Annotated in this window: 43 protein-coding genes, 1 tRNA gene and 2 pseudogenes (2 of these 46 cut by a window edge); 16 read left to right on the forward strand and 30 right to left on the reverse strand. The window is 56.3% G+C overall.

Annotation, left to right across the window (positions count from 1 at the left end; all coding sequences use genetic code 11):
* Positions 1 to 602, forward strand: the 3' portion of a protein-coding gene (locus tag P3T17_RS22915) for a DUF6708 domain-containing protein (protein WP_429409020.1). It extends 346 nt beyond the left edge of the window; the window shows 602 of its 948 coding nt (coding positions 347-948); its start codon lies off the left edge, out of view; its stop codon occupies positions 600 to 602.
* A 735-nt stretch (positions 603 to 1,337) separates the two neighbouring features.
* Positions 1,338 to 1,621, forward strand: a pseudogene (locus tag P3T17_RS22920) (PAAR domain-containing protein).
* Between the two features lie 115 nt (positions 1,622 to 1,736).
* Here the strand turns inward: P3T17_RS22920 and P3T17_RS22925 are convergent.
* Entirely contained in the window at positions 1,737 to 2,060 is a 324-nt protein-coding gene (locus P3T17_RS22925) for an H-NS family nucleoid-associated regulatory protein (protein ID WP_429409021.1), read from the reverse strand.
* A 688-nt stretch (positions 2,061 to 2,748) separates the two neighbouring features.
* Between P3T17_RS22925 and P3T17_RS22930 the strand changes: the two are divergent.
* Positions 2,749 to 2,931, forward strand: a pseudogene (locus P3T17_RS22930) (IS3 family transposase); the annotation flags it as partial.
* 29 nt (positions 2,932 to 2,960) lie between these two features.
* On the opposite strand, the gene P3T17_RS22935 reads toward P3T17_RS22930, so the two are convergent.
* Positions 2,961 to 3,344, reverse strand: coding sequence for a nuclear transport factor 2 family protein (locus P3T17_RS22935; RefSeq protein WP_429409022.1), 384 nt, complete (start codon positions 3,342 to 3,344; stop codon positions 2,961 to 2,963).
* A 731-nt stretch (positions 3,345 to 4,075) separates the two neighbouring features.
* Between P3T17_RS22935 and P3T17_RS22940 the strand changes: the two genes are divergently transcribed.
* Positions 4,076 to 5,253, forward strand: a protein-coding gene (locus P3T17_RS22940; protein ID WP_429409023.1) for an IS3 family transposase whose coding sequence is annotated in 2 segments (ribosomal slippage) — positions 4,076 to 4,343 and positions 4,343 to 5,253 — 1,179 coding nt in all. Because the reading frame shifts where the segments join, the coding sequence is not laid out codon by codon here.
* A gap of 176 nt (positions 5,254 to 5,429) precedes the next feature.
* Here the strand turns inward: P3T17_RS22940 and P3T17_RS22945 are convergent.
* The 10 genes from P3T17_RS22945 to P3T17_RS22990 all read right to left on the reverse strand — a co-directional run bounded on the left by P3T17_RS22945 (position 5,430) and on the right by P3T17_RS22990 (position 14,417).
* Positions 5,430 to 6,395 (reverse strand): plasmid partitioning protein RepB C-terminal domain-containing protein, encoded by a 966-nt coding sequence (locus P3T17_RS22945; protein WP_429409024.1) that lies wholly within the window; start codon positions 6,393 to 6,395, stop codon positions 5,430 to 5,432.
* The gene (locus tag P3T17_RS22950; RefSeq protein ID WP_429409025.1) at positions 6,383 to 7,297 is read right to left on the reverse strand and encodes a plasmid partitioning protein RepB C-terminal domain-containing protein; all 915 of its coding nucleotides are present in this window, start codon (positions 7,295 to 7,297) and stop codon (positions 6,383 to 6,385) included. Before P3T17_RS22950 ends, P3T17_RS22945 begins: the two co-directional genes overlap by 13 nt.
* Positions 7,269 to 8,858, reverse strand: a complete 1,590-nt coding sequence (locus tag P3T17_RS22955; RefSeq protein ID WP_429409026.1) for a recombinase family protein — start codon at positions 8,856 to 8,858, stop codon at positions 7,269 to 7,271. The genes P3T17_RS22950 and P3T17_RS22955 overlap by 29 nt, the downstream gene beginning before the upstream one ends.
* A 47-nt stretch (positions 8,859 to 8,905) precedes the next feature.
* On the reverse strand, positions 8,906 to 9,880 hold the full coding sequence (locus P3T17_RS22960) for a plasmid partitioning protein RepB C-terminal domain-containing protein (protein WP_429409027.1): 975 nt from the start codon (positions 9,878 to 9,880) through the stop codon (positions 8,906 to 8,908).
* Positions 9,877 to 10,764 carry a ParB/RepB/Spo0J family partition protein gene (locus P3T17_RS22965; RefSeq protein WP_429409028.1) on the reverse strand — a complete coding sequence of 296 codons (888 nt, stop codon included), beginning with the start codon at positions 10,762 to 10,764 and terminating at the stop codon, positions 9,877 to 9,879. The genes P3T17_RS22960 and P3T17_RS22965 overlap by 4 nt, the downstream gene beginning before the upstream one ends.
* Positions 10,670 to 12,322, reverse strand: a complete 1,653-nt coding sequence (locus P3T17_RS22970) for a recombinase family protein (protein ID WP_429409029.1) — start codon at positions 12,320 to 12,322, stop codon at positions 10,670 to 10,672. Before P3T17_RS22970 ends, P3T17_RS22965 begins: the two co-directional genes overlap by 95 nt.
* Positions 12,323 to 12,717: 395 nt before the next feature.
* The gene (locus P3T17_RS22975) at positions 12,718 to 12,954 is read right to left on the reverse strand and encodes a hypothetical protein (RefSeq protein WP_429287624.1); all 237 of its coding nucleotides are present in this window, start codon (positions 12,952 to 12,954) and stop codon (positions 12,718 to 12,720) included.
* Positions 12,955 to 13,194: 240 nt separating this feature from the next.
* Complete coding sequence (locus P3T17_RS22980; protein ID WP_429409030.1) at positions 13,195 to 13,527, reverse strand: hypothetical protein; 333 nt, start codon at positions 13,525 to 13,527, stop codon at positions 13,195 to 13,197.
* Between the two features lie 40 nt (positions 13,528 to 13,567).
* Positions 13,568 to 13,786 (reverse strand): hypothetical protein, encoded by a 219-nt coding sequence (locus tag P3T17_RS22985; RefSeq protein WP_429409031.1) that lies wholly within the window; start codon positions 13,784 to 13,786, stop codon positions 13,568 to 13,570.
* Positions 13,787 to 14,102: 316 nt separating this feature from the next.
* Entirely contained in the window at positions 14,103 to 14,417 is a 315-nt protein-coding gene (locus tag P3T17_RS22990; RefSeq protein WP_429409032.1) for a hypothetical protein, read from the reverse strand.
* An 87-nt stretch (positions 14,418 to 14,504) separates the two neighbouring features.
* Here P3T17_RS22990 and imuA point away from each other — a divergent pair, with 87 nt between their 5' ends.
* Both imuA and P3T17_RS23000 read left to right on the forward strand, forming a co-directional pair.
* Positions 14,505 to 15,212 carry a translesion DNA synthesis-associated protein ImuA gene (gene imuA / locus P3T17_RS22995; RefSeq protein WP_429409033.1) on the forward strand — a complete coding sequence of 236 codons (708 nt, stop codon included), beginning with the start codon at positions 14,505 to 14,507 and terminating at the stop codon, positions 15,210 to 15,212.
* Between the two features lie 76 nt (positions 15,213 to 15,288).
* Positions 15,289 to 18,438, forward strand: a complete 3,150-nt coding sequence (locus P3T17_RS23000) for an error-prone DNA polymerase (RefSeq protein WP_429409034.1) — start codon at positions 15,289 to 15,291, stop codon at positions 18,436 to 18,438.
* A 134-nt stretch (positions 18,439 to 18,572) separates the two neighbouring features.
* Here P3T17_RS23000 and P3T17_RS23005 read toward each other — a convergent pair whose 3' ends face one another.
* Positions 18,573 to 19,337 carry a BON domain-containing protein gene (locus tag P3T17_RS23005; RefSeq protein ID WP_429409035.1) on the reverse strand — a complete coding sequence of 255 codons (765 nt, stop codon included), beginning with the start codon at positions 19,335 to 19,337 and terminating at the stop codon, positions 18,573 to 18,575.
* Positions 19,334 to 20,815 (reverse strand): CHASE2 domain-containing protein, encoded by a 1,482-nt coding sequence (locus P3T17_RS23010; RefSeq protein ID WP_429409036.1) that lies wholly within the window; start codon positions 20,813 to 20,815, stop codon positions 19,334 to 19,336. Before P3T17_RS23010 ends, P3T17_RS23005 begins: the two co-directional genes overlap by 4 nt.
* 560 nt (positions 20,816 to 21,375) lie before the next feature.
* Between P3T17_RS23010 and P3T17_RS23015 the strand changes: the two genes are divergently transcribed.
* The gene (locus P3T17_RS23015; RefSeq protein ID WP_429409037.1) at positions 21,376 to 22,335 is read left to right on the forward strand and encodes an SOS response-associated peptidase family protein; all 960 of its coding nucleotides are present in this window, start codon (positions 21,376 to 21,378) and stop codon (positions 22,333 to 22,335) included.
* 325 nt (positions 22,336 to 22,660) lie between these two features.
* On the opposite strand, the gene P3T17_RS23020 is transcribed toward P3T17_RS23015, so the two are convergent.
* Together P3T17_RS23020 and P3T17_RS23025 are read right to left on the reverse strand one after the other, a co-directional pair.
* Positions 22,661 to 23,368, reverse strand: a complete 708-nt coding sequence (locus P3T17_RS23020) for a hypothetical protein (protein ID WP_429409038.1) — start codon at positions 23,366 to 23,368, stop codon at positions 22,661 to 22,663.
* Positions 23,365 to 23,796 (reverse strand): hypothetical protein, encoded by a 432-nt coding sequence (locus P3T17_RS23025; protein ID WP_429409039.1) that lies wholly within the window; start codon positions 23,794 to 23,796, stop codon positions 23,365 to 23,367. Before P3T17_RS23025 ends, P3T17_RS23020 begins: the two co-directional genes overlap by 4 nt.
* 248 nt (positions 23,797 to 24,044) lie before the next feature.
* On the opposite strand from P3T17_RS23025, the gene P3T17_RS23030 reads away from it, so the two are divergent.
* On the forward strand, positions 24,045 to 24,698 hold the full coding sequence (locus tag P3T17_RS23030; protein ID WP_429409040.1) for an H-NS family nucleoid-associated regulatory protein: 654 nt from the start codon (positions 24,045 to 24,047) through the stop codon (positions 24,696 to 24,698).
* On the opposite strand, the gene P3T17_RS23035 is transcribed toward P3T17_RS23030, so the two are convergent.
* The 3 genes from P3T17_RS23035 to P3T17_RS23045 all read right to left on the reverse strand — a co-directional run bounded on the left by P3T17_RS23035 (position 24,678) and on the right by P3T17_RS23045 (position 30,357).
* On the reverse strand, positions 24,678 to 28,481 hold the full coding sequence (locus P3T17_RS23035) for a hypothetical protein (RefSeq protein WP_429409041.1): 3,804 nt from the start codon (positions 28,479 to 28,481) through the stop codon (positions 24,678 to 24,680). The two genes, P3T17_RS23030 and P3T17_RS23035, sit on opposite strands and share 21 nt — an antisense overlap.
* 187 nt (positions 28,482 to 28,668) lie before the next feature.
* Positions 28,669 to 28,872: a hypothetical protein gene (locus P3T17_RS23040; protein WP_429409042.1), complete on the reverse strand. Its 204-nt coding sequence runs from the start codon at positions 28,870 to 28,872 to the stop codon at positions 28,669 to 28,671.
* Positions 28,873 to 29,034: 162 nt separating this feature from the next.
* Positions 29,035 to 30,357 carry an SIR2 family protein gene (locus P3T17_RS23045; protein ID WP_429409043.1) on the reverse strand — a complete coding sequence of 441 codons (1,323 nt, stop codon included), beginning with the start codon at positions 30,355 to 30,357 and terminating at the stop codon, positions 29,035 to 29,037.
* Positions 30,358 to 30,810: 453 nt separating this feature from the next.
* Between P3T17_RS23045 and P3T17_RS23050 the strand changes: the two genes are divergently transcribed.
* A complete protein-coding gene (locus P3T17_RS23050; protein ID WP_429409044.1) occupies positions 30,811 to 31,707 on the forward strand; it encodes a DUF2971 domain-containing protein in 897 nt (298 codons plus the stop codon).
* Positions 31,708 to 31,840: 133 nt separating this feature from the next.
* On the opposite strand, the gene P3T17_RS23055 is transcribed toward P3T17_RS23050, so the two are convergent.
* The 6 genes from P3T17_RS23055 to P3T17_RS23080 form a co-directional block, all read right to left on the reverse strand.
* The gene (locus P3T17_RS23055) at positions 31,841 to 35,560 is read right to left on the reverse strand and encodes an SIR2 family protein (protein WP_429409045.1); all 3,720 of its coding nucleotides are present in this window, start codon (positions 35,558 to 35,560) and stop codon (positions 31,841 to 31,843) included.
* A 93-nt stretch (positions 35,561 to 35,653) separates the two neighbouring features.
* Positions 35,654 to 36,577, reverse strand: a complete 924-nt coding sequence (locus P3T17_RS23060) for a hypothetical protein (RefSeq protein WP_429409046.1) — start codon at positions 36,575 to 36,577, stop codon at positions 35,654 to 35,656.
* Positions 36,574 to 38,907 (reverse strand): hypothetical protein, encoded by a 2,334-nt coding sequence (locus tag P3T17_RS23065; RefSeq protein WP_429409047.1) that lies wholly within the window; start codon positions 38,905 to 38,907, stop codon positions 36,574 to 36,576. Before P3T17_RS23065 ends, P3T17_RS23060 begins: the two co-directional genes overlap by 4 nt.
* A 576-nt stretch (positions 38,908 to 39,483) precedes the next feature.
* Entirely contained in the window at positions 39,484 to 40,455 is a 972-nt protein-coding gene (locus P3T17_RS23070) for a reverse transcriptase family protein (protein WP_429409048.1), read from the reverse strand.
* Positions 40,424 to 40,729: a helix-turn-helix domain-containing protein gene (locus tag P3T17_RS23075; protein WP_074262788.1), complete on the reverse strand. Its 306-nt coding sequence runs from the start codon at positions 40,727 to 40,729 to the stop codon at positions 40,424 to 40,426. Before P3T17_RS23075 ends, P3T17_RS23070 begins: the two co-directional genes overlap by 32 nt.
* A 33-nt stretch (positions 40,730 to 40,762) precedes the next feature.
* Complete coding sequence (locus tag P3T17_RS23080; protein ID WP_429409049.1) at positions 40,763 to 41,020, reverse strand: hypothetical protein; 258 nt, start codon at positions 41,018 to 41,020, stop codon at positions 40,763 to 40,765.
* Positions 41,021 to 41,842: 822 nt separating this feature from the next.
* On the opposite strand from P3T17_RS23080, the gene P3T17_RS23085 reads away from it, so the two are divergent.
* Together P3T17_RS23085 and P3T17_RS23090 are read left to right on the forward strand one after the other, a co-directional pair.
* Entirely contained in the window at positions 41,843 to 42,487 is a 645-nt protein-coding gene (locus P3T17_RS23085) for a hypothetical protein (protein ID WP_429409050.1), read from the forward strand.
* Positions 42,488 to 42,730: 243 nt separating this feature from the next.
* Positions 42,731 to 43,234, forward strand: coding sequence for a hypothetical protein (locus tag P3T17_RS23090; RefSeq protein ID WP_429409051.1), 504 nt, complete (start codon positions 42,731 to 42,733; stop codon positions 43,232 to 43,234).
* Between the two features lie 1,230 nt (positions 43,235 to 44,464).
* On the opposite strand, the gene P3T17_RS23095 is transcribed toward P3T17_RS23090, so the two are convergent.
* Positions 44,465 to 46,246: a tetratricopeptide repeat protein gene (locus tag P3T17_RS23095; protein ID WP_429409052.1), complete on the reverse strand. Its 1,782-nt coding sequence runs from the start codon at positions 46,244 to 46,246 to the stop codon at positions 44,465 to 44,467.
* Complete coding sequence (locus tag P3T17_RS23100; RefSeq protein WP_429409053.1) at positions 46,246 to 46,914, reverse strand: hypothetical protein; 669 nt, start codon at positions 46,912 to 46,914, stop codon at positions 46,246 to 46,248. The genes P3T17_RS23095 and P3T17_RS23100 overlap by 1 nt, the downstream gene beginning before the upstream one ends.
* 1,450 nt (positions 46,915 to 48,364) lie before the next feature.
* Here P3T17_RS23100 and trfA point away from each other — a divergent pair.
* The gene (gene trfA, locus P3T17_RS23105) at positions 48,365 to 49,456 is read left to right on the forward strand and encodes a plasmid replication initiator TrfA (protein ID WP_429409054.1); all 1,092 of its coding nucleotides are present in this window, start codon (positions 48,365 to 48,367) and stop codon (positions 49,454 to 49,456) included.
* 258 nt (positions 49,457 to 49,714) lie between these two features.
* On the forward strand, positions 49,715 to 49,987 hold the full coding sequence (locus P3T17_RS23110) for a hypothetical protein (RefSeq protein WP_429409055.1): 273 nt from the start codon (positions 49,715 to 49,717) through the stop codon (positions 49,985 to 49,987).
* Positions 49,988 to 50,313: 326 nt separating this feature from the next.
* Here the strand turns inward: P3T17_RS23110 and P3T17_RS23115 are convergent, their stop codons facing one another.
* Positions 50,314 to 50,574, reverse strand: coding sequence for a DUF6471 domain-containing protein (locus P3T17_RS23115; protein WP_429409056.1), 261 nt, complete (start codon positions 50,572 to 50,574; stop codon positions 50,314 to 50,316).
* 137 nt (positions 50,575 to 50,711) lie between these two features.
* Here P3T17_RS23115 and P3T17_RS23120 point away from each other — a divergent pair, with 137 nt between their 5' ends.
* Genes P3T17_RS23120 through P3T17_RS23130 form a run of 3 tightly spaced genes read left to right on the forward strand, consistent with a single transcriptional unit; the run spans position 50,712 to position 55,761 of the window.
* The gene (locus P3T17_RS23120; protein ID WP_429409057.1) at positions 50,712 to 53,417 is read left to right on the forward strand and encodes a DDE-type integrase/transposase/recombinase; all 2,706 of its coding nucleotides are present in this window, start codon (positions 50,712 to 50,714) and stop codon (positions 53,415 to 53,417) included.
* Positions 53,418 to 53,425: 8 nt separating this feature from the next.
* A complete protein-coding gene (locus tag P3T17_RS23125; protein ID WP_429409058.1) occupies positions 53,426 to 54,466 on the forward strand; it encodes an ATP-binding protein in 1,041 nt (346 codons plus the stop codon).
* Entirely contained in the window at positions 54,463 to 55,761 is a 1,299-nt protein-coding gene (locus P3T17_RS23130; RefSeq protein WP_429409059.1) for a TniQ family protein, read from the forward strand. Before P3T17_RS23125 ends, P3T17_RS23130 begins: the two co-directional genes overlap by 4 nt.
* A 523-nt stretch (positions 55,762 to 56,284) precedes the next feature.
* Here the strand turns inward: P3T17_RS23130 and P3T17_RS23135 are convergent.
* Together P3T17_RS23135 and selB are read right to left on the reverse strand one after the other, a co-directional pair.
* A tRNA-Sec gene (locus tag P3T17_RS23135) sits at positions 56,285 to 56,377 on the reverse strand.
* A 47-nt stretch (positions 56,378 to 56,424) separates the two neighbouring features.
* Positions 56,425 to 57,671, reverse strand: the 3' portion of a protein-coding gene (selB, locus tag P3T17_RS23140) for a selenocysteine-specific translation elongation factor (RefSeq protein WP_429409060.1). It continues 676 nt past the right edge of the window; 1,247 of the gene's 1,923 nt are visible here — the last part of the coding sequence; the start codon falls outside the window, past its right edge; it ends in the stop codon at positions 56,425 to 56,427.

A 57,671-nucleotide genomic window follows, 5' to 3' on the forward strand; every position in this document is an offset into this window, starting at 1 on the left:
CGCTATGGGGCTTTAGCCAGGAGTTGTTCACCTGGACCCGCATTCCCATCCGGTTCAATCGCCAGACGCGCATGGTGCACGCCTACCGGGGGGCAGGCGCGAAAGGTGTCATTTCAGTCCCTTGGGACAAGGCGTTCTTTTTCATCGAGCAGCGTCCGAAGGACCCGATTTCCAGGAGCACGCCGTACGGGCTACGCTGTCACGTGCTCGATGACCAGGGGCGCGTTAGCCAGTCGTTTTCGTTCGGTCGCACGGTCTACACCATCGACGACGAGACGACGGAGAACGGTCGTCAGATAGTGCATGCCCTGAACGACCAGTTCGAATTTGTCCGCCGATACATGGACGGCGGACCGTCCGCGGTGCCGGCACCGGAACTCGTTCCGACCGAAGTCTCATTCCGTAACAGCTACCGGTTGTGGCAGCGCACGAACAGAAAACTGCTCTCAGAGGGCAATGTGGCGGCGACCGTGCTCGCCCGGGGCCTCTCGCCGTTCGCTACGCTTACCGCCATCCTGCATTACATCGGTATGCGCACCAGTCGTGAACCCACCTGGCCGGCCGACCTGGATACTGGTCGTGCTTCGCTCGCTGGCCTGTAAGCCGGACACTTCCTTTCGGACGTAGACGGGGTGGCAATGGGTAGCAACGTGGCATGCGTTGGTTGCAAGACCACGCACGGCGGGACGATTACGACTGGGAACGGGCGCAGCCGCCTACAGGAAGTTTATCTTTGACTATGTTGATGCCCAAATTGTGCCAGGGTGTTTTTTGGGCGACCCAGCAAAATTGAGGAAACCCTTTCAATGGATGAGATTTAAAAAAACTGAAGTAGGCCGCGACATCATGCTGAAGACTATCCTCTCCTTGTCTTTGTCCGTTGGACTACTTGCTTGTACTGTCAACACCGCTCAGGCAGAGACTTTTTCCTGCACCGCTGATAAGAACACTGTAGGTCACTTCATGGAAGTAACGCTTCAAGACGGAAAGATTAGCAAGTTCGACTATTCCAGTTCCACACCTGTATCGGGTAGCGTAAACAACTGCTCTGTTGATTCAAACGGGGCGAAAGTGTCCGAGCCAACTGCCGGAGTTTAGGCGTTTGCGTTGCCTGGCAGCGATATGGTACCGGTGTCGAAGAAAGGCAAGCAGTTTGTCTTTGATTTTTCGAAGGTGGATATCACTGCCTTTTGCGGGCATTCGTCCACCATGGCGCAGCATCCGACTATCACGCCTGGCGCAAAACGATGCTCGGACATCGACAATTTCTGAGCGACAGAAAACCGAGAGGTCCTGTCTACTTCAATAGGAATTTTCGTCAGCGAGGCAATTGAGCTATGGCTCGTAGATTTATTCTGAAAGACGATAAAACAGACAAAGACGGCGTAGTGCTCGATGGCATCGCTGGTTCCTCCTTCGACGGGCGTCCTCTGGCATATCTCGGCGGCCCTGTTCTCTGTCATTCTTGCAATACGGAGGGTGTCATAGTCACAGATGGCTCTCCTCAAAGGTCACCGTCATGGGCAAGCAGGTGGCGTTGGAAAACGACCTCTGTCGATGCAAGTGCGAGCCTCTGCCCAAGCTCATTGCGTCGCAGACGGTGGGCAAAGTGTCTAATTGACACCCACCGGCGCACTGTCTGGCGTGCTCGGGACATCACCATACTCCGATAGGTGGTTTATGCGCGTTCATTGCAGACCACTTTCGTCCGCGACCTTGGAAGCCGTGTCCTGGATTTACCGCTGCGCCCGAGCCAATGGGCTCCCCGCAAACGGGTCATTTCGCCAGTCGACCTTTTCTCGATTCTTCCCCGACGGCTCGACATTTGAGGATGCTTCGAAGTGCTCGACGGTTTGCCCGGCGCTAATCGCTTGCTGTAGCCACTGTGGCATCTCTCCTTCGCCGTTCCACGTGTCCCCCGTTGCACTACGGTAGCGCGCTCCTATCTGCTTTGATTGCTCGCCCGCTATTGCCGAGGCCAGGTGTTCTGGCCTAATGCCAACCTCCTGCATACGGCGACGGAGATAAGCAACCATGCTATCCCGCTTTCTTTCGTCCATGAACCACTCCTTCTTAAGCTGATTGCTTGGCGTTCATCGCACACCGTTTGCGGTGAATCGCACCGTGCGCGTGTTGCGCCGAATTAATGAGGTAGTCATGCTGGTGGCAAGCTATTGCGTGTCGAGAGGCGCGGGCCCCGCGACTTACCTGACTGACGAATCAGGAAACCGATTCGTCAATGTCGTATCTGGGTGTCTGGATTGATACAGAAACTTCGGTAACCTAGAAACTCATAGCCGCAGTATGCATCCACATGGCATGATGCGCTCGACTCTGTCGACGACAAAGTGAGTCCGGATGGCAAAACCAGAACAAATCCAGGCGGCACTGAAGGCGCTTCAGGCTCAAACCGACGCCTTGGTAGCAAAGAAAGCTCGGACGTTTCAAATCACACGTCTCGTTACACACAAACACACTGGTAATCTGCGCTCCAAATATAGTGGCTTCACTACTGACAAGTGAGGCACGTATGAAACGAATCTTTGCGCTGATGCTGATGGCTGTATGTCTCGGAACCGCGTTGAGCGGCTGCATAGTTGTACCTGGAGGCGGCGGCTACTATCACCGCTATTAACCTCCGCTGAGTGGCTCCCCGTCAATGCTCAACCATTGGAGCAGCCCCCTGAAGCGCCGCACAGTCTCCCGTTTACAGTAACGGGTACCGCGTCATGCGTATGCAGTTCTCCGGTTGAGCGCAGGCCCATGCGGCCACATCGGCAGCGTCGGCATGACGGCAAGGTCGCCGTGGCGAAGAGTACTCAACGCCGGTGTTCTGACGGCTTCGAGTTTCATTGCGACAACGGCGAACCGCTGCGCGTGACGTTTACGTTGGGCTGCTGCGACCACGAAGCGACGAGTTGGGAGGGAACCCAGTTCCAGGAAGCATTTACGAAACGCCGTCATTGCAAGCGCGCATCCGTGTCAAAGAATTCAATCCAGCGCGTTAACAAACCATCTTTGATGGTCATAATATGAACCCACTCAGTTTCAAACGGCTTACCGGTTGAACGGATGTTGGCCCTGACCCATCCGAGCACGACGAGGCGGTCTCCGGCCTCAATAAATTCGCGGGGTTCGAAATTCGTTATGTCGTCAGCAGCAGCTAACCTCTGAAAATACACGCCGACCTCGCCTTTCGTCCTGCAGTGAGTTGGAAACGGCAACTTAGAGGGGCCAACAACCCTCCACTCGACGTCGTCTGCGATAAGCTCCAGTACAGCTGATATGTCACCGCGTCCGAAAGCTTCATAGGCCCTCTTCGCAAGAACTAGTGGTGTGTCCATGTGAGTCTCCTGACAGGGAAGCAGCGTCTGAGGAAAGGTCAGTTACGACCGCTTGACTCTATTGCGTTGGAGCACGCTCGACGGCCCGTTCTCAGAAGATAGGTTACGTTGACAGCAAAGCAAAGTCATGTTTCAGTTTTTCAAGATGAAAATTCGCTTGGCAGCGTGTCAAAGCTTCGAAGGAACCCACGCTCACGATTGAAGGTCTTCCACGCCCTCCAGAACCTCCCTGCGTGAGACAAAAAAACTCTCGTCCAGTCGACGTCAAAGGTCGCCGACAAATTCGAGCGATATCCGCGCCCAACCGCTCTTTAAACCGATGACCGTCCCATCTGGTGGCCAGGAAGGTGCGGCCTATACCGTTCGCTCGGTGGAGAATCATTTTTCTCTGGCCGCGCAGATTTTTTAATGGGTCGAGCGGCTGCGCTTCCGCACGCATTCGGCCAATTGCAAAGGGGGATGCACGCCGGGGCCGCCGTCGATTACATCGCCCCTCTGCCTTTCCTTCGCAGCCGGCGTCGAGTCGCACGGATATCAATCACATGAGACGCCCGACACGTCCGAAGTATTCAAGCAGCGAACGTGTGGAGCAAGCGCAAACTTGAGCATGCAACGAGCCATCATATAGCTTCGAATAAACTCGGCGGGGCTATGAGAATCCTGTGATGGTCTAATTTCCTCGGACAGGTCGATAGGAGGACAATCCGGAATCGACGAGGAAAAAGAGCAAGATGACAAGAAGGCGCCGACAATTTGACGCCAGCTTCAAGCTGGAAGTAGTTCGCATGGTACGAGACCAGGGGTTATCGGTCAGCGAGGTTTGCCGGTCGATGGACCTTGTTGAGACAGCGGTGCGGCGCTGGGTGGCCCAGTACGATGCGGAACGTGCCGGCGGCCCCGGCGAGGGTAAGCCGCTAACGGCGGAACAGCAGCGCATCCGGCAACTTGAAGCTGAGAACCGGCAATTGCGAGAGGACAACGCGTTGCTAAAAAAAGCGTCGGCCTTCTTTGCCCGGGAACTGAAGTGATTTACCGCGTGGTAACTCACTTGCAACAGGGGGCCGTATCGGTCAGTGACGCTTGCCGGGTTTTGCAGGTGAGCCGCTCTGGCTACTATGCGCACCGGCGTGCCAGACCGAGCCCAAAGAGCCTGCAGGAGCAGACCCACGTCAAAGCAGCGTTTGCTGCCAGTGGTGCGAGCTACGGCAGCCGGCGTGTGATGCATGCGCTGCGGGAGCAAGGGCTACGTATTGGTCGTTATCGGGTACGCACGCTGATGCGCGAAGCGGGTCTGCGCACGAGCTGGAAGCGCAAGTTCGTCTCGACGACCGACAGCAGGCATACGCTACCAGTGGCAGAGAACGTGCTCGACCGGCAGTTTGACGTGGCCGAACCCAATCGCGCGTGGGTTTCAGACATCACGTATATCCGCACGGCACAGGGCTGGTTGTATCTCGCGGTCGTGTTGGACCTGTACTCACGCAAGGTGGTCGGCTGGTCGATGGCACCGACCATGCCGGCTGGGCTGGTCATGTCGGCACTGACCATGGCGCTGCAGCAGCGTCGGCCAACGCCGGGACTGGTTCTGCATTCGGACCGGGGCGCCCAGTATGCAAGTGATGAATACCAGGCCTTGCTGAAGCAGCATCACGTCGTTTGCAGCATGAGCCGCAAGGGAAATTGTTGGGACAATTCGGTGATGGAGAGATTCTTCCTGAACCTGAAAATGGAGCGTGTGTGGCAGCGTCAGTACGCCAACCACGGCGAGGCACGGCGTGACATCAACCAGTACATCGTCGGCTTCTACAATGCCGTGCGCTTGCATTCGACTTTGGGCTATCTGTCGCCCGCTGCCTACGAGGAGAAACCGACAGTGAAAGAACCTATCTGCCTGTCCGAAATAACTTGACCACCACATCCGTATGGTGACGCGTCGCGCTCGGCCGACGCTGTAGTCGGTTATGTAACAGCATGACTACCTGCGATTCGATAGCCTGAATGGGTGGATGTGCGCCGGTCGATTCTCCGCTCACGACCTTAATTGTCGCAGTTGGTGTCGTCGAACCCACCGGTGCAAGCTCGTAGCTATGTAGGATTTGCCGACGGTCCTCCGATGCCCTTGAGTCTCCTCACCATCGGCTTGCCAGCTCCTCGAGCGTCGCTCGATTCCCGGCTGATGACTTCGAACTGTACGGCGAGTTCAGGATGTCGGCCAGCCAGCCATCTTGACACATTCTCATTGCCCATCAGCGTCGCTATGTACGCTGTCGACACCGTGAGATGCAGATGCTCGATTCCATAGTGTTCGTCAGTTTGCGTGACATTTGCCTGGAGCAGGGCAAGTTCCCGTTCGAGCTTTCCCAACTGGCCAGTCAGTTCATTTCGCGACCTTCGTGATGCAGTCGGACGCGCTTCAAGTTGCGTCTGCGGTGTCGCGGCCAGAATCGCGTTCGCGAATGCCGATGTGAAGTTCCCCTGACCGCACATCAGCTCCACCGCCTCGAGCTGCCGCGTCGGTTTCATTAACTTCAGGGTGTTGAATGTCGTCGCGGGGCAGTTCTTATCGGCCAACAGGCTGGCAGCCTCGGGCGATACGCCGTCGAGCAATGATGCGCGACGTTTGACGGTGTTCAAATCGATGCCCAGCACCGACGCGATGCGCTCACGCGGGACACCTCGCTCGATAGCTTTCGCTATCATCCGCGCGTCCTGCGCAGCTGTGAGTCGATTTATATGCTTGTTGTACGTGTACGCCTCGTCGTCCGTCGCAACGAGGCACGTTGCCTCGGTTATGCTTAAACGTCTTAGCGCTTCCACCCTGAGCCGCCCGTCCAGTATACGGAAGGTAGACTGGGAGTCGGCGATTCGGGCAACAACAATTGGCTCGACGAGCCCGACGGTCGCCACCGACGCAAGAATTTGCAGAAATTTCTTGCTCGCGGTGGCCGTACCGGGAAGAGGTCTGGTCGAACGCAGCACGTCGAGTTGCAACACAACCGGTTGAATCTCAAACGCCGCCTTCAACGGGATTGTCACGGTCAGTTTGTCCACGATTGGCCCTCGGCACGGATACGTTGTTCCAGAATTCGAGGGATAGTGTTCAATCCCTCGTTTGATAGAAGCGATACAAATTCTTCGTCTTTCAACAATTGGCGCAGCCCATGGACAATGAAGGACAACCGGGCATGCGTCACGTCGACTTTTTTCGCAAGCACCCTTTGTCGGTCACTTTCACGCATATACATACGCTTTAGCTGCTCGGGGGCGAGTTCTCTCGCGCGCGGTGGACCATCATGCGGTCCCGATTTCGGCAACGTCCGCCCTCCCGGGCGGCCGCGGCGTTCTAGCAGTCTCCGGACCACCGCGAGCTGCTTCGCGTTCAACGTGCCATCGGTGTATGCATCGACGAGGGCGGATTGAACGTCTGCGCTTTCTGCACGCGCGATATGAATGGCCACTGCGATTGGTATTGCGCCGCTATCGACGGCCGCAATGAGTCGCTCCTCGCCCCTGTCCAGCAGAAACAATAAGCTTTCCAGATACGCGGGAGCAAGTCCGACCTTTCCGGCAACTATGTCGTCCGTATACCCGGACTGCCGGAGATTCTGAATGTCACGGAGTAGCTCCTGCGGTGTGTGGTTACGCCTCGCGATATTTTCGACGAGGCTCATCATCAAACACTCGGCTTCCGCCTTATCCACGATGCGCGCTGGTATCGTGACGTGGCCGAGTAGCTGCACGGCTTCAAGTCGACCCTGGCCGCAAACGAGGTCATATTCATCTCCATTTTCCTCGCCAGCGCGCCTTGTGACAGTAATCGGCTTTTTCAGCCCGACAGATGCAATGTTTTCGATAATCGCCTGGTGTTGGCGTTTGCTACGTGCCCGGGGATTCAGGATGCGTATGTGGTCCACGGGGATGCTCTCAATCAGGCTGGGGAGCGGCGTTTCCATACATTGCCTCCAACCGGCTTCGCGCCGTTAGTTCAAGCAGAATGGTCTTGTCGGGGAAGCGGAACATCTCCAGGGGTTCACTGCGTCCTGTACCAAACGACACAGCAACCTCCTGGCCAGGTGTCAGGCTTCCTCTCGGGAAAACATAAAAGTCAATCGGCGTTTCATAGGCGGAGTCCAATCTGGCTATGACCAGAAAATCAGGCGAAGAGAGGATGGGCCAGCGGACCTTCCACCTTGGGCTACGGCGGTCGTAGTGCAGAATCGACCGGACCACGAACTTGATTACAAGCTCACCGCCCACGCGGATAGTGCAGTTGTCTGCTGAAACTTCTATTTGTCGGCCTGCTTCTTCGAGCTCGGCAACAGTGCCGTCGACACACTCCTTGAGAGCACGGCGGGTAGCCCTGAACACCTCTGGAGGTGCGCCGTGGTAGCCGGGCTCGTAGCCAATTCGTGAATAGGCATTGAGAATCCCTCCAAATCGCCTCGCGTACGTCTGACTCGCAGGCAGGGAGGGTTCTTCATCAATAGTTTTTACGGTTACAAGTGGTGCAGAATTCACGAACTCGTCGAGCAATCGCAGCAACTCGTCATCGCCGAGAAATTGCGTCTTATGGGCTCGTATGCGAGCGACGGTGTCAAATGTTGCACGGTCGACCACCGCAGGAAACGCACCGACAGAGCGAGCCCATTCTGCTGGAGGATTCCTTCTCCAATCCGCGCTGAGCTTTTTCGAGGTTCTCGCGTAAAGGTTTGTCCCGGTATATTTCTCGTTGGTCAGGATGTCGTCGATTTGCTGGGCGTTCCACGGGCGCCCATGGCCGTTGTAGATGCCGAAGGAATTGAGTCTGGCAGCAATCTTGCGGGCTCCGATGCGCTCCCCGATATACCAGTCATAGATACGCCTAACCAGTGCGACCTCATGGTCTGCGCCGAGCACTACGGTAACCCTGTCGGTCTGGATGTTCTTGTGTTCAAGATGCCCAAGCCGTCCCTTCGCGTTACCGGCCGCGTCCACCAGCATTCGCTGCAACCCGTAGCCCGGCGGCGCGCCCTGCCAGAATCCTCGCGCCGCCAACCTGCATTGGCCTACGAAGACCTTGCGCGACAACTCACGGCTATATTCGCCCGCCATCGCGCGCTTCAGTGTTTTCATCAGGTTCGATGCTGAACTACCGTCATTGACGAAACTCTCTCCGCAATAGACGACCTGGACGCCGGCCTGGCGGCACATGTATTCGTAGTGCGCGCTTTCGTCGACGTCCTGAAACCGCCCCCATCGGCTAACGTCGAAAACGAGTAATACGTCAAAGACCCGCGTCGCACTTTGTACGTCCTCGAGCAGTTGCGAGAGCGCAGGCCTGCCACGCAACGTCACACCGCTCCTTCCGGCGTCTTCGTAGGTTGCGACGATGGTGATGTTCTGCGACGCCGCGAATGCGGAAATTTCCCGTTTCTGGCTTTCGGTTGAATACTGCTGGTAATCAGTAGACATGCGCACGTATTGCGCAGCCGACGTGCCCGCGAGGGAAGTAGAGCATTTGGCCGAGCGCGACATTACTGCTCCCTGTATGTTTCAATCGCAAACGTTGCATCGTCTCGAATTCAACCAGGCGGAAGCGTCGCGGGTAACGATTTTGACTTGCGTTCATATGGCAGTTTCATGGTCCGGCGAGGCTCTTTTGCCGACTCCATCTGTTTCGCGCTTCGCTCCATCTGGGCAAAATATTCCGGATAGCGTAATCGTAGCCATGTCGCTACTGACGCGTTGCGCATGAGGTTCGCGATATAACTGGACGTAACAGCGAGATGAAGATGCTCGATGCCGTACATCTCCTCCATTCCTCCGACCCGAATCTGCAGCTTTCCCAGTTCCCTTTCCATCCGGGCAAGCTGCGCCGCCAACTCACTGTTAGTGTGTTGAGCCGAACGGCGCTTCGTGACCAGTTGCTCAGGAGTCGATGCGGCAAGGATTGCTCTCGCGAACGTCGAACCGAAGTTGTTCTGACCGCACATCAGTTCTGCAGCCTCGAGTTGTCGCATGGCCGTCATGCGCCCAAGTGCTGCAAAAGTGGTCCCGGGGCAAACCTTCGATGCAAGTAATTCGTATGCTTCAGGGCATATGCCGTTCATCAGGGTTGACCTGCGACGCACCGTTTCCGTGTCGATTCCCAACACCGCCGCAATGCGCTCTCTGGGCACGCCATGTTCGATAGCCCTCGCAATCATCCGGCAGTCCTGGGCTGTGGTGAGTCTGTTAATGTGCTTGTTATACGTGTACGTTTCGTCGTCGGTCGCGACCAGACAGAGCACTTCGCTTTTCTGGAGACGTCGTAGGGCTTCCACTCGCATACGTCCATCAAGCACTCGAAACCTTCCATCCTCGTCCCTGATAACTACTACGGGCTCAACGAGGCCGATGGCCGCAATGGAGGCGACTACCTGCAGGAATTTTTTAGAGGTAAATACCGTCGGAACGAGTGGCCGGCCCGTCTTCAGAACGTCCAGAGCAAGAACGATGGTTTCAGGTTCGAAGGCAACCTTGAGTGCGCTCTTCGTAGACACGATGACATCGTTCACGATATCTCCCTGCGAATCCGCTGTTCGACCGCTTCCGGTACAGTAGTGAAGCCCTCCTGCTTCAGGAGCGCGACGAACTCGGCGTCAGCACGCAAGACACGAAGCATCTCAATCAGAACGGTCAGCCGTGAGTGCGTCAGCTCCGCCCGCTTTACCAGAATCTTCTGGCGAGCCGTCTCCTGAACATATAGCTTCTGGAGTTGCTCGGGGGACAGTCGCTTGGTCCTGGGGTTACCATGCGTCCCCGACGCCTGCAATGCGCGCCCGGCCGAAGCCCTCCGTGCGATGAGCTGGCGAACCACCTTAAGCTGCTTGCCTTTCAATGTTCCGCCAGCATAGGCACTGGCCAACGCCTTCTGCATATCCGGTTCGTCACATCGGGCGATTTCCATCGCGATACCGATAGGCAAGGACCCGCGTTCAACAGCTTCAAGAAGCCGGTCTTCACCATGCTCCAGCAACGTCAGTACATCCCGCACATAGGAGACAGAGAGCCCTGTCCTGTCTGCGACCCCATCGTCCGTGAGACCTGACTTCTTCAGGGATTCGATGTCCCGTAGTAGCTCCTGTGGCGTATGGTTCCGTCGGGCAACGTTCTCGACAAGACCCCGCACAAGGCATTCGTCTTCGTCCTCGTCGATGACAAGAGCAGGCACTTCCGTATGACCCAGCGCGTGGACCGCTGCCATGCGTCCCTGGCCGCAGACCAGGTCGTATGGCTGTCCGGGGTTACCGAGAGCGCTTACGCTTACGGTGATGGGTCTCTTCAGCCCTACGGCGGCGATACTGTCAATGATGCCCTGATGCTGTCGCTTTGCGCGAACGCGGGGATTCAGGATTCTTACGCTGTCCAGTGCCACGTTGATGACTGAGCTGCTTTTCATTGATAACCTCCAGCGGTCGGCGAGCAACCATGCCCAACAGTACCTTCAGGTCAGGATGGCGAAACGCACCAAAGCGCGAGCTGTCATCCTTGAACAGGATGACCTCCTCACCGGGTTTCAGAACCCCACGGGGAAAGACGTGAAAATCGAGATATTCAGTAGCCTCCGCGTCGGTGCGACCAAACACCAGTACGTCAACAGGAAAGCAATCGGGCCAGCGTGCGGTCCAGAAAGGGCTCCTGGTTGGGGTGAAGCGCGTGGTTCTGGTCACTATCTGCACGCGTAGCTCTCCATTAACGCACATCGTCGAAGTGTGCGGCTCATACTCTGCGCTGTGGCCTGCACTGCGCAACTCCGCCAATATGATTTCCATGCAGCGACGCTCCAGGTCGAGAGCGACCCGCTTGCGATAAAAGTGTTCGAAGCTCCATCGCGATTCGTATCCAATTGCCTTGTAGGCGTCGATGAGCCCTCCAAAATGCCTCATTACCTCTTCAATCGACGGCGCGCGTGCATCCTTCCTGATTGTCTTCTGACTCAGAATTCCGGTTCGTGCGAGCAGCTTCTTCAGACCCAGCGCGACCTCTTCGGCGCTCGACTGATATCGACGGGCAGCCATGCGACACTGGACGGCATCGAAAACCTTCCTGTCGACTATCGCTTCAAAGGCGCCAGGCAAACGCACCCATTCGCAAGACGGTACCCGCATCCACCTGCCGTCGAGTTTTGACGAGGTCTGGTTGTAGATGTTCGTGCCGATGTAACGTTCGCTTCGAAGTATTCGCAGGATGCTCTGGGCTTGCCAGGGTCTGCCGGAGTCGTTGCAAATCCCGAAGCTGTTCAGACGTTGGGCGATATGCTCGGCAGAAAGTTTGTCCCTACCAAACCACTCGAAGAGTTTCCGCACCAGGGCGACTTCATTAGCCGGACCAGGTGCCATCACCGTTCGGTACGCCTGAACGCTCTTATATTCGTTGCGCTCAAGTACACACTTGACGCGTCGCTCGGCGTCTACCAGTTGACGTCGGAGTCCGTAACCAGGTCGACCTCCCACGTGAAACCCGCGACTGGCGCCGAGGCATTGCGCGAGGAAAACCTTCTTTGACAGTTCACGGCTAAACTCGCCGGCCATTGCCCTTTTTACAGTCTTGAAAATACACGATGCCGGACTGCCATCGTTTTCGAAGTTTTCTGCACAGTATCGGACGTCTACGCCGGCACGCCGGCACAGATATTCGTGATAGGCGCTCTCGTCGACGTCCTGGAATCTGCCCCATCTGCTCACGTCGTAGACCAGGACTACGTCGAACCGCCGTTTCGGTTTCTGCACGTCAAGCAGGAGGCGCATGAGCGCCGGCCGCTCGCGCAACGTAAGTCCGCTTATGCCTGAGTCTTCATACACGCCCACAATGTTGAGGCCATGCTTCTGTGCGTACTCTTCATTGACACTGCGCTGAACGACGGGCGAGTATTCCTGCCTGTCCGTAGACATACGTATGTATTGAACCGCACGCGATGCTCCTCGTGTGCGGCCCGATGCCGGTATGCCGGATGGCATGGAATGTCACCGATGCTAAAGCTACGTCATAGCTGGTCCATCAAGGAAGTCAAGGCAGTTCCATTCGGAATACGCCAGCCACGCAGATAGCACTGCGAACGAAACGTATGATGAGCGGGCTTTGGTGTACTACGACGGGTGTGAGTTAAAAGCCTGACTGGTTCGGATGTACTTCTCTACGGGTTGCGAACGCTAACGCGGTCGTCTGTCCAAGGTTAGCCAGAGATACAGTTCATCCTCGGCGGTACCATAAACAGTCGATTCGTAGCTTTCAAGGCTGTAACTGGAGAGACAGGCGATTCGTCCTGACTCGTCAATTGACGGCTTGCAGTCACGTTACGCTGTGTCTACGCAGACCTTGCCCGCTCTTCGTGCCTGGCCCGGGCGTTGAAAAGCTATCCACGCCGCGCACGTCGCAAGGCGTCCGCAGTCAGTTGTTCGGCAGTGTAATCACCCATCGCAGCATTCCAGAGTGCCGCTCCGGCTTCGACCAACGACTCCCAGTCTTCAGCAGGAATCTTTCCGTTAAGGTCCGCAAGAACCCGTGCCAGCTTGACCATGGCCCGAAGCGCATCTGTTTCGTTTTCTGTTGAGAATGCACACATTATTGCAAGCGCCATCGCTGGTTCCATGTGCGTCTCAATATCAAAGGTGATGCGCGTCCACCGCGCATTGAAAAATGCCCAAAGGAGTTACCCGCAGGGGTACCCGGAGAGACAGCCGATTTGATAGCTGCTTAAAGATTCAGGATAGGGCGTTGGAAACGATTTTCCAAACTTTGCATTGAGTGGTTGTGCAATCCACGATTGGGAGTAGTCGGGTCGTCTTTGGTTTGCAAACTCTTGTACCGACACCAGAGAGGTGGACATCCCTCACGTATCGTCCGACCGGCTGCATCGACGCCAGACTTTCGCAACGAGAGGGTCTGCGTAGTTGACCGTCATCGCGTCGGTGAAGAGCCGAGCAGGCTGGATGTCGTCGCCACTCTTCACATCAGCTTCGAGCACGGTTTTGGCAACAGTCTGCGCTTCTATTGCAATTGTGAGTCTCTCGAACCAGCTGGCGTGACACGCATTGCGCGCAAGCCATATGCGCGCGGATTCAACAAGTGATTCGGGTGACAACTGTTTCCCGTCTAATGCATAGGCAGCAAGGTCACTGACGGCAAGATAGCAGCGCAGGGATGCAGCCTGTTCGCGGGTCAAGGAATGCGCACCGGACATCATCTTCCTGATAACTGTTTGTCTAACCGTGAATATCTATCCATGCACGCGCCCAGGCGAGTCCGGCCTGCTGCGCCTCGCCCTGTGTATCGAAATGACCCAGCACGCCGGATGCCTCAACAAGCTTGCCATTCTGAAAGATGGTCCCGCTTGCGGCATAGCGTTCCCGCATCAGGATGTCTTCCTGCTGCAGGATGGCATGTCCCCAGACCTTGTAGCCGTTGTACCGCTCTGGCTCCATCAGCGCGTGACCTCAGCAGCCGTATTGCGGGAATCAACCCGAAGCACATTTCCCTCGGGCGTTATCTGGCGCGGGATGTCAGAGAAGTCCCGCGTGTTGCCCGGCTTCATTGCTAGCTTTGGCACCGGCGCCCGGTGAGCCCGCGCCTTCGCGATGTGTCGTACGCCACCTGAATGCTTCGCGGACCTGTGCGCGGTCGCCGGGTGCTCAAGCGAAGCGCCCCTTGCTTCCGGCGGATTCCAGATTTCCTTGTACTCCTGAGTTGCAAATGCAGAGGACGTGAAGCCGAGCAGCAACAAAACACATCCAGAAAATCTCACCGTTCCTTCTCCCTGTTGCCTCGCTTTAACCAGTCACTGCACCGGACTCCCAGACCGACGCATTCACCGTCGCAACCAGAGCAGTAATGTCGGTCGCGAACAGCGTCATCGACCTGCCAGACCTTATCGCTCGCCGGCATTGCTGTCCCTACGGCATGGCCATTTTCGCATGCGAAAAAGACAGGCTCACCGTTTTTCCCACGCCTCACCGCGTCGTCAATGGCCTCGTCGCCGAAGGCTGAGCGTAGTTTTGCCACGAAGGCGGCCAGCTCGGGCATCGGATGGCCGGCCTGCCGAACGCGTGCATCCATGAGTCAGACCTCGATTAAAAGTGCCAGTTCGCTGCCGCAAGATTGCGTGTACGATACTGTATAAATATACAGTTTTTTTACCTCCCCATGTCCACCGCTACCGTTCCCGCTGAGGAGATTCACCCGTCTCTGTGGCGAGCGTCCCAGCTCGCGCGCGGGCGTGGGCGGTTTCTGGAAACCGGGTATCCCGCGCTGTCGGCGGAGCTGCCTGGCGGCGGATGGCCCGTAGGGGCGCTGGTCGACCTGCTGGTCCAGCAAGCCGGTACGGGTGAATTGCGGTTGCTGCAGCCAGGGCTCTGCAAGGCCGGTATCCGTCCGGTCGCATTTGTGCAGCCACCCCATGCCCTCAACGGACTGGGGCTGCGCCACATCGGCCTTCCTGTCGAGCGGGTGTTTCGCGTGGATGCGGCGAAGACGGGAGACGCGTTGTGGTCGGTTGAGCAGATTCTCCGCGCAGGCAGTTGCGCCGCGGTGGTGTTCTGGACGGAGTACGCGAAAGCGTCATCGCTCAGACGACTGCACCTGGCCGCGCAGTCGTCTGAAACGCTTTTCGTGATGGTCAGGCCGCTCGCCACCGCGCAGGATTCGTCGCCAGCGCTCCTGCGATTGACTTTAAGACCATCAGTTGACGGCCTGAGCGTCGACATTGTGAAACGACGAGGGCCGTCCAGCGCAGCGCCTCTATCGATTTCCCTTCAACCCAGTCCAGTTCTGTTTTCCCGACATGCGCGTCTTCCTCGCCGTTCACTTGCCGACGTTGCCTCTCGCGATATCGCGACCGATACGCTCGTGTGAGCTGGCAGATGGCAGCGGTGTACCGGGGGAAGAGAAACAAAGTGGGTTCCTTCATGGCCTGTCGGGATGACATGCCATGGACGCGACCTTCACCACTCTGCCGGCGTATGCCGAGCTGTTCTGCCTCTCGAATTTCTCATTCCTGCATGGTGCTTCGCACGCGGAGGAGCTGGCCCAACGCGCGGCGCAACTCGGCTACTCGGGTCTGGCGATAACTGACGAATGCTCGCTTGCCGGAATCGTGCGGGCGCACGTCGCCGCGAAGGAGGCGAACCTCCCCTTCGTTGTTGGCTCGTACTTCCGGCTCGTCAATGCCGATGGCTCGCCGACGTTCGGTCTCATCCTCCTCGCCCAGAACCGTGAGGGATACGGAAACCTTTCCGAACTCATTACGCTTGCCCGCACGCGCGGACCGAAAGGCACGTACCGGCTCACACCTCATGACCTGTCGCGTCCAGACCCGGAGAGCAGCCACCTTCGCGGCGTGCCGGACTGTCTCGCGATACTGATACCGCATTTCCCGGCGAAGGAGGACGTGCTCGACGTCCAGCTCGAGTGGCTCGAACAGACATTTCCCGGTCGCGCATGGTGCGGCCTTGTGCTGCATCAACGGGCCATGGACGATATTCACCGGGGAGCCGTCGAATACATCGCCGACTGCCGTGGCATTCCGGTCGTCGCACTCGGCCAGGTGGTGATGCACGTGCGCTCGCGCAAACCGTTACAGGACACGATGACCGCCATCCGTGTGGGCAGGCCGGTGCAGGAATGTGGCTACGACCTCTCTCCCAACGCGGAGCAGCATCTGCGTCCCCGCCTGCGTCTCGCGAACCTGTATCCGGAATACGCGCTCGCAGAGACGACGAACATCCTGTCGCGTTGCACGTTCTCGCTCGACGAGCTGCGCTATGAGTACCCGGACGAACTGGTTCCAAAGGGCATCACGCCGACCGCTTACCTGCGGCAGGAGACCTATATTGGCGCCCGCCGCCGGTTTCCATCCGGCATCCCATACGACGTGCTGGAGCAGATTGAACACGAGCTCGAACTCATCAGGGAGCTCGAATACGAGCCGTACTTCCTGACGGTCTATGACATCGTCCGCTTCGCCCGTAGCCAGCACATCCTGTGTCAGGGTCGGGGCTCGGCCGCGAACTCGGCGGTCTGTTACTGCCTGGGCGTGACGGAAGTCGACCCGGCGCGAGGCAACATGCTCTTCGAGCGCTTTATCTCGAAGGAGCGCGGAGAGCCGCCCGACATTGATATCGACTTTGAACACCAGCGACGGGAAGAGGTGATTCAATACATCTACAGGAAATACGGCCGTGACCGTGCCGCGATAGCGGCAGCCGTGTCGACCTATCGTCCGCGCGGCGCCCTTCGCGAAACCGGCAAGGCGCTGGGCGTCGACCCGCAGATTGTCGATGCGGTGGCCAAGAGCCATCAATGGTTCGATGGCAAGGAGGACCTCCTCAACCGCTTTTCCGAGTCCGGTCTGAACCCGGAGACGCCACTGATTCAGCTGTGGGCATCGCTTGCGTCACAACTGCTCGGTTTCCCTCGCCATCTGTCCCAGCACTCAGGCGGCTTTGTCATCAGTCGCGGAAAGCTCACTCGCCTGGTGCCTGTTGAAAACGCCGCGATGGTCGACCGCAGCGTGATTCAATGGGACAAGGATGACCTCGAGTCGCTGGGGTTGCTGAAAATCGATGTGCTTGCGCTCGGCATGCTCTCAGCAATCCGTCGAGCGCTCGACCTCGTATCGGACCAGCGAGGTGAACAATTTGAGATGCAGGACATACCCGCAGAAGACCCGGAAACGTACGAGATGATTTCTCGCGCGGACACTGTGGGCGTTTTCCAGATTGAATCGCGAGCGCAGATGAGCATGCTGCCGAGGCTTAAGCCCCGCACGTTTTATGACCTCGTTATCGAGGTGGCGATTGTCCGCCCGGGTCCCATCCAGGGTGGTGCCGTTCACCCGTATCTTCAGCGTCGCCAGGGGTTCGAGCCTGTGAGTTACCCCAGCAAGGCCCTCGAAACTGCGCTCGGTCGAACGCTAGGTGTACCGATTTTCCAGGAGCAGGTGATGCAGGTGGCAATGCTGGCCGCTGGCTTCACTGCGGGCGAAGCGGACCAGTTGCGACGGGCGATGGCGGCCTGGAAACGCAAGGGTGGTCTTGACAAATACTACGACCGAATCGTCAACGGGATGACCGAGCGCGGATACGACAAGGCATTTGCGGACGGCATCTTCCAGCAGATTCTCGGCTTTGGCGAATACGGGTTTCCAGAGAGTCATGCGGCCAGCTTCGCACTGCTGGTGTACGCGAGTAGCTGGCTGAAACGTCATGAGCCGGAAGCGTTTCTCGCAGCGATGCTGAACAGCCAGCCGATGGGTTTTTACTCACCGTCGCAACTCGTTCAGGATGCGACGCGGCATGGCGTTCAGGTATTCCCCGTCGATGTCACCATAAGTGGCTGGGACTCGTCCCTTGAGCCGATAGACGGAGCCGCGCGCCCGGCGGTCCGACTGGGCCTGTCTCTGCTCAAGGGTATGCGCGACGGTGCCGCAGAACGTATCGAGAATTCACGCGCGATACGTCAGTTCACGACCGTATCTGACCTCGCCCGGCGCGCCCAACTGGACCGTCATGACCTGCAGGTGCTCGCTGCGGCCAACGCACTGTCGTCGCTTGCTGGCAACCGGCGCGAAGCGCTGTGGCAGTCGGTCGCCGCAGTGCCGGACAAGGACATGCTGGCGGCAGCGAAAGTCGAAGACGAAACGCCGGCACTCGGCACCCCCTCTGAAGCCGACGATATTGTCGGCGACTATCAGTCGATGGGTCTGACGCTCGGACGACATCCTCTCGCGCTGCTGCGGCCCCAGTTGCTCGGAAACCGGTTGATGCCGGCGTCCACCCTGCATACCTACGGGAACGGCCGGCTCGCGCGCGGATGCGGCATCGTTACCGTGCGACAGCGGCCAGAGACGGCAAAAGGCGTCATCTTTATCACCCTCGAAGACGAGACGGGCAACGTCAACGTCATCATCTGGCCCAAGGTGCTGGAGCGGCAGCGCAAGGAAGTGCTCGGCGCATCGTTGCTCGGTGTGCTGGGTCTATGGCAGTGCGAAGGCGAAGTACGGCACCTTGTCGCGCAACATCTTATCGATATGTCATACCTCCTCGGCGAGCTGCCATCAGTGAGCCGCAATTTCCATTGATAGCGCCATCTTGGAATTCGAAACAGCATCGACCTTGCGTTGACTTTTCAATCTCCCCGTTACGATAACTACCGCTAGGTCAGGAACCACCGTGATGGCGTGACAGCGCACAAGGTGCTCAATAACCCATTCGATTAATTGCCTAGAGGGTGAACCACCAAGGTATTTCTAACCGAAGTTACACCTGCTACACCCTTCGCGACCTCTGTAGCCTTCTCCAGTTGCGGCTGCTCTGGGACTGTACCCCCCAGAATAACCTGCCCGCCTTGTGCGCGCACCGAAATATTCTGTACAGAAATTCCCTTAGCCTTTGCAAGAGATTTGCGCACGCGGCTAGCGAGCGCCAAATTTGCAAGGTTCAAAACCTCTGCGTGGTCGTGAAACTTCATTTGGGTCGAGTGTTGTTGCGACGAAGTAACTTGCTGAGAAGCCTGGAGGTCTTGCGCTTCTTGCTCAACATCGGCGACTTTGGCTGGGTCCGTTGACATCGTGACGCCTCCGTCAGCGTGGTTCGACGCTTGCACTCCCATTCGAGGTTCGGTCAAGTCATTATCTTCGGGCGACCCCGCATTGCCTACCGGTCGCCAAGCCTCCCCTTTTACGATAAAAGCGCCTCCTTCAATTGGTGTTCCGTCCTTCGTCACGTAGTTGGCTTTGGCGTAAGCGGGGCTGAAGCATCGCACTTCATCATCGGCTTTCAGTCTCGAATCCTTATGAAGCGCCGCGTGTTTCTCCGTATGATAGGTCGGACATGATTCGCAAATCCCATCCTTAACTTCGGACACGACCGCAACATATCCACCCGCTACGACCTGCGCGTTTCGCGTTGTCTGAGCAAAACTGTTCACCGAATGCAAGGCGGCTGCTCCGAGAAAAATTGCCAATCGCTTGTTGTTCATTTCGAGGACTCCTCCGAATGGAGGACACCAAGGCGCGGAAACAGTTCCTTGACCTGCTGCGGCATCAGGTAGTGGGCAAATAACCCGAGCGAAATCCATAGGGCATCCAGCCACATCACACTGAACGCTCTCATCGACGCAATCGCGATTCCAATTAGCATGAGCATCGCTATTAAAAGCGCGCGTTGCTCCAGGAACCGCTGAACTTTCCCTCGCGGTTTCGCCGAATGTTCAAAATAGACCTGAAGCGCTACAGTGGATAAAAAAACGCAGCCAAGTAACAGGTCCAACCATACCCGGGTGCGCTCCTTGAATTCATAAACAGGCTCGAATGCGAAGGTATAAGCGGCCACTGCGTGATAGAGAACGCCCGGAAGTCTGTCGCTGCCGGGTGCAAAAAACGAATCGTTGGAGTTATCCATCCGGGAAGCTTTAAGGTCCAAGTCCCCTATTAGGACTATCCGGTCTCTTACGTAATGAGGCGTAATCCCGGCGACCTCCAGATTTCCGCTTTTGTCTGTATTGAGATAAACACCTTCCCGCAGACCTATCTCGTCTACCTTACTGAAATTGCCCACTTGTCCTCGAGAATTTCCATCAAGAGGCTCAACGAAGTCATCAAGTGCCCCCTCAGACTGAGGCAACGCAACACCAGCTCTTTGAGAATAGGCCAAGGCGAGAGCATAGCCCATCGAAGGTAGCACCGGCGTACCCTTGCTGTCTGGATAGAACCGTTGAACGCGCGTTTTCGTGGTCCCATCAGGGGTTTTTTCGGTACCAATGTAAGCTCCTAGAACATTGAACTTTGGCAAGTTCATTCGACTTTCCGGAGGCTGTTTCCTGGTTCTATAGACACCCAGGAAAACGGGCATATCCTTACTCATGTCGAGGCAATACTGGAAGAACTCCGGGTCGGCTATACCGCCCTTTTCAGCATCTCGTACAACCCAGCCCTTAGATGTGGGTGAAAAATCAATGTCGATTCCTACGACCTTCGCTTGCGCCTGATGAAGTTGGTCAATAACCAGCTTCAAAGCTTCTCGCTTCATGGGCTGCGCCAACGTGCCGCCAGAGATGAGGCTTATGTCGACCACCACAACGGGCATCCGGTCCCTGGTTGTGCCGGGAAGCAACGCTTCGAACCATGGGAAGGAAATGTTACGTAGGTACTCCGCAAAACTAGAATTCGCCAGCCAGTTCTGCACCCCAAAAATCACGCCCATAATGAGAAATGCCATTCCTATTTGGCGTGCGCCCGACGCCCACGCAGAGAGAATGGCTCGCTTCTTTCTTTCGGGAGACGGCTCATTGGTGGTTGCCGTTCCTTCCGGCGGTGTAGTCGATGCGGGGTCTGTCGAGTCAGCGGAGGTGTCCGGCGATGCGGGTTGCGACTTCGGGCCAGAATCCGACGAGGAACTTTCACCTTGATTTGTATCCACGACGGTCTCCACTTTGAAAACCACAATCGAAGTATTCAAAGCTCGCCTGAGTACAAGCGAGAAACGTAAGGCCCTTCAACTCCTCATACTAAAGGAGGGCTCTTGCCGCGTCACTGCATTCCTCCCTAAAATCCGAATCGGGGTATTGGTCATATGATTAATATGTCTGGCAATTCGCAGGAACGCCGGAGAGCACTTTTTCAGCCTCACGCGGGGTTGCGATTTGGTGAGGAACTTCTCCTCGAGGCCTTGCCCGAATTCGTACATTCCTGCACCGACTTGGTAACGCGGGGGGGCCGCACTCGATACCTTCCCCCAAACGTTGCCAGGGAAGGGACCTTGTTTAACTGGTCGGGTCTTGCGGCAGCAAACCAAGTGGGCGCCGGTTGTGGACGACATCCTCTTGAACTGCCGCAGCCTCGGTTGCTCAAAAGCCGATTGATGCCAGCGTCCACCGTGCATGCCTACCAGAATGGCCGACTCGCGTGCGCCGGCGGTGCTGTTTGCTGGCTCAAAAGTGATACGCCACTGCGGTCACTCGTTATTGAGCCGATTGCCCGTGAGGCGGGATTATCATGGGACGAAAACGGGAGGTTCATATGTGTTATTCGGCGCAGATTCTGGCTGACTATCGCAAGTTCGTACGGATGTTCGGTGCGACGATGAGCATCAAGGAATTCGCACGCCTATTCTTCGAGCGAGCCGAGGGCAGCAAAGTGAAGATTCCGAAAGCGATGGAAGATGCGTTTTCCAAGCCGCAATCGGCGGACGAATTCGAGATTAAGGCTCTCATCGATATATTCAACGCAGACCAGGTGACGAAGTTCGAGCAAGACCTGTTCAAGCAACGTGCCCGGCTAGCAGACGCAGAACGCACACTTCAGACGAAGGTCACGAAGGCAGCCACCGAAAGCCAGCGAATAGCCACCGACAAAATCGCGTGGACAAAAGGGAAGCTGGACGATATCCAACGGACCGAACCCAAGGCACGCGATTCGCGCATTTTCCCAGGACACTACGCACTGGTCATGGTTATGGAAAATGGCCAACGCGTCATCAAACCAATGCGCTACCAGTGTCGTGTCGCTGGCAAACCGGCCTCGTACGACGTTAAGTACCCCGGCACCTATAACGCGCGCCGCGATAATCTCGAAGGTTTCTGGAAACCGCTCTTCGGTCACTCGCACGGAATCCTCGTAGCCAGCGTTTTCTACGAGAACGTGAGCAAGGCGAAAATGGACGGCCGTGAACTGGCGGAAGGCGAGGAGGACGAAAACGTCGTCCTTGAGTTCAAGCCCAATCCCGAGCATGAGATGCTGGTCGCCTGCCTGTGGTCAAGATGGACTTCGCTAGGCCAGCCGGACCTGTTGTCATTCGCGGCAATCACAGACGACCCTCCGCCAGAAATTGCTGCAGTAGGGCATGACCGCTGCATCATTCCGATAAAGCCTGAAAACATCGATGCGTGGCTCAATCCGAACCCTAAAAACCTGGACGCATCGTACGCAATTCTGGATGACCGCGACCGGCCATACTACGAGCGTCGTCTTGCTGCCTGAGCAGCCCCCAATATCGACTACTGCGAATGGACCTTTGGATTCAACCTTGCGCGCGATGTGCTGACCTCTACGGGAAGTCCGCGGGCGAACCTCCGCATCAAGACCTCACCCTCAACGGCGCCGGCGCAGTGAAAGATGTGCGGGTGGAAGAGCACTACACGTGCGTTCGTTGCCGGGCGGTGTTTGCACGAATCCTCTCGGGGTCGCCGTCGCTTCAGATTTGGATGCTACTGAATGCTGGTCAGCATTAGCGCAACGCCTACCGAAGAATTTGCACTCGGGTACGCATGAAGCGGAACAATCCCCCGACCACGACAATAAGCTTTTAACGCCAATCGTTTCTGTTCCCGTCAAGCCTCGGCTTAGGCGAAAGTCTCGGCGCATGTATGTGTTCGGCAACTGGTTGGGGCCGTATCTGCACGAAAGGCGCGTCAATCGGTTGCGCATCTGTTTTTGGTGGTAAGCGCGGAACAGTGTCGCGCGTGGAGCCTGCGATTGAAGGTGTGTCGCGCCGTACGTGCTGGTCTTCAGTAGCCACAATTCCCGCAAGAGCCTGAAAGCGTATCCGGCGCATTTCCATAGCCAACTCATTCAGTTGCTTGCCATGTTCGATGAAAATCTCACTTTCGGCAGCGCTTTTTTTTGTTGAGAAAGCTCTCTTGAACTTGGATTCGCTCTTACGCTCGATATCCTCAATCTCGTCCCTCATGAGTTCTTGGTTTTCCTCTCGCTCGAGTCGACGATTGCGTGGAACGAGCCGCCACCCAAAGATACCTCCCGTCAACCCCATGCCCAAGATACACGGCAGGAAAAGTGCAAGACTTACGTCGGACGGAATGACTTTAAAAAAGTTCATACCCAAGCTTCCGACGGTACCGGCTAGAAAAAACAAGAAGAGTCCACAGACCACTTCGGTTTTCTGCTGGGACACACTCCGTGCTGACGGAAGAATGCGTTTGACCGTTTTAGCAGTTACAGCGGCAAGCCCTTGCAACTTAGCGAGAGCTCGGAGCTTATCGTCGATATCGCTCACGACCGGTCCTCCGAAGCCAAGAGCAATTTGCCTAGATTGATGGCTTCGGTTTGAGCGAACCTTAGCCGAATTAACTCTTCTAGGTCGAGTGTTATTTCAGCGATTCGTTGGGTGCAAAGATAGATGAGTGTACCCAGGACTAGCGCAATCGCGGGAAAGCCAACCTTTACAGGGATTGTGTATGACAATCTTGGAAACCAGAACAACGCTACCCAACAAACCGTACCGTAGACGAGAAATACAAGAAGGTACATTCTTATCTGGAGAGCTAGTCGTTTCTGGCGTAGCAAGATGTCACTCGCGTGCTCGATTTCGTAGAGCTGCGCTGCGTTCGTCTTCAGTTGTTCGGCTAGGTCCTCATCGAGCGTGCAGACTTCCGAATCATCCAGATTATCGTGCAACTTGCCATCCCCATCGACGTATTGCATATCCGTAGTCCTCGTGAAGCAATGACAGTGCGGTCCGCATGAGCGCTTGGAAACCGATGAGGTCATCGCTGCAATGGTATTGTAGGATAAAAACTTTGGCAGTATTTCAGGTCTCTATCACAGAATATATAGCGGACGCGTGAAGCCACAAGGCGTGGATTTCGAGTTTCCGCTTTGGTCAGTCATCCTATCCCCTAGGGCCGGCGCATGGCATAGTGCGAACATTGACAACAGCAGGAGCTGCCGCAGTGGCAACACTCGAACAAATCCAGGCAAAACTGAAGAAGCTGCAAGCGCAAGCCGACGCTATTGTTGCAAAGCAATCGTCGGCCGTGCTCGAAACTATTCGCGGCTTGATGGAACAACACGGCTTAACGACGGCAGACATCGACGCGCATCTTGGACGCAAGAAGCGCGGACCAAAAGCTGGTTCCAAGGCCGCATCGAAGTCAGCTCAATCCGTGGCGAAATATCGAGACCCGAAAAGCGGTGCAACCTGGTCTGGCCACGGTCGTGCGCCGGGATGGATTGCGAACGTGAAAGACCGCACCAAATTCTTGGTCGACAGCAGCGTCACGAGCGTCACGCCACCCCTCGCGACTAAGGCAAAGACTACAGGTAATTACGTGCGCGGACTGCAGCCGGCCAAATACCGCGACCCAGAGTCCGGTGCGACTTGGAGCGAACGAGGTCGTGCGCCCGCGTGGTTGGCTTCAGCGAAGGACCGGAGCCGGTTCCAGATTGACGATACTGAGTCGGCTGCGACGGAAACTGGTTCTGTCAGCAAGGCAAGAAAGCCGAAGGCTGCGGCAAAGAGTAGCGCGACTGCGAAGAAACCGGCAAACAAGAGGAGGGCCGCAAACGAGGCTTCGCGGATTGATTCAGTCGCTGTACGGATTTGACTCTTCCTCGCGAGCGGCGTCATGTTCGTAATTTTGAACCAAGATTCGCATCGAATCCGCGAGACGATGGAAGCCGTCTGCTTCGGCTTGCGCCGCTTTTTCCCGATAACCAGCAGCAATTTCTCTTTCCGCAGCGCCGGCCGAGAACCCGTGGACGCCACGTTTGTTGTATAGGCCAGTAACTAGGCCCGAGCGCATTTCGTTGGCATCCTTAGCGTTGAGAGCTTCGGCAAGGCTCTTGTGAATCCATAGGCCGCCGGGGTCGGTCGGTGCATACGCCAAGGCTTGACCAATCCGGTTCATCGCAAAGCGTACGTGGCCCGTTTCATCGGTCTGTCGTTTCACTTCTGAAAGCCAGCTTGAGAATCGCTGCCCATCGAACTGCGCGCCGTCTTCTCCACCTGGAATGGTTCTCCATCCTCGTAGCAGTCGGCTCGCGTTTTGTGCAATGTTTTCGTCTTCGCTTGTCAACTCGACGCGTTTTTCCGGCTTGTCGGAGCGATACAATAACGCAATGAGTTGCGAGAAGAATCCGGCATCCGATGCGAGCCTGCGCTCTAGCGTCTTTGGGCCGTGACCACGGTGACGCTCAAGAAGTCGGAGATAGTTCCATTCAACCTTGAACAGTTCCTCTGAATCTGTCGGCAGATTTGCCTGTAACCAAAGAATGATTTCCTGTATCGCGTACTGGTCAATGCGGTCCTGTCCGACGGGGGAGCGCAATGCCTCGAGCAGGGCATTGAGGGCGAGTTCAGGTGCGAAGGTAGCCTTCTTGTGGACGAGACGAGCTATGCAAGAAACCGCGCCTAGCGCCCTGCCGTGAGAGAGCAAATCATGGACAGCTTCAACGAGGGCCGGCTCATCAAGCGGCCATGGATTAACTGATACCTCCTGCCAATATCGACCGACGTCATTGTGAAGGCTTCGCTCTGCGCGACGCCATGTCTCGGGCTCGAACGGCAACAGCTTCAGGAATGCGAGACGATGCTCCACAGACCACGCAGCATCCAACTGCGCATCGACCCACACCCATTGCTGGTCATTGTGTCGCGCGACGACGAATGCCGCGATGAGCGCAGAGAGCGGTTTGTCCGCTGCTTCGAGATATTCCGGCAACAGCGCCTCGTCCATTTCGGATGATGCAAGTTTGCCGAGCGCGAAACCCACTTTCCGAGGAGATTCAACTTCGCGGACAAAATCCAGTATGCCGGCGACGCCGCCTTCGTCCAGCAACTGCTTCACAATACGTTGACGCTCTTCCTCGAGTTTGTGGGCTTGAGCCTCAAAGTCATCTCCTTCATCGTACAGGTCAATGTCTGTCTCCGTGAACAGTCGCCGGTTGAGAAGCTGGGCAGACCTCGGTGCAAGCCCAATCGCCGCGGCTTCGATTTTCTGGACTGCGTCGGACTGCATCGCCCACTGCGCATCGGCGAACTTCCGATGCTTGTTTGCAATTGCAAGAAGAGCTTCCCATAGCGGCAAGCGACTAGCCTCCGGAGCTTCGGTCACCACTGGCGAATGGAGAAGGGCGAGCACGTCTGAATTCGCAGCGGCCGGTAAATCTGGCAGATACTCAACTAGTTCCACGAGCTTGGGCAAGTCTTTTGCGGCGACGCCGATAGCCAGTTCGGCATAGTTGAGAACCTGTTGCAGGTTGTCGGCGGGCGAAACGATGTCGTTCCATTCATCTGGAACATAGGGTCGCCAGGTGGGCCTATAGGTACCGGAAGTGTTGCCGAAAGTTGTCGGTAGAAGGCTGAGCAACAGCTTCCAACATACAGCAGGCCTTTCCTTCAAGATTGTTTCAACGGCAACCTTGCGCCGAGGTACTGACGCCGCCGTCTGAGGCAGCCACGGCAGAAAAATGCTGGTCAGCGAGTTCTTTGGCCGATTGACCCAGTTGCCGCCGGGGTCGATTTCGGAAAGGTCGCCAAGGATAGCTGTAACGCGCGTAAGATAGTCTGGATTCCACGCGAGACTTTCCAGCCCCCAGAGAACCCCGGTCATGTAGTTCCAGCCGCCGAACCCGTTGCTCTCCTGTTTGAACACGTCGAGGAATGGGCTCACCGATAGGTCGCGAAGTGCTTCTTCAATGGCCGCCATGAACGCGCCCGGTGCAGCTTCCGCGAGCATCGGTAACAGACTGTTCATGGAAGCCCATCGTTTCCACCCAACGCCGTTCAGAAGGTCGCGTACGGTGGCATAGGCCACGTTCTCTGCTTTACCGTGTGAACACGACGTCAAGGCGCCCGGTCGACTGCCGAGCAGAGCGAGAGACTCCGCAACACCTGACCGTAGCGCATCTGAATGCAGAAGGACCTTACCGTAGACCGCAGCTCGATAGTGCTCTTCCGTCGCCAGTTCGAATTTCGGGTCCACCTCGCTGAGCACGCGGACCGCCAGCGACTGGAACCGGTCGAGGTCGGCATCGGTGAGCCTTGGTCCCAATCCTGACCACGCCTCGCCGCGGGAAATCGTCCTCCACCGTTCGTTCCGCTGGATGAGAGGAGTGTCTGAACGCAGTGTCTCTGCGCGCGCAGTCTCGCACCAGTCCGCGTACGGCTGTGCCACCATCGTTTCGACGGCCTTCTGGTCATGCTCATTGTCGCCGACCCATGCCCCGAGCAGTTGGGCGTGTGCGAGTACGCGAGCCTTTTCCCAAGTGGCATATGGAGGAAATTGACCGACGCCACGGATGTAACGCTTGAGCGCCGAGAGACTCAAGCCACCAGCAGCACCCAACTCTCTCGCATGGTCAAAATCGAAGTTGGCATCGCGCAAAGTGCTGGAAAGAGTATGTGCCGACGGACTGCGCAATGGAACTAGGTCAGCAGACGCTCTCGCCCATGCTCCTGAAACCGGTACTACGACCGCATGCTTACCTTTTTGCGCAGCCATGTGTAGCTGCTCGTCACGCAGGATGTCCAGTTTCGGACTCGCCACGAGAACATGGGAACTCCGGAGGTTCGCGAACGAGGCCCATGCATCGGCATCGTGCACGAAAAGACAACGGCCGCATAGAAGCTGCCGTTCGACCGGTTCAAGCTTCTCCAAAAACGCCGCGACGAAATCCTCGGCATCGTTTTCGCTTTCGGTTGCAAGCACGAGTTTGCTGGACTCCCCATCGAAGAGGCGTCTGAGTTGAGTGACTGCCTTGTCGCGTCCGACCAGGAATATTTCCGCGGGGAGCGGTGGGTCACCGGCTCTCGAAACCTGTCGGAGGTTGTCCCAATGCTCCGCCGGCGTGGAGAATCCAGTCGAGGCCCTAACCAGTCCAATTTTCTTGAACAGCCACTTGCCGACTGCAGGGAACTCTCGCAGCCAATCCGCCAGACGTTGGCCATCAATGATGATGATTCGTTGCCAGCCGGATTGACTCCGCGCATCTCGCCACTTCGTTTGTGCAGGTTCGGACCAGCCACCTGTGCCCGCCGCGCGTGGCGTTACGAAAACGTAGCTGGCGTTCTGGCGTTCTTCGAGCGGCATGCTCTCGGTTCGCTTCTTGAAATCCGCGGTCGCTTTGCCCTGTGGGTCATCGCCCGTTCCGATTTCCCAGAAACTCTTGCCTGCTGGCATGTAGTGCTTGAAATTAGTGCCCGTTTCGATAAGGCCGTCCCAACCTGGCTGATTGACCGAGTCACCATACGGAATGCGACACTCGAGCAGGCTCGGCACCGATTCGTTGACGAGCAACCAAATCAGCTCGGGAATAGCCGCCTGGCTTTCGCGCATGTCAGCGAAATCCTCGAGGTCATTAGCGGTGACTATAAGCGTGTGTTCCATCGCGAAATCTGTTTGTTAGCGAAGTGTCGAGACGTCGGCAATTTGGCGCCCAACCGTTAGACTCGGTCGGTCAATTCGAGCAGCGGGTTGTTGAGATGCACGTGCTCCCTGAGCGCCATTCGGCTTGTATTCGACTATGACGGTTGAAAGGCCGGCGGCTTCGGAAGCCGCCGTGTGACCCGCTGCATCATCCCCCGCGCTTCTTCGCCATAACCGCCCTGATGTCCTTCTCGCTGACCTTGCCAGTCTTGTCGCGCATCTCTTTCAGAGTCGTACTCGGACCGAAGCCTGGGATTGGATTCGCCAGGTTCTTGTTCATCGTGTTGCCGTGCTTCAGGTCAATCTTCCCATCTTTGTCACGATGGCGACCATCGAGTCCTGGTTGCTTCATGGGGGCGCTCCTTGTGGTTTGTAACATGAGAATTCCTCTACAACACCTCCGGGCGTGACTTCGTGCGAAGCAACGCGTACGAGCTGCAGACAAAGCTAACAAGCAATCCAGATTCAAGCTCACACGGCCCCATCGCGCTTGCGGTGTGTCGGCATCATCCGTCTATGCCGCCTTCTGCGCCTCAACGACGCAATCCGCCGCCAGCTTGTAGGCCTCTCCTCGTAGCACCACTCCTAACAAGTCGACACATGCTTGCGAATACTTGTTTGTGCTGCTCGATTTCCCCGTCCGCATCGTGATGTGGTACGTGTTGTCGGAGGCCTTCAGGTCAAAGCCCGTCTGCTCCTCCACTAGCTCTATAAGCCGATGCGCAGGATTCCAGCCGTTATAGCCGAGCTGCTCGGCGACCTCCGTCAGCGTGAACGGAAAATGCAGGTTTACCTTCGCCGGGTCCCCGATTGCCGTAATGCCGAGCAACGTCGCGACTCCTTCGCCCTCCTGCAGCTTGTGTTCGAGCGTCTGGAAGTCGATTTCCACCTTCTTGGTTGGCACGTCCTTGCGAACCAGGTCAATCGTGCGCGCGAGCAGTGACCGCAGCAGCTTCATGTTCACCTGTTCAAGTGCGCCACCGCTGCTGAATGCCTCGTAGACCCATTCGAACGACGCCGCCGAGATGCTCTTAATCCGAATCTCACGGTTTTCGCCGACCGCGAGCACCCTATCTCGGGCGGGGAACGAGTTCTCGTCAATCGCAGGGTTCCATTCGAGAATGTAGATGTTCGGGATGAGCGCGAAATTCGCGCGAATCATCCGGTCAACGTCGTAGAGCACGCTGCGGATGTTGGGGTCGTTCGCGCCGTAGCCGATGAACAGCAGCGGATGCTCTGCGAAGTAGGTCAGCAGCTTCGCGCTCAGGTACTTCTTGTCCGTTTCGAAGGCCTCGTAGTCCTCGTGCGTCAGTACGAGTGAAAGCGGGTCCGCGACAGAGCCGTGAATCTTGAAGATTTCACCGATGGAGAGATACGGTTGTTTCAGAATGGTCTGGCCGACGACCGTCTCGTACTGAGGAAAAAGCGGCTCCAGCAACTCGTCGTAGTTCGTCGTTACGATAGCGTGTGGGTTAATCGCCTGCAGCGCCTTGAGTTCCGTCTTCAGGTCCGCGTGCACCGGCTTAAGATTGTGAAGCATCGCGGCCGTCGCCTGCTTCAGGAACACCTCCGACGGAAACGCCTCGTCGAAATATTCCGGCGGGAAGTTCGCGCGCCCTTCGTCCCACGCCCACTCTCGATATGCCTCCGCGAACATGCTCGCGATACGCGGCTGGTCTTGGAATTTCTGCTTGTAATAAGCGTAAGGATGGTCGACCTTGGGGCAATTCTCTGCGAGTTTCTTCAGGAGCTCGTCCCAGTTCGGCGCGTCAGCGTACCGCCGCGAAAACCCAGACCCAATAAACAGAATCGGTTGGCAACCCGCGAGCTTCAGCACGTTCGCGATGTCTGCCCTCACTTCTTCCTGGTACTGCGCGTAATCCATCGGCATGATGGTCTCTCAGAATGAGACGCGCTTTGCGCGCGCTTCTCTTTTCGTTTGTGGAGGCGACAAAGTGGCGCCTTGCCACGCGGCACCGCGCAAACTCGCGACCCAGTACGCGAGCTACACCGACGACACTCGCAGCGTTTTCGTCAGGCGCACGGCCTGACTCCAAAATGTCGTACCGTCAGAAAGAAATCAAAACATACGGTAGATTTGCCTAATTCGCAATCAGAAATCTGGTAGCAATTGCCGCTCGCTCTCACGCCGCACACATCCGTCTGCGTTCGGCGCTGTAAGGAACTCGCAAGCACGGTCATTGTCGACGACATCCGTTTCACATTTCGGCATCACTTGACCACCACGCAACGCCTTAGCAGTCTCACTGCACACTGAAACGAGGGACTGATGGAGAAGAACCTGCTCTATAAGTACGTCAACGTTTCCACGCTGAAGCGGATACTTGGAGGGTCCATCCGCCTGACCCAACCTGGGGCATTCAATGACCCATTCGAGCTGCTGCCGGAAATAATCGTTCGGACTGACCAAACGGAAGAACAAATCAGCTTTTCGTTCGACATTCTCTCCCCTCGACGCGAAGCCCCGCTCGACGCTGTCGTCCAGGTGCCGGACGGACACGTGGCCAGCGATTTCACGTCCCGAAATATCCTGGACCAGCTCAATCAACAGGTCGGCATTCTCTGCCTGTCGAAATCCCCAAACTCAATCTTGATGTGGTCGCACTATGCCGACCAGTATCAAGGCGCCGTCATCGCCTTCGATGCCGACCACGATTTCTTCACCGGTCAAATACCGGTCGAGTACGTAGAGGAGCGACCGAAAAAACACATCGATTCCTATAAAGCTGCGCCTGTACCATTGTCCGAGCTTTGCGCCAAATCCGTCGAGTGGCAGTACGAGCAGGAGATTCGCATTATTCGTGCTCTACATGACTGCAATAAAACGGAGATTCTCGACGCAAGAGGTTTCCCCGTGTTCGCCGCAGAGGTGCCTCAAGAAGCCATCCATTTTGTCTCGATGGGGGAGCGGACACCAGTGCCGCAGCAGAAGGAGATTTTTCAACTGCTACACAAGACGAAAATCGGTTTGACTTTGTCGGCCGTCGACAACGCTGGCTACGGATTCCGCCAAGAGATTATTCTGTACGCAGGCGACTTCCGGAACCCAACAATCTCTCCACGAACGGCACACATATTCGTCGGCACGAACTCCCCATTTGCGGAGATGGCGCAATGGATGATTGAGAACCATCCGACCAGCAAGTTCGTGAACAAGACCGTGTAGCCGAGCAAACAGGCTGAAGCGGCGCCACGCTAGAGATGCAGCCTTTGACCATGCATGATTCAATGGACACGGCCTATTCTGAATTGTGCCGACCACAGTGCGAAATATTTGCGTCTTAGAAGCGTCATCATCCTCAACCGATACGAGTTTGCGCTATTTCCCACAAACGTTGAAACTTCTTTTGACGAGTTACCTTCGGCTGCTTCTTCTTGATTTCAGTTAAACAATCCAACAGCTCATTTGTTGGATAGGGAACGTCGGGTATGAATTGCAACAGGAACTCAAGAGCAATGTCGGCGAACTTTGTGCACAAGCCTGACTCGTGAAGCTCTTTTACGATTAGATAAATGTCAGGAAAATGTCGAAGAAACGGCTTCGACTCCCTCACCCATGTTGGAAACTGCTCGTCTGTACGCACACAAAATAGTGCGATGGCTCTGGCTTCGTCAACAGAGCGGCTGTTTGTAGACTTTGGCCAAGGGGCAGGATAGACCCGTCTGACGCGATGAACCAGATAGTCGTCAAGGTTTTCCTTTCGCTGCACGATTGCCTGCGAAAGTGTATCCGCCGCATGTGCTAGACCGGACGGTGGCAGTAGATTGAGCGCTTTACTGAGAGCCTTTGCCTCTTGCACGTCGGCCACTTCCATCGTTGTCCATACCAAAAGAGAAGCAAATTGCTGTTGGTGCTTCCCTAACTGGTGGTAGTGCTCAGCGGCGGCCGCAAACGACGAGGACATCTCACGGAACAGTTGCTCGTCGATGCGTGGAACCCAGAGATACCCCTCCCAGCAGCTTGCGGCCATTTCGCTTGACAGCTCCCAATCGAACCGCGGCAACAGCGACGTACGTGTCCAAGCTGGGTCAGCGGCATACAATGAAAAGAGGTTGGTGGCGGCAAGGACAATTCCGGGTCGATACGAGTCGAACTCAGCAGAGCATATCCTTTGCAGAAGGCTGCGATATGGCTCATCAAGACCCTGACCAGCCTGCGGCTTGGTTGAATACCAATTCTGAATGACGGCCTCGACCGTTCGGCCAATTGGATGATTGATTGCTTGGCCTACCACGTCGTCGGTCTCGTCGAGTGGAAGTTCTGTTATTGCATCGATGACGCGTCGACAAATATCGATAAAGTTCCAGGTGTCGGAGGCCGTCTGCGCATGTTGTCGCAGCCACCAAGGCAGAGATTGCGCTGTTTCGACAAAGAAGCTGTCCGGCGCCGCGGCAATATCTTTGCCGAAAGCGGATAGGGTGATGACCGGCGCAGTGCTTTGTTCAGGAATGTTCAGCGCGTCTCTCCATGCGCTTCCCGGCCAGTGCCCGATTAGAATGAGTTGCTTTAACGCAAGCCGAGCAAGTTCGGGCTCTTCGGCACAAATCCCCGACCAGTCGTCAGCCGCAAAAAAATCATCCTTTCGCTCCGTGAGTGCGCGAGCAAGCTCGTGTACCTCGCGGGGCAATTTTGAGACAGTCCTCCAGTCCCCGAACCCAGAACTCATCCAACTCCGAAACTCTAGGCGTTCGCTGGATTCCTGAAGCCACTCGGGATGAGTGTTGTCAAGTTTGTCAAGCAGCAAAGAGTATGCCTTCGGTAGCTTCGCTCCAGATTCACGCCACTTGGTCAACCGTATCCAACCCGTCCGGTCGCGGATGTATTTCCAGTCGACCCTCGAAAGACCCGCGCGGTACATTTTTCGAGGTGGACCCTTCACAATTCGTTTTAGTAACAGCGCTGCGTCCCTCCCTTTGAGCTTCGGCGCAACTCGAAGCAGGAGTTGTATCGCCTCGTGCTTGCAATTTTCCGACCAAAGGGACTCGTTCTCCAGAAGAAGCGCGAGAGCAGTATCCGTTGGGACGATTTCACTTATAGCAGCACAGTACATGGCTAGGCGCCTGAACAGGAGGCAATCAATCGAACGCCACCGTTCGAATTCGCTCAAGGCCAAGGCTTTGTTGGCCGCGACAGTGGCATTCCACGCATCTCGACACAATTCGATAAGAGCTGTCCATGCGTTGAAACGTTTATTTTGGTCGTGCGAAGCGATTGACGGCTGGTGCCAAACCGATAAATCTTCATCGCGCGTGGCTCCGCCAAGGAGCGCCATCAGGTCGACGCAAAGCTTGAGCAATTGCGTAAACGTCGGAAGACAATCGACAAGCAGCGACGGCCAATCAGCTCTCGCTTTGAGTCGGTCCAGAACGTCGTGTGGATGACCGCCTTTCAGCCCTAAATCCCAATCGACGACATCGCGCACCTGTGCATCAGGCCCCGGCGATGAAGTGTCAGTGCCTCCTTCGCCAAGACGAAGGGGTTGACGAAAGCTGACGCGAGGCTGCAGCAAATCAAAAAGCTCCAGCTTTGATGTCGTGCCAATGACAGCGGCCGGCAATCGAAACGCCCAATCTTGAAACCCGGATGAATTGTCCCGCGTCTTTGCGTAGCCACTAGAGATTACTTCCCAAATTTGCTGATAAGCGTCACCGAGTTTTCGCTCCCCCAACGCCTGTTGAATGAAATACGCGAATCGCTGATGCAGTCGCCCGCCGCTCTCGGCAACCCAAAGAATTGTTTGAGGTTTGTCGAGGTGCCTGCAGAGCCACTTGGCGAGCCAAAACGAGACCTCGTCAAGACCTAGGTGTGTGTCGCCATGCGTGACTAGGTGTGTCCACCGGGCGTAATCTGGCGAACTTGGATGACTGAGCAAACTGAACGTTAGGTCACGCCCTTCGCTTGAGCGAGACTGGGGTATTTGATTGGCCATTATGCCGAAGGCCGGAAGGTCGTCTCTACGGAATCGTCGCTCCGTGAATACTGCCAACCATTCAATGGCCGGTGCCGGCTCTGCCGTCGCAAATGCCTTAGCGATTTCCCCAGAGGGTTCATTCAATGCCCAGAGGAGCCGGTCGGCGCTTCCAGATTCGTCGAGTTTGTCAGGACTCAATCTTCCCTCGCGCAAAGCGACGCCTCTGCGTCCTTGAAGTCCGTCCCGATAAGTTGCTGCCCAGCTCCGAATAGTGTCATGTAGAGCGGCATGACCATCGGCATCCTCGTAAACGATGGGCGTTACTCCTTTCGCCTTCCAACTCTCCCGCACATGCTCTTCTGAGCCAGATGTGGCACCAGCGAACGAAAATACTTCAATGGGATTCTCGCCAAGCAGTTCGTCGGCCGATAGCGCGTCAAGCATGTATCGGAGTACCGGGTCGTCTGCGCTATAACCCGTGAAGCAAACCGTGTATTTCGCGAAGAGCTCGCTCACGAAACGGCTCGCCCAACGCTCCGTAAGGTACGCCAACCCGAAGTCGCCGCTCGTCAGGACAAGTCGATTCAGGTTTTCCTGTGACGGGGTTTCATCCATCAATCCGTGTAGGTATACAACGCCGTCCCACCGACTACGCTTCGGTGTGGGTAAGTGAGGCGCCGAAATGTGACCGACCTTGTTGTCCACCTTGACAAACAATCGGTCGAAGTTCGTCGTGACCAGACGCGTCCTGTCATCTCTGTCCCGCGCCAGCGCGAGCAGAGCACGATGAGTATCTAGCGCACGCCGCTTACGCAGGTTCGGTTTCAATATGTCGGGAAGGTGAGCGCGAAGCGTTTGTCGGCCACCTGCGAGGTCTTTTTCGAGCAAGGTCAGCACTGCATCAAACCGCTTGTCCTGATAGGCGACCGCCTCTGGCCCCTTTCGAGTCCGGTGTAGCCGCTCGTAGAGCTGGTCAACGAGCCATGTGAAGCTTTGGAGGCCCGCTGGATATGAAATGCCAGCGCCACAAAAGAACACCACCTTTCCCTCTTCGTGAGTTCGAATTAGCCGCTCAGGAACGTCTGGCCCATTTTGTATGAATCGCATTAGCGTTGTCCCTACAAGTTACGTCCTTTTTAGCGACGGAACCGTCGCAGAGGATGACGTTCATGGTGGTATCGTCATGCCCGCATGACCTAGCTATCTAGTATCCAGAAAGTCCTTGAAACTTAGTTCGCCGGTGACTAACTTGTTCTTCATCTGTTGCGCGTCCTCCGCAGAAGGAAGGCTCTCGACCGAGATGGTGCAATCTATCTCCAAGCGTGCGAGCAATGTATTTATCTGCGAGATGATGTGGCTTCGAAAGACGCGCTTAGCTTGTTCTGCAGTTGCGCTTCGATACAAGTTGTAGAACTCCGTCGTTCGCTCGGTTGACCAGTCACGGCAATCCCATCCCCACGCGTGTGTGACTTTATAGCGGAAGATATTGTTGGACCTCGCATATTCGTTAATGTCAAAGTTGCGCGGATTGTTTCCGTTGCGGACATCGAACGACAAGAAAGGCGGTCCTAAGTTGTTAAATTTTTTCAGATTGGATAGCAAGCACCGGTAGCCGCGTCTACCACCCAGGTCGCGGGGGACATCGATGTGCCACAACGCCGAAAGCGGGACCCAGCGTAGCGCGTTGCTTTGCCAAAATCTCCGGTCCTCTGGAGCAAGATATTGGACTGCGATACCGATGAGCCGGAAGAGCCTCTTTGTTGTGACCGCATGAAAGAATGTTGTCCCATCATCTCGCGGGATGAGTTCGAACTGCGCGCGCCCCTCCCATGCGATTCTCTTGGCGAGGGTATCGACAGCATTGCCCAGTTTTTCTTCGAGATTGGACCCCGCATGGTCAGAGAGGTCATCCAGCACTTGCAGCGCTTTTTGCTGTTCAGTGTCCGTTCCCTTTAGTCGGACCGAAAAGCTCTTTCTCCGACCATGTCGGAAAGGCATCGGATGCGAAATGTCCTCCACGAACATGAAGACGTTCTGGAGGATTGCTTCTTCAGACTGGCGCAAACTCGGAAGGAACTTGGCGAGGCGGGGCGGCCATTTGGGTTGTGGTTTTCTGAATGTCATTTCCCTTCGTCCTTGCCTGAAGGAGCATCAGTATCGTAGTGTTGGTCGCCAAGCTTATCTGAGAGGCCGCTTCGCTTCCAATGCTCCTGCAGATTTCCCGCGCCCGCTTTAGAGCTTAGGTAAAGTGCGACAAAAATATCGATGCCGTCATAGTCGAGCGAATGAAGACTTGATGCCATGGCTTGGACCAAGCGGCTCGGATGTACCACCTCCGTCTCGTTGACCATATACCACCTATCATCAGTCACTGGTTTGCGAGGGAGTTGCGCGAGTTTCTCTTCGGTGCGTCGCTGCCACCTCGTTCTCAAGATGTCGCGAGGTTTGGCTCCAAGACCAGATTCCACGAAGTTAACTAGCGCTACAAGGGCTGCGGTCTTCCCGCCGTCAGCGAGATATCTGTCCCATGCTGAGCGCACAATGGTCCATAAGCCCTTGTGCTCGTAAAGTTCAGACAGCAGCAGTGCGTAACCACTAACATCCATCAGGTCCAATACGGCAGCGGACGCGATTCTGAGATTTTGGGTTACCAGCCAGTCGGGCCCATCGTTTGATTGCATTTTGGCAAACTGCGTGAGGCACCCCACAAAATAGCGCGTAAAAATGTCCTGCAGCAGGTCGGTGTCTTCACCAATCAATGCTTCGAGCACAGCCTCGCCAGAGACGTGTAGAAATTGCCCGGCATAGTCTGGATACGTCGGCGGTCGCTCCAAGGCACTGAGCCGTGTCTGGAGACCTGCCATAGCCTTGAGGAGCGTAATCTTCATTGAACCCAACGCTGTCCGCGTCGACTCAGCATTGAACTTTGCCCAAGGGAGTTCCTTCATCTTGCGGTCATCGCTCATCTCTGACCATGCGCGTTCCCAAACAGTGACCTGCTCGCTGAGCTTGTGCCAGTATTCCCACTGCCGACTGAGTGTTGCCGCTGTCATCCAGCGTAGCTCTGCCGCCGAGAACGTCTCCCTCAGCTTCGCGTATGCGTCAGGAAGTTTGTCGGTCAGGACGGCAATGTTTTCGACAAATTGCTTAGCCTCAGGCTGCATTGCGAGTTCGGCCCGATACCAAGTCGGCGAAACTTCGTTCCCCTCTACTGCCCGCTCGAACGCTAGTCTTGGTGCCAGATATTCAATTTGACTCAACACATAGTCTTCGAAGCCCGCTCGGTAGTAGGTGCTCGGAATTGACCAGTCAATGGCGTCTATGCGAGCAATGATGTCTGTGCGTCGGAACGATACATATCGCTGCCGCAATGCAATACTTAAGGCGATGGGTATCGCGGCCAAGCTCTCCGCGAGCGCAACCTTTTGAACTGATTCGGCTTGCGCTACTTCTGGAGATTGCTTGATTGCACCGGTAGTCCGAGAACAGGTTTGGTCGAAGAGAGCGAATGCGGCGTCAGCCCGCCCGTGCGCCGCTAAGTTCGTAGCGTAGTTTTCGATGTGTTGGAGCGCTGCGAGGGCGTTCTCCCATTGTGCGTTACGAACGTTGACGGCAAGGCAGTCCAGCAGAACGGGCACCAGGCGCTCTTCAAGCCAGTTACGATTGACCTCGGTCTGCGGCTCAATGGTCGTGCCAGTCTCGGTGGCGATGGAGAGCCTCATATCGTCGGTTCGATACCATTCCCTGTGGCGATAGATTTGTGGATACCACCGGCTACCGGTTGGAATAAGCGCTTTTTTTGTCGTATAAAAAATGAGAAACCGCGTGGTGCGCTTTGACACCTCGAGCAGCGGTGTTCCTGTGAGGTGTTGTTCTTGGAGCAACAGGTCGCGCAGCGTCTCCAATACCGTTACCGACTTTTCAGCTTGCTTGTACGCGTGATGCTGGAATGACTCGTCCCGCCACTTGAGCTTCGCCACGGTCACTGAAGCCATCCGACGCTCCAGTTGCTCGAAGATGTGCGACGAGAACTCCGTTGGGTCGAAGAGATGGAAGACCCGTTGGCCGAGTTTCACGAATGCGAAGACGCCGACCCCGGCGGCGAAAGTAATGAGAGGAGGCGCAATGTAAATGCGGTCAAAATGCGACAGCCTCAAACAGATGAGAACGAGGCATAGGTAGGTTAGCAAAGACAGAAAGCGCATGTAGACGACGCCAAATCTGTCTTGGGCGAGCAGGTCACGTAGGTTGCTCGGCACCTTTGCATACATGGCGCTACCGACCGTTGCAATCGCTGCATAGTAAAGGCCGATGAACACACCGCCAATGCTGCTGATTGCAGCCAGGAAGGTGACATAGTCGGAATCGTCGGGCACCGAGAACCCATGCTTCGAGAAGAACTGACAGAGGCGAGGATTGCTGAGTTGAAGAATTGCCGCAACGACGATGGCCAAAAACCAAGGTCTGGCAGTTACTCGGACGATACCGACGAGAGAGAGACTGGATGTTCCGGCGTCTTTGAGTGATTGATTCGCTCGGTAAAGCCTAGACGTAAGCAGAAACTCGGCCTTTGCGATAGACCGACGAGCGTTCCAAAATGCTCGGTATTGGGCGAACCTAAGGAATAGATATGACTTCATGACCCCTTTCTATGCTGGGTCCGCCTCAAGCGGACCGTCGTCATTCTTGTTCGTATCGTGCTAACTATGGTGCACGCGGCGGACGTGTCAAGCCCCGCCTTCAGTGCTGCGCATTTGACTCCGAACGCGCCTGACCTGTAATACCAAGCGCACGGCGACATTGGTCGGCTTTGGTCCGGAAAGAATCCTTCAAATTTTCGACAGTAGTGGAATCGGTGTCCCTTCCGCGCAATCGCTCATCGCCCCTGTTGGTAAGTGATACACCAATGGACGCACCGACCGAACTCATGGCGCTTGAAGACATGTTGTGGGGCGTCGTTTGCAATCGGTCATTGCTATCGACATTGGTCGCCCGCACGCTCTACCCATTGCGGTACCACGTTCATCGAACTATTCGGCCGACCCTTCGGAATCGAACGGTACAGCTTGCCCTAACCTATCCGACAGCCGCGAACCGAGTTCGGGGTGCAGTCGAACCACCTTCGCAATTTTGCCACGCGTGCTTGCCACCGAAGGCACGTCCGCCTGAGTCCCGGACATCAACGCCTCTTTGACCTGATGCACCTGTGCTCTGATTCGGCGGCGCTCATCCTTTGGCAATGCCGGGCGAACATTCACTACAAGGCTATTGACTGTTACGCGATGGTTCCGCCGAAGCACCTTGTGCTTCGAGCGCTTTATCGAGTATCCGTATCCCTGAAAACAGGCTATTGCAATCCGATTGATGTCGGTCAGTTCTTTCTGGGACGCGTCGGTGACCTTCGAGATAGTTATGTCGTCGACGAGACGGGAGTATCGCCACCCACGCATTTCAAGCGTCTCAACCAGACAGTGTTCACGCTGCCAGAACACAAGATTGGCAAGGTAACTGCTAGTTCTCGCGCCCTGCGGGAGGTAACCGTCCTTGGTCGTCAACCGCGTGAGCACCTCCGCAACTGGAGGCGCGAACCGGAAAAAATCCCTCCAGATGTCTTGGACAAATTCGGCTCGCGTACTGGGAAAGAAGTCCGCAATGTCCAAGGTGACGGCGACACATGCGCCGGCGTGAATCTCGGCGTTGCGTACGTAGTCTCTCGGATACGCCTTGTCGCGAATGCTTCCCTGAAGGTACAGCGGAAACAGAACCTTATGAAAAAACAACTGGTTAATCCGGCCTTGAACTTCCTTAAGTTGCTTATGCGCGTCCCATGTTACCCGCTCAGTCCCGTCTTTTTTCGCGATTGGCTTTCTGCGGTACATATTCCCGGCATTCACAGCCAAGCGATTCAACTGACGCTCGGCTAAGCCAAGCGCCAACGCCAGCGTCCTCACGTCCTTAATCGGCGCAAAGTTATATGAGGGCTTGTTCGGGCGGCTGCTCATTTAGCAGTTGGAGAGCTGCGAAAGATAGCTTTTCCTGCAGGTCGACGGGCAAGCCGGAAAGCTCAGTCTGGTCTGCGGCGAGGAAAAATAGGATGCCGGACGGGATTGCCAACGCTTCCGAGATTCGCTGAATGATGGAGAGGGTTGGGTCCTTCCGCTTGTTCTGCTCGAGCAGCGATAAATACGAAATCGAAATTTCGGCCTTTTCAGCAAGCTGCGCTTGATTGTATCCACGCTGCTTGCGGCAGAGTGCGATGGCGCGGCCTAGGTTCATCTCATGGTCCTTTGGAAAAGGTGGTTTGCTGTGTCACCGGGAGTTGAAGAAAAGGTGAGCGAGAGTGGCGAGATTAGTCACGATGCTGAGCGCTTGGGCAAGCATGGCTAATGCCCGCTGGCTCACGCGATGTGGTACCTCGACTTCGTCTGCCCTTTCTTGCAGGCAGTCCTCCATTTCTTTGACGACAGCCTTCAACTCTTCACTGACACTGGTGCCTAACTCTTGGTGCTTTTCCTGATGAAGCGCCTTGAGCGCATCGATGCAGGTTTTCAATTGGTCGTACTTCATTGGAGTGTTCTCCGAAAACGGGCACATGCCCAGCTTCCACAAGCAAATAGCCGAACGGAGAGAGTTAGACACCACAAACCACATCCCAACAAAACAGCTTCCTTCAGTGCATTGCAAAACCGCGCAACGCTTACATCGCGGCAAAGGCGCTCATGCGATTAGCAGCATGCGAATCCCTACCTAACCAGCCAGCCAGCCAGCCGTAATGACCACGCCATTCGCACTCACGAACCGCGACGAGTGCATCGCGTCCACGGTTTCGGGGATGCAGTGCAGCCAGTACGGCGCGCTTCGGCGGTGACGTGGGAATTGCCCGCTATGCGGGTACCTCGTTCCAACGAACGAAGCAGCACTACCACGCTACTACTTGGGGGAGCGATGAAGTCGACCTGTTAAAGAGCACCGAGGGGCGATACGCCCCTCCACAACAAAGAATACATCAAAAACGTACAGCAGTGGTTTTTTTTTGACTACGAGTCAAATTGCGACTTCCTGAGTCGTTGCGCTGCCCGGTCGGGTCCACCACCAGACGCTAAGTAAAAGCTGGGTAACAAGCGCGTCGGTGCCGCTTGGCATAGCTATCAGGCAACGTCATCGGGCTGCCGGCGAGACTTCGCGTGCTCGCGAATACTCGGTTCCCCCGAGCACGCCAAGCACTCATCGACAAACGTGGTTAAAATTGAACAAGGTGCCAGCCAGAGCTTCGAGCGGCTCAAAAAAGGCGACATGTTTCCATGTTCAATCCCCGCGATAATCGTGCAGCTCCGCACGCGCAGGGGTCGGAATCGCTCGAGACCCCGCGCTGTATTCGGAGCACACGATATGACACAGCTCTCCGCTATTGTCTTTGCCGTTCGTCGCGCGCTTGCTGCTCAAGGCATGTCCCTCTCGACCGGCCATGCCCAGCAGCTTGCTGCCGCTGCGCTCGGGCACAACAATCTCGCTTCCTACCAGGCGTCCAATGACGATGCCGGGCTGGCGCTTGCGTCGGTCATCGTCTTCGACTCAGGGCGGCTTCACGACCGTGCCACCGAGCTCGGGTACAACGGCAGCGCGTTTGCGCAGGCGCTCTCCGCTGTGCTGGAGGCACGCTTTCCGACGGCGCGCATCTACTCAGACCACGAAGACTGGCTGACCGACGTCCAGAGGCACTTCGAACTCGCAATAATCAACAATGGACATGTCGAGTCCGAAGTGGCAATGACCAACGGCACGTTCCCGCGGATTGATATTGAGTTGCCGTGGTGGGAGACGCTCGATGAGTACGATGGCGACGACCTGAGCACGGAAATCGAAGGTCTGGTCACGGTTGACCAGGGTGATGGCCGCGCGTATTACGGCCATGAGATTGACGTGCGCGCCACGCTAACGGTGGAACGCTTCGGTCGGCGCCTCTTCGGTGACTACCGTCTTGAGGTGGAGAAGGCAGGTCTACGATGGCTAGGCGAGCCGAACCCATCCTTCTGACCGCAACTGCCTGCCTCTGCTGCACATCTGGCCGGGGCGGCATTTGGTGCCCCCATCCCGTGGCGGTCGGAAATCGATACGCCCAGCAGGTCAAGAAAGATGATGCTGAACGCGCGATGCCGGAAGCGGTGGCCCTCTGTGCAAGTCAATCTTAGAGCCTCACCGGTCTCGAAGAGGAAGCGTTAGGAAGATGTGTCGCCGCCTCTTAGTGCGGCATTCGAGGGAAATTCGGGGAATAGAACTGTGAAAACACTGAGACTAGTCTTGCTGGTTTTCGGCTTCGCGAGTATTGCCGCAAACGCGATGACGTTCACTGCACCCAAGCACAACCCCGCCGACGTCATTACGTGGATAGACCAACACGGAGACACCACACGAATCTACGCGGACGGTGAGATAACCACCTCCAGCGCCAGCGAGTTGGAACAGTTTGTTCGCGCGAATCACATCGAGAGCGGCATGGTCTTGTTCAACTCCCCTGGCGGCTCGCTAATGGGCGGCGTGGCGGTGGGCAACACCATCAGAAAGCTCGGATTCGACACCGGCATCGCTACGTACGCTGGCGGGGGGATGGTGGCGAGCGGCATCTGCGCGAGTGCGTGCGCGTACGCGTTTGCCGGCGGCCTCGGCCGATATTATTCGAGCGGTAACACAAGACTCGGCATTCACCAGTTCTACTCGCAGGGCAATGACATAGGCAACGGCACGAGCCAGGAAGTCAGCGGCATGCTGGTCGCCTATCTTTAACGAATGGGCGTCGATGCGTTGGCATTCTCTGCCTCAGCATCGGTTCAGCCCAATGACATTCTCTGGCTGAGCGCAGCGGAAGCCAGTAGGCTTCACTTCTCAAATAGCGGTATCGAGCAAACGACGGCAGAGTTGAACCAGGTCAAAGGTTCGACGTACCTCCGCGTCGAGCAGAAATACACGAGCTATACCGCTCGTTTCATCTTCAGTTGTGCTCGCGACGGCCGGCTGCTATTGATGGGCGGCATCGTCACCACCCCCAAGATGCGAAGCAGAAGTATGACTGGGCGACGCAGTCCTTCTTCACTTTCGACGAGCAGACGATTCAAACTAAGCTTCAAACTAAGCGAAAAGGCAGCGCGAACGATGGCCTTGCCCCGAACGACTCAACTATCTGGGTAACGCGCTTTCTCGCGCCCGCGGAGGTCCAGAAACTGTTGACGTCGAAGACCATAACGACTTGGGTCGCAGCGGACGGAGCAGTCGGGAGCACAGGCGCTGTGGATATCAGTGGAGTTCGCGACAAAATCCGGGATTTTGTCGCGAACTGCAGTTTCTATCCGCGAGTGGGCCAATATTCGCGCATTGCGAACCGACGCCCTTCACGGCGTTGACGATAGCATCAGGCTGTTGCCACGGAAACGCGTCACCTCTTGCCGGAAAGAGCTGCATGTCCGAAGTTTTCTGGGAAGGTTGTGGAGGTTCCAGTCTGCCGGTTCGCCTCCGGGCATTTTTCGGGCAAATCTGCTGCAGGAACTGAAGCACGCCTATACCGGGACGAAGAAGCGTTCCGTGAAGGTTCCCGCCCTGCGATTGCCCTCAAAACGCGGGGTCGAGGGCCCAGATTTTTTGCCAATTACACTGAGCACAGTAGAAGCGTTCCGCGCCATGTCCAGCAAGGGGTCGAGGGAATTGTGACCCCCGGCACGGAACGCAACTAAGAGAGGCCGCGGAACGCTTTCATTTGGTGCGAACAAATGGACCGGCGGTCGTCCTGCTGCTGACTCCACCGTCACCGACTCCGCCAGATTCCGCGTTTTGTCCACATTTGACTGCAGGGTTTAAAGCTATTGATGCAAAAAGACCCATAGGTTTCTCACCTTAACTCTTCTGTCAGAGAGCGAGTAGGTTACATCTCCGGCTCACTTATATTTCACATGCTTGGGCCGAAATCGAGCACCAAGCATTATTAAGCAATGACTCCAATGGAGTGACCGGAGTCGTGGCCACCTACGACCCATCCGGCTTTTTGTTCTCCGCGAACCACGCGATGCTGTCCGTATACATCTGCAGCACCGCGGGGTCGTTCTCCACTTTCAACCTGTCATTTAGGAAGCTCAGCGTTTTCTGTTTGTCACCAGAGAACTGATAAGCGAGCCACATTGCATCCAGCCCGTGTTGCCTGTCATGCATTTTGGTGAATGTGACTGCTAGCGGCGCCCACACGCTCGTCCGTCGAGGATTTATCGTGAGTGCAACTGTCGCGGCACCGACCGACTGCACAAAGTCGCCGGCAACGGAATATGCATAGGCCAAGTTGCTTTGGACCTCTTCATCGCTTGGGTCCGCCGCCGCAGCCGATGAGAACAATTGGACCGCTCCATTCGCATTGTTTGCGTTCAACGCTGCTAACCCTTCGACATTGAGCTTTCTCGCTGCGCTGCGGTCGCCCCGCAATGGCCTCGGTAACGAACTCATGTTTGTTGCTGCGGCCATCGCTGCCACAAGATTTTCCGAGTGAGCAGCAGTTAGCATTTGGACGACGCAAGCACCAGCGGTCGCGCACGTCTCGGTTTGCATCGGGGAGTCCGGCGTTTGTGACACTGGGGCGGTGTTCCCCGAGCCGGGCGTCGCTGCCTCGCCAGGTTGCGTGAAACTCGGCGGGTCGTCCTTCCGGACCATGACATATTTGCTCTTAACGAACTGATAGACGTGGTCGGCAACGTAGGTCTTTTGCTCGGGAATCGAGTACGAATAGCTAACTTTCACGTCATAGTGGTGAGGGTCCTTTCCTTTGAGGAACGTGGCCTGCGCCGAGACCACCTCCTGGTCTGATGCCCCTGTGTCGTAATCGCTAATCACCCTTTCGAATTTTCCGCCGGTACCCGCGCGCACAAAGATATCGGTAGATGACGTCTCATATCCCTGATGCGAGTCATCTCCTGAAACGACGAGTGCGAAACTATCATCGCCTGCGGCAACCCAGTCGAATCTGTCGCCCACCAGGCCCATCGCGCCCATGGATGCTACAAATGGCGACGTCGACTCGATTTTCCAGTCGCTCCCGTTCTTCACAAACGTTGCCACGCCAAGAAGGCCCGTACAGGCATGGCAGCCACCATCTTCCGAAACAGCATTGGTGACGAAAAGCTTCTTCTGTTTCCCGTCCTCGGTGAAATCAAAAGTTGCCATCGCCGTCACATTCACGGAGCCACCTGAAGTTAGATTCAGGTTTTGTGCCCATGGAAGGTCTGCCGGAACAGACACATCTGACCACGTTGCGGACTTTTTCTGCTCATCGTAGGGGCCATAAAGCAATTCAAGGGCGGCAGGAGCACTGAAATCTCCATGGATTGCTCGCGATGCCATGGCAACCGTGCACGCAGAAGTCATCAGCTCGCTCATACCAGGCTCTGACTTCGCCACCACAGGCATTTCATTGCCGGGATATTCCTGAACCGCGGTGCCGTCACTGCGGTATTGAGTGCCCGCGAGCCGCCGGGTGGTATCGCGGCAATTCGTTAGCGCATCGAAACGGGCGTACCCGCCCGGAATGGTCTTCAGCGTATGAATTAAATAGCCCCCATCTACTCGCTTGATGTCGTCGCTGTTAAACCAGAGCTGCGCTGCATCACCCGACTGGCCAACTTGCGTGTAGCCTGGGTATTGCTGCGTCGATGTCGATATTGACGACGTTGACGAATCCTTTTCACACGCAGCAACGAGTAAACAGGTAGAAATCGCAGTGAAAAGCGTCAGCCAGAGGCTCGACAATCGTAGTTTCGCCGGCATCACGCTGACTCCAACGGGCGTTCTTCCTTGGCGTGGGCCAGCGGGCCGGACCGTATCGGGACTCGCGTATTTCGTTCGATTGCAAGCAGGACCAGTACTAAACTGAAGAGCGCAATCAAGAGCAGGCCTGCGCCGAACCCAGCCGCTGCAAACTTTAGAGTTTCCCATTTGCGAGCGCGCGCAGCAGTCGCTTCGTCGTAACGCTCTGCTTTAGTCTTCATATAGGCGTTGATTGCCTCAACCACGTCAACTTTGCCGGATTCCGCCGCGGTCACGACTGCACCGAGCTCATCAATGTATGCTTGTCGTTCATCTTCAGGCACTGCATCCAAATGACTTTTCAGAATCTGGGCGTTATCTCCGGACATGTACTTCTGCAGAGAGAATGGAATACGAAATCCATAAAGTGGACTGTTTTGCGGCGCTTTGTCCGTAGGCGGCTGCGCACCCTGCGGCTGTCGCGGTGAATCCGCCGGTGGCTCGACGGGTCTTATCTGATTGATAATTTCTTCTGGAGAGATTTGCGTCCGAACTTGTGTATTCCAGACAGAGGCACCGTAAATGGCGATGCCAACGATGGCTAGCAAGAAGACGCTGACGCACACTAGAGCTACTGCGCGGGTGATGTTGAAAAGAGCCTTGCGCTCAATGGTTTCGACGACACTCATTACTGCCCCCGGAAGTTGATAATTGGTTTTATTGAAATTTTGGCCGAATCATACTACCCATATTCTTTTGAAACCATCCGGCCTGTTCGCGCAGTTAGTCGGACTCTATCCGCGTACACGAATATATGATGTCTCAGAGAAGTCAGAACCGCAAGCCTGAAATGGCGAGCGGAAGCCGACGATGCATTTTCCAGAGCCCGGTACGATTCGTCGCCGGAAATTTCACGAAAGTCTAACAATTGCCACGGCTCGCCGATGCCGCATACCGTTATGATTCGACAGCCGTCGGTCCATGTAATCACGCAATAGCAGCAGGCACGCGGTCCATCTCTCATGCCATGTGCTGTCGGAGGGCCTCAGGCCAAAACCTGCCCGCTCGGCCTCTTCGATTGTCTCGGTGTGAATGTTCACGACGCCTTCGGACCAGAAGCGTGGAGGGGCAGCTTAGCTACCTGGCAGCTGCCAGGGAAGCAGGTCATCTGGCGTAGACCTATGCCGGCTAGTCACGCTGAGCATTTCATCGTCCAGAATTCAGCGCGCATCAAGATGTTGATTGAACTGTCGCCAAATGCGGCACAAATGGATGTCGTGAACCGCGGCTGAGGCGGACGGGTGTCAATGCGACTGAGAGCTACCCGCCCCCTCCTGGTAAGCCAGACGTCGATTGCGAATTTGCCCCCTGGCATTGCAATACACTGGCATCGCAATGGATACGCATTCACATCACAGCTCCCAAGCATGACAAAACGAAATCGGCACATCTAGGGCGTCAGGCTGACCAGGGACGGCACTTTCCGGTCGCATCCAGAAGAGGACGCACCGCAATGCGCTTCTGGTTGTTCATTCAGTTGCGTCGCCCAATCAGAGTTGAAAACAAGCCGGTCGTTCGACTATGCCGGCGCGCGTCAATCGCGACCTGGCTGCAGACGTGCTCGCCAGCTCCGAGCCGCGCTCGCCAGGCTACTCCGACTACGAAGTCTACAGATGCTATGCGATACATCCGGTCTCAAAATTTCCTTTGTCTGTGACGCTTTTTTCCTTATGGGCTCCTCAAATGCGATGCGGAGTACATGTTGAGTCGATGCGGAGTACAAGTGCGCGCGATGTACGGTACAAGAAAGACCGCTGTGGAATACAAGTTCAGAAGATTGCGCGCTCACAAAAATAACCTCCTTGTTTTGCGGTCGCATATTGGAAAACGCCCCTATGCGATGATGAGCTGAGAATTTGCGCTCGCCATTCGCGCATATACATAGTCATCTCGACTCGTGTCTCTTCGTTATGACTAGCTCTTTGACGTGGATTCAAGCCGTTGTTTCCATGCTCGCTGACCCGACCATCTGCCTCGTTCGTGGCGTGGTCCGTCCCAAACACTTGACCACGGATTCTGTCGGTATTGCGACGCCTCGGCCAGCGACGAAAAATCGCGACCATGCTCGGGAGCGACGTCATGGGTAAGTTACGGCCCTCAGGTAACACCGAACAAAAAGTCGCCGAGTTGCGCCAGCTTGCGGGCCTCACGGCCGAAGCAGCTCTTACAGCGGCCCCTGAGCGTCGGGTGACCGTGTTTGATGCAGCCGAACGACTGGACCGGTTCGCCGACGGGCTCGAACGTCGAGCAAAGGAGGCGCTCACGGCGCCTGCTGTGTTTGAACTGCCATCGAATGCGACTTCAGAAGAAGTCCAGCATGCAAGGCGTCGGCAAGCTACCCGTCGAGGTCCGGATGTGTATCTCCCAAGCTGGTCGGCGATGGCTCGCGCTTTGCCGAATGCATTTCTCCGGTCCGCTTTGTTTTCAGCTAGCCGCAGCGTACAGGCTGATAACGTGAGACTGCTTGCTGGAGACGCGACCCTCCTCGTTGCAGGAAAGGAAATTGCGACATTCCGCAACATGACCCTGACTTTCAGTGGGTACGAGCTGTGTCAATTCGACAGAGTTGTCTACGCCAACTGCCTGGACTACTACCGGGAGTCACCACTTTGCCCGGAAGAGAGTTCGCGACATGTTAAGACAACCTTCTATGAGTTCGCGCGGCGTATGGGCAACGAATACAGCGTGAAGGCTCACCACGCTATCCGTGCAAGTCTGCTTCGTCTAAGCTTCGCCCAGATGCGCGTACGGTACAACCGCATGAACATCGAAGTGCCGAAACTCCTATCGGTGACTTTCGAGGACGGTGAGATGGTCAATGATTTCAAGGGTAGTGATGCGTTGTTGCTGCGCGTAACGACGTCGGTCGCGGAACTGTTTGGCCCCGGTGCGTGGACCGCCGTCGAACATGATGCGGTGAGGTATGACGGTTTGACAGGTTGGCTTGGAAGCTTCTATGCGGGTCATGCTGGTCCGGCATGGCTTCCGGTTGAGACGCTGTATCGCATTTCGGGCTATGAATCACACATGCGGAATTTCAGGACGAGTCTCATTCGCGCGTTGGAAAATCTTAAGGACCCCAAGACACCCAAGTGTAGTCGGGTCGCAACATATCGCGTCAGCGAAGACGGCTCAAGGATATTCGTCGTTCGCTCTGAATGGGGTGATTAGGCCCCGCAGCGACAAGTTCATTCGCACGCGCTCAGCCAGATGGGAAATGTCTGGCCGGTACAAAGGGTCGTCGATTTGCTCCAAGAACTGCACGGGCACTGCAAACTCAGCGACCGGAAGGTCTTCTTCCGTTCCTTCGAGATGCGCGCAGGATAGATATTCCATCCGGTGCGACTTCAGGCTCACACTGATTGGCTCCTACGATGTGTCCATCAAGAGGCTATTCACTGTCGATTCGAGAACGACGTTTATCTTGCAATGCCTATCAAAAAGCGGCGCCACTATCTGCCAAAAGCGTATTTGAAGGCGTTCACTGAAAAAAGCGTCGCGTTCTGGAGGGATGAACCTCGCGAGGGTCTACGCCTGGACCCTGAAGCTACCGGCCTCGAACGTATTATTCGCGGCCTACACCTGATGGCGGCGTTGACCACAATCTGCTGGAAGACCTCTTTTCAAAAACTGAAAGACGGTACTCAAAAGTCGCTGAGCGCCTCGGTCGGCGGGATATCCGCACCACCCACCCGAGCTTGATGCGCGATTGGCTTAATCCGCATGTCCGAGGAATCGGGCCGTCGCTCGGATTGGACCATCGCTCGCCGACACTTCCCGTGGCGGAAGCAGCTATCGCCGACAAATCGCAGGTCAACCTGCTTGAACGTCGCCGCCGAATTTACTAGATTGGAAATCTGCGCAATGCAGATTTGAGCAACTCGCACAGAAATTGCTGCGGCCCTTTTTAATCGGGCATCGTACCCCTTTTTTATGAGAGGGTACGATGCGAGGGTGCCATGCAGCGGGCGAATGTAAATCTGGGCGGATGCAGCAGGCGGTGCGCTGAAGGCGGCTTTGGTCTGCCTCTACACAATCCGGATGGACCTAGCGTCCATTGCTGCCAGGCAGGCAATCAGGAACGCCGCCGAGAAACGCTTCCGGTTGACCTTGCGATTTATCTGGTCTGCCGACTCATCAATGCCGAACTCCTCGAGCCGTCTCGCCAGTTCCTTATAGGTCAGGCGCTTGCGGTACATCGTCTCAACTATCAGTTCCTTCGCCGTCTCCTCCCAAGAACCGTACGGGTCCGGTTTGGATGCGCCTCTCTTAAGCGCTATCTCGCCCATCCTTGCACCTCTGCCTTGAATTGGCCGCTAATTTTTGATTACGCGCGAATTCTCGCACAGTTTTATCGGTCGTATACGACCGGCCAGAGACCCACAGCGCTAAACGTTCTTTGTAACCAACTTTTTCTGAGAACGTGATGCTGAACAAGGAACAGCTGAGCAACCTGTTCGACCAACTAGACACGCCACCGCCGGGTCGCAAGCTGGTCCAGGAAGCTCGCTCCCAGGCGCCTGTACGCGACGTAGCCTCCACTGGAGGCAACGTCATTACTTACATGGCAAGCCGCAAGATGGCGCGAGAAGTCGCCACGGAGAGCTATGGCATCGAATTCGCCGCAGCCATCGGGTTCGAATACGACGAACAGGTGCTGGAGTTTTATCCGCAACCATGCAAGTTGCGACTCTCCCTGGTCGACGACTCCACCGGCGAAATCCATTCGATTCAGCACACTCCGGACTTTCTGGTGATTTACCAAGACAACTTCACCCTTGATGAGTGGAAGTCCGAGACAAAGCTCATTCGGCTGGCCGAGAAGTATCCGTATCGCTACCAGCGTGACGATGACGGAAACTGGTATTCCCCGCAAATCGAAGAACAACTCGCGAAACTCGGCATCCACTACAGGATTCGCAGCGATGCCTCCATCCCCCGACGCCGCATCGAGAATCTGCAACATCTCGCTGACTACTACCATCCTGCTACAGAGCCGTGCCCCACCGACGCGCTCGACCGACTTGAGGCAGCCCTGAAGGCCGAAGGTGCACTCTATTTTTCCGAGCTGCTAGAGCAGCCATATGGATTTACTGCAGACCAGCTCAACAAGGCTATCGCAGACCATCTGGTTGTCGCCGACCTTGACCGCGAGTCCTTGCGCACTCCGCGACGATTCCGAATCTACAGGGACAGGAGCCTTTGCGAATTCCTGCATGCGCAGTCACATCGTGCAACGCTGCCAGGCATCGACCGCTTTGCACTACCTATCGCCGTCGGCACCAGGTTCGGCTACGAAGGAGAAGAACTGACCATCGCGTTGGTCGGCGAGAAAACTCTGGTCTGCAACAAGCAGGACCATACGACCATGGAGCTTCAGCGTGACTGGCTCCTTACGGCTCATGAAGAGAACCGAATCCGGGTCATTGAGGCCGCCCCGACGAGCAACCTGGGTTTGAGCCTCTACACGGAGGAGGAATACGCTGCGGCCCTCCAGCGCCAGGCACTGCTCCAGTCGGAATCCGCCACGCGTACCGTTTCCTCTCGCACCTTGCGTCGCTGGCTCGCTCGGCAGGCTGCCGCGCGAACTAATGGAGCTCACGAAATTCTGGCGCTAGTGCCTAACATCAAGGCACGAGGAAATCATACGGCTCGCCTGAGTGAAGAGCAAATTGAGTTGATGAACCTCGTCATCGACAAAGAGTGGCGAAACAGCAAGGCGATTAACTACAAGACCTGTCACCGGCATCTGGTCGTGATTTGCGACCAGAAAAATGTGCCCGCACCGTCGTACCCGACTTTGATTAAGCACATCAAGGCACAAACCAGCAACCAGGACACACGAATTCGCGAAGGCAAGCGCTTGGCGTATCAGAAGGATGTATTTGTGCAGGTCCTGTATCACGACACACCGATACATGGCAGCCGTCCCTTCCAGTACGTGCATATCGACCATACGGAACTGGACATAGAACTCGTGTCCAGTCGTACTGGTAAGAACCTCGGCAGGCCATGGCTCACAATTGTGGTCGACGCGTACACACGCCGCATTCTCGGCATATTTCTGACGTATGACCCGCCATCGTACCGCTCCGTGATGATGGCCATTCGTGACATGGTCCGCCGCTTCAACCGGCTACCGGAAATCGTATTCGTGGACAACGGCAGCGACTTCCGGTCGCTCGCGTTCAAGTCCTTTCTCAAGGCAATGGGCTGTCATCTGCGATTTCGTCCGTCCGGAAATCCGCGTCACGGCGCCATGCTCGAACGCATGTTCGGTCGCCTGAATGTCGACTACATCCACAATCTCGCCGGCAATACCAAGGCCACAAAGCAGGTCCGAATGGTCTCCGGTTCGCATCTGCCCAAAAATCTGGCCGAATGGGCACTGGAGTCGCTCTATTACGGTATCGAGTATTGGGCAACGGAGCATTACGACCAGGAGCAGCACCCTGCTCTACGCGAGTCCCCGCGCGAAGCATTTCAGCGCGGCTTGCGCGAAAGCGGCTCACGAGAGCACCTGCACATCCAGTTCAATCGAGATTTCCTGATTGCCACGTGTCCCCCAGTCGATAGGGAAGGCGTGCGCCTGATTCATCATCAGCGCGGCGTCAAGGTGAATGAACGTCTCTACCACAGTGCTGCATTCCGGTCCTACCAGGTAGCAGGTCAACGGGTTCCCGTCAGATATGACCCGTGGGATGCATCGTCGGTCTATGCGCGCGTTAACGACCAATGGGTTCATGCCATCTGCCTGAGCTTGAGCGGTCTTGGCCAGCTCACTGAAATCGAACGCGAAACGCTGACACAGGAATACAACCGTCGCTACAGCGCTCCGCTTCCCGAAGAACAGAATATGCAGCGCCTCAAGGAGTTCATGCGCACATTCACGCCAGAAGGTGCGATGGCCGTGACCTTTGAACGTCAGGCCGAAAACAAGTCGCTTTATGCCAGTTTGCAGTTTGCGAGTATCACCCCAGTTTCACAGCCTCATTTATCTAGCAGTATTGATGAAATTTCCGCCTCCGCTGATTCATCGGCGAAGACAAGGTCATCAACAACAAACAATCCGGTTCCATCGCAGCCTGAGGCAGCTGCGTGGGACGACATTCCAGACCTTGACACCTTTTGAGGTAACTCATGCAACAGCACCCCAACCCACTCTCGCCAATTCCGAGTTCAGCGAACGCGCTGGTCGGCAAGCGCATCAAACATCCCCGCATTGCGGAGGTCATGTCTGAACTGGAAGCACTGATTTACCCCGGCAGCCAAGACAGCACGCTCATCGTTTGCGGCCCAACCGGGGCAGGCAAAACGACTCTTGCCAGGTACATGGTAGAGGCGGCAGTCGAGCGCGCCGCCATTGACATGGAACAGAATGCCGGAACGATTCCGGCCATCTTCGTCGAAGCACCTTCCTCCGGTGAGGACGAATTCTCCTGGAGGTTGTTCTATCAGCAAATTCTCGCTGAGCTGGGCGACGACCTGGACGCACCGAAAGCTGCCTATGGCATCGACGTACATTCGGGACGCATGGTCCGGCCACGCGGCGCTGGCGGCAATAGCCTCGCGGCGCTGCGGACGGCCGCTGAACGCGGATTGGAAGAGCGGAACGTCCAATTTCTCGTTGTTGACGAAGCTGCGCACATCATTCACCAGACGCGAAACAGTTACAAGCTTGAAATTCACCTCGACACACTGAAGTCTCTCGTGAACAAATGTGGCACGCAAATGGTACTGGTCGGGTCCTACGACCTTTACCCGCTCATGTCATTGTCTGGACAGCTCGCCCGGCGTCATCACGTACTCCATTTCCAGCGCTATCGACAGGACAAGCCCGAAGACGTTCGGGCATTCGTCGCCTGCCTCAACGCTTTCGAGAAGATGCTGCCCGACCTCTGGGGCGGGGAACTGACACGTTACGCAGAGGCGCTTCAGGAAAACACGCTCGGTTGCATAGGCACGCTGAGCAGCGTGCTGGTTCGAGCGGCGAGATTCGCGAAAGCGGATGGACGCTGGTCCACGGAAGCTCTACGGCGGGCGTTGCTCACCGAGGCACAACGCGACCGGATTCTCACCGAAATCCTTGAAGGCGAGGAAGCCATCAATCCCGGTCTCACCCGCATCATGCGAAAACCACCTCGCCAATCGTCCGCTACCAGCGGGAGGAATGCAGCATGACCCAGGCAATTTCGAATCCGCGCTCAATGCTGCACGCCCTTGAGCCCATCGGTCTCGGCACTCCGGAAGTCGAGAGCCTGCTGAGTTACTTCTGCCGTCTGGCGGTATCGCATAGCGTTTCCGTGGCTGCGCTTTGCCGGCAGGTCGCTCGGAACGTCGGTTGGGAGCTGTCGGAAAAGCATGAATGGCATGTGGGGAATATCGGTGGCATCGGAGACGCCGCAAGTAACTGGTCCGCCGCACTGTCTGCCTTGACCAGTGTCGAGCGGCTCGACCGACTTACGCTGCTGCCCTGGCGTGACGTTGTCGCCCAGAGCAGTCTGGCCGCAACATCCGCGCGTTGGTGTCCGGGCTGCTTCGCCGAGGATAGGGACAGCGGCAGAACGCCTTATTTCCGTCTCGCGTGGGACGTGGGAGCCGTCGATGTCTGCACCAGGCACAAGACCCGGTTGGAACACGTCTGTCCGGATTGTGGCCGTCAGAATGCGCGGCACAAGTCGGCATATGTCGTACCCGGCTGGTGCTCACATTGCGGCGCCTTTCTAGGCGAAAGGGAACATGATGCTCCGGGCTCGCCAGAAGAGCTGTGGAAGGCAAATGAAGTCGGGAAGTTGCTGGAAGCACATGGCTCGCTCGAGACCCCGCCGAGCCGCCCAGAGATGCTGGGTGCGATACTGGCGCTCGTTACCAAACTCGACAATGGAAAAGGAGCCGTATTTGCCCGGCGCATTGGCTTGGGTAAAGCAACGGTCCATCATTGGTTGAAGAATGGTGGCACGCCCACGTTGTCAGCGCATTTACGTATCGCGTCTCAAACAGGATTGGCAGTTCCTCAGTTGCTGACGGGCAATTTGAGTAGCTGGACTCCGTGTACCGCTGAAGTCCACCAGCTCGCGCTATTGTTTCCAGACGAAACAAAACGGGCCGCGGCTCGTGTCATCGACTGGGACAAGATACGCGATGATTTGCATGCATTCAGCAGATTGCCGTCAATCATCAGCGTGTCGGAAGCTGCTCGCAGACTTGATGTTGATGCGCGGTTGCTATATCAGCATGCGAACAAGGAAGCACGCATTCTCGCCGAACGCTGGAAGCAATACATGCTGCGCCGCAAGGAACAAAGCGTGGTAAATGCTCGCACCATCATTGAGGCCGCGTGCCGCGACATCCTCGCCGACGGTAAAGCCATCAACCTGCGGGAGCTCAATACACGTGTGCCCAAAGACGTCATGGGCAGCATTCGCGGAGTCATAGACGTGCTTCAGGACGTGAAGGAAACGCTCGGCGTGAGCTAAGTCCCGCCTCCAAAAACGCAAAAAGCCGGCCACATATGCCGGCTTTTTTTACGTCTGTTCGCAGCTATAGCCGCAAAGAAACCCTTCAACGTATCACCGATTCCTGATAAAGCAAAATCTGTCCTATCGGGAAATAAAGCATAATCTGTCAAAGTGGCCACTTTATGCTTAACGGCACAGGAACGTCCGGGACCTGCTGGAACAACGAATGGTGGGCCGGGTGGGAGTCGAACCCGCGGCGTCCTTTCGGGGAGGATTATGAGTCCGCAGCGCGAGCGGACTCGCGTGCGGAAAAGTACGAGTCATGCGTTGAACTGTGCGTATCGACCCGATCACGACTGGATCCTGGAATCCCGCTCCATTCCTGCCCACCAAACCAATCCCGCTACCCATAATTCGTACGGAAATTGTGCGGGACTCTGGCGGAAGCAGCAAGCACGTCGTTACCCATAAACCGCTTTAAAATCAGCGACCTGGAGGACATCTGCGGAAGATGCTGGAATAGCCGGGAAGCCTTGCAGGGCGGAAGGCAGCCGGAGTCGAACCGACCAGGGAGTGTCTGACACCCCCTACTGGATTTGAAGTCCAGCCGCACCACCAGATGCGAATGCCTTCCTTCTCGGGAAGATGAATACCCCGGACACGGCGACGGCACGGACACGCTCAAAGCGTCTCGAGCAAACGACTGTCGCCGCGCACGAGTCGAAGATCGCGCTGGAAACGAGTATATCCAACGCGATCGAAGAACTCCAAAATCTGGATCGCTCGCTTGCGTCCCAAACCGCTCGCATCGCGAAATGCGGACGCGCCCAGCCCACCGCCTTGCTCCCGCGCGAGCGAACCCACCAGGCGCGCCAGTTCATACACCACGTCCGGGTGATAGAAAAGATCCCGCACCACCTGGTACACCCCACCCTGCCGCGAAAGCTTGCGCAACAGTTGCCGCACCTTCTCTTCCGGCTCATGAATCTCACTTGCCAGATCGCGCACCCAGGGCGGATCGAAACGGCCTTGCGCGATCAATGGCAATAGCTTCGCGGCCAAAGCTTCCTCGCTCGCGTCGAGCGCGACACGATGCTCCGGCAGATGCAGCCAGGCACCGCTTCTCACCACTGTCCCTTGCATTTCCAGCGCGTCAACCAGCGCGCGCCACAACCCATCCGGCAACAGCGGCGCCGCGATACGGCGCAAGCGCGCGGCGTCCGGGCCCTGCTCGTCGGGCATGCGCAGATGAAACTGCTCCAATGCACTCACGACCTGCACACCCAACTGCTCCCAATGACGACGCAGCACAACCACCGCATCGTCCGCGGTCTTTCCGTGCAGGGGAATAGTCAGTGCGATTTCCGGCACGCTCAGCAGGTTTGCCGGCAAACCCGTCACATGCATGAGAGTCGAACGCAGCATGCCGCGCGGAGCCTGCTCGAGCAGCGGCTCGATCGTGCGTGCGTCGAGCCATGCTCGCAGCGCATCGAGCCACGCGTGACGCTCAGGAGTGCGACGCTTGCGCGCGGGACCAAACGGATCGAGCACGCGGCCGCCGCCAACGGTCTTGCTAGCCTGCGCATTACGCACGATAAAGCGATCGCCGGGCAACGCACACACGGGCGCATCGAAAACGAGTTGCACTCGCGCCGATTCGCCAGCATGCAAGGTATCGCCATCCAGCAACGCTACGTGCGCGACCCGATGCGTCGTGCCGATATGCACATGCAGCGGCGTCCAGTGCTGCAATGCAATGCCGGCATCGACTAACAGCGTCAGTTCGACATCGAGCCGTTCCGACGGCTCGGCCAATCGCGCATCGACGATCCAGTCGCCGCGCGTGATCGCTTCCTTTTCGATACCGGCGAGATTGAGCGCGCAGCGCTGTCCGGCATGGCCCACCTCCGCTGCGCGATTCTGCGCAT

It is taken from the genome of Paraburkholderia sp. GAS82 (genome assembly GCF_050436285.1).
Taxonomy (GTDB): domain Bacteria; phylum Pseudomonadota; class Gammaproteobacteria; order Burkholderiales; family Burkholderiaceae; genus Paraburkholderia; species Paraburkholderia phenazinium_B.

Coding starts and splice junctions, on each gene's coding strand:
- P3T17_RS22925 (WP_429409021.1), bottom strand. CDS start 2,060: ATGGACGAAAGAAAGCGGGATAGCATGGTTGCTTATCTCCGTCGCCGT.
- P3T17_RS22935 (WP_429409022.1), bottom strand. CDS start 3,344: ATGGACACACCACTAGTTCTTGCGAAGAGGGCCTATGAAGCTTTCGGA.
- P3T17_RS22950 (WP_429409025.1), bottom strand. CDS start 7,297: ATGGAAACGCCGCTCCCCAGCCTGATTGAGAGCATCCCCGTGGACCAC.
- P3T17_RS22955 (WP_429409026.1), bottom strand. CDS start 8,858: ATGTCGCGCTCGGCCAAATGCTCTACTTCCCTCGCGGGCACGTCGGCT.
- P3T17_RS22965 (WP_429409028.1), bottom strand. CDS start 10,764: ATGAAAAGCAGCTCAGTCATCAACGTGGCACTGGACAGCGTAAGAATC.
- P3T17_RS22970 (WP_429409029.1), bottom strand. CDS start 12,322: ATGCCATCCGGCATACCGGCATCGGGCCGCACACGAGGAGCATCGCGT.
- P3T17_RS22975 (WP_429287624.1), bottom strand. CDS start 12,954: ATGGAACCAGCGATGGCGCTTGCAATAATGTGTGCATTCTCAACAGAA.
- P3T17_RS22985 (WP_429409031.1), bottom strand. CDS start 13,786: ATGGAGCCAGAGCGGTACAACGGCTACAAGGTCTGGGGACATGCCATC.
- P3T17_RS22990 (WP_429409032.1), bottom strand. CDS start 14,417: ATGGATGCACGCGTTCGGCAGGCCGGCCATCCGATGCCCGAGCTGGCC.
- imuA (WP_429409033.1), top strand. CDS start 14,505: ATGTCCACCGCTACCGTTCCCGCTGAGGAGATTCACCCGTCTCTGTGG.
- P3T17_RS23000 (WP_429409034.1), top strand. CDS start 15,289: ATGGACGCGACCTTCACCACTCTGCCGGCGTATGCCGAGCTGTTCTGC.
- P3T17_RS23005 (WP_429409035.1), bottom strand. CDS start 19,337: ATGAACAACAAGCGATTGGCAATTTTTCTCGGAGCAGCCGCCTTGCAT.
- P3T17_RS23015 (WP_429409037.1), top strand. CDS start 21,376: ATGTGTTATTCGGCGCAGATTCTGGCTGACTATCGCAAGTTCGTACGG.
- P3T17_RS23025 (WP_429409039.1), bottom strand. CDS start 23,796: ATGCAATACGTCGATGGGGATGGCAAGTTGCACGATAATCTGGATGAT.
- P3T17_RS23035 (WP_429409041.1), bottom strand. CDS start 28,481: ATGGAACACACGCTTATAGTCACCGCTAATGACCTCGAGGATTTCGCT.
- P3T17_RS23040 (WP_429409042.1), bottom strand. CDS start 28,872: ATGAAGCAACCAGGACTCGATGGTCGCCATCGTGACAAAGATGGGAAG.
- P3T17_RS23050 (WP_429409044.1), top strand. CDS start 30,811: ATGGAGAAGAACCTGCTCTATAAGTACGTCAACGTTTCCACGCTGAAG.
- P3T17_RS23055 (WP_429409045.1), bottom strand. CDS start 35,560: ATGCGATTCATACAAAATGGGCCAGACGTTCCTGAGCGGCTAATTCGA.
- P3T17_RS23060 (WP_429409046.1), bottom strand. CDS start 36,577: ATGACATTCAGAAAACCACAACCCAAATGGCCGCCCCGCCTCGCCAAG.
- P3T17_RS23070 (WP_429409048.1), bottom strand. CDS start 40,455: ATGAGCAGCCGCCCGAACAAGCCCTCATATAACTTTGCGCCGATTAAG.
- P3T17_RS23075 (WP_074262788.1), bottom strand. CDS start 40,729: ATGAACCTAGGCCGCGCCATCGCACTCTGCCGCAAGCAGCGTGGATAC.
- P3T17_RS23080 (WP_429409049.1), bottom strand. CDS start 41,020: ATGAAGTACGACCAATTGAAAACCTGCATCGATGCGCTCAAGGCGCTT.
- P3T17_RS23085 (WP_429409050.1), top strand. CDS start 41,843: ATGACACAGCTCTCCGCTATTGTCTTTGCCGTTCGTCGCGCGCTTGCT.
- P3T17_RS23095 (WP_429409052.1), bottom strand. CDS start 46,246: ATGCCGGCGAAACTACGATTGTCGAGCCTCTGGCTGACGCTTTTCACT.
- P3T17_RS23100 (WP_429409053.1), bottom strand. CDS start 46,914: ATGAGTGTCGTCGAAACCATTGAGCGCAAGGCTCTTTTCAACATCACC.
- trfA (WP_429409054.1), top strand. CDS start 48,365: ATGGGTAAGTTACGGCCCTCAGGTAACACCGAACAAAAAGTCGCCGAG.
- P3T17_RS23110 (WP_429409055.1), top strand. CDS start 49,715: ATGCCTATCAAAAAGCGGCGCCACTATCTGCCAAAAGCGTATTTGAAG.
- P3T17_RS23115 (WP_429409056.1), bottom strand. CDS start 50,574: ATGGGCGAGATAGCGCTTAAGAGAGGCGCATCCAAACCGGACCCGTAC.
- P3T17_RS23120 (WP_429409057.1), top strand. CDS start 50,712: ATGCTGAACAAGGAACAGCTGAGCAACCTGTTCGACCAACTAGACACG.
- P3T17_RS23125 (WP_429409058.1), top strand. CDS start 53,426: ATGCAACAGCACCCCAACCCACTCTCGCCAATTCCGAGTTCAGCGAAC.
- P3T17_RS23130 (WP_429409059.1), top strand. CDS start 54,463: ATGACCCAGGCAATTTCGAATCCGCGCTCAATGCTGCACGCCCTTGAG.